Here is a 55,563-nt window from a genome sequence, read left to right on the forward strand (position 1 = left end):
CGAGGTGCTGGCTGGCGGTGGCGATACTGACGCCGACGCGGTCGGCCAGCGTGCCGACGTCGTACTCGCCCTGAGCCGCCAGTGAGACCAGATGCAGCCGCACCGGGGCGGACAGCATCGCGAAGGTGCCGGCGGCGGATTCCAGCTGGGCCTTCGTGGGTTCTGGGAACGGTGTCGTCATCGCGCAGTCATTGTGACCGCTGGAACGGTCCGAGGGCAGTCCGGCGTGCCGAGGTGAGGACGGTCTCACACTTTCGCAATTGCGAAAGTATCAAAACGGTGGCAGGCTGGAACCATGTTCCGAGCCGTCCGCCCTGTGGTGATGCTGCTCGTGGTGGCGATCCCCGCGGTCGCCCTCCGGCTCACCGGCACACACCCCTCGGCCCTGCCGTCGATCTTCATCTTCGGCCTCGCCGTGGTCGCCGCGTCGTTCGTGCTGGCCTGGGCGGCCGAGGCCGCGGAAGTGGACATCTCGGGTGGTCTGGCGATCGCCCTGCTGGCGGTCATCGCGGTGCTCCCGGAGTACGCGGTGGACCTGTACTTCGCCCACACCGCGGGCAGCAACCCGGACTACGTCCAGTTCGCCGCCGCCAACATGACCGGCTCGAACCGGTTGCTCCTCGGCCTCGGCTGGTCCAGCGTCGTCCTGCTCAGCTTGTACGTCGCCTCGCGGCGCAGCGGGCAGTCGATCAAGGCGCTGGTGCTCGAGTCCGGGTACCGCCGCGAGCTGGGCTTCCTGGCCATCGCCGGTGTGGTCGCCTTCGTCATCCCGGTGACCGGCGAGATCCACCTGGTGCTCGGCATCCTGCTGCTCGCGTTCTTCGCCTACTACCTGTACCGCGCGGCGACCTCGGAGCACGACGACGATCCGGACCTGATCGGGCCGGCGGCAACGATCGGTGGGCTGCCGACGGTGCAGCGGCGGATCGCGGTGATCGGGATGTTCCTGGTCTCGGCCGGGGTGATCCTCGCCTCCGCGGAGCCGTTCGCGGACTCGCTGGTCGAGGGCGGCCACGCGCTGGGAATCGACCAGTTCCTGCTGGTCCAGTGGCTGGCTCCGCTGGCCTCGGAGGCACCGGAGTTCATCGTCGCGCTGCTGTTCGCCTGGCGTGGCAAGGGCGCGGCCGCGCTCGGCCTGCTGATCTCGGCCAAGGTGAACCAGTGGACGCTGCTGATCGGCAGCCTCCCGATCGCGTACGGCATCGGTGGTGGCCCCGTGGCGCTGCACCTGGACGGACGGCAGATCGAGGAGTTCCTGCTCACCGCGACGCAGACGCTGCTCGGGATCGCCGTACTGCTGAGTCTCCGCTTCCCGCGCTGGGCGGCCTGGACGCTGCTGGGCCTGTTCGCGATCCAGTTCGCCGTACCGGGTCAGACCGGGCGGTATGTGATCAGCGGGATCTACCTGGCGCTGGCGATCGTGGCGGCAGCGCGCAACCGGCGGTACCTGATGGCAACGTTGACCTCGCCGTTCCGGAAGACGGACAAGCCCGTCGACGCGGAGCGCGCCGACGAGCTCGTCCAGGTCTGACGAAGCACCTCTGCTGGGCTGACCTACGAGAGGGTGGGTTGGCCCATCGGATTCCGGTGGGCCAACCCACCGTCTGATGGGCGGACCCAGGAGACGGGGTCGTCAGCTGGCCTGCTGCTGGTCGGGGAGGGCGTCGCGGCGGCGTTCCTGGGGGCCGGGCTTGCCGCGGCGGCGGCCGGAGAGGAACTTCTCGCCGGCCGCGGTGCCGGTGAACTTGGTCCGGCGGGCCCATTCACGGCATTCGTCGATCACCGGGCACGAGTTCAGGCAGACGGCCTGGGCGCGGCGCTGCTCCCAGTGCGTGGCGGACTCGTCGTACGCCGGGGCCTGGCCGACGCACGCGGCCCGGGTCATCCAGCGGTCGGCGGGGTCGGCGATCACCGTCAAGGTCGGCCTCATGGGCCCTCCTGGTCCCTCATCGATCGGGCGGATCGACCCGCGGGGGTTTCCCGCGGTAGGACCAGAGTGCGCCCGCCTCGTTGCCTCACCGCGACGCGCGTGTTTCGGCTGTGCAACACGGCTGGGCACATCTGTGCCGTTGGCACCCGTCAGCGGCGGACCATCCGGATCTCCATCAGGCCGAAGAACGGATCGTGCTTGCGGGCGCCGTCCTCGACGAAGTCGTTGCGCCGGTAGAACGACCGAGCCCGCTGGTTGTCCTCGAACACCCACAGGCTGGCCGGATCCTTGCCGATGGCAAGCTCCAGCAGCCGGGCGCCGAGCCCGGTCCCCCACCACTTCTGACGGGTGTAGATCGCCTGCAGCTCGAGCGGAGTCGGGGCGTCGTCGTCACGCCCGGGTCCGCCGGACGCGAAGCCCACCACCCGGTCCTCCACCGCGGCCGCCGGGTCCGGGTTCAGCGCGATCCAGCGCACCCATCCGTTCTCGGCCGCCGTCGTCCAGCGGTCGATCCGGCGGTCGATGTTGCTGGTCTGCTCGAGCAGTTGGTCGGCCGGGACAAGGTCGGCGTACGCCTCGCGCCAGCAGAGCAGGTGACACCAGGCGGCAGCCTCGGAGTCCTCGACGGCGGCGCGGCGGATGAGAGGTTGCACCTAGACAGTGAAGACGATCTTGCCGAAGACGTCACCTTCATTGAGCTTGGTGAAGCCCTTGCGGGCGTCGGCCAGCGGCAGGATCGAGTCGATGTGCGGCGAGATCCCGGCGTTCGCCATGAACTGGAGCAGCTCGGCCAGCTCGGTCCGGGTCCCCATCGTCGAGCCCTGGACCCTGAGCTGCAGGAAGAAGATCCGGTTCAGCTCGGCCGACTTCGGCGCCTGGCCGCTGGTCGCGCCGGAGATCACCATCGTGCCGCCCTGCTTGAGCGACTTCAGCGAGTGCGACCAGGTCGCCTGCCCGACCGTCTCCATCACCGCGTCCACCCGCTCCGGCAGCCGTGCACCGGACTCGAACGCGCCGTGGGCGCCGATCTCGAGCGCCTTGGCCCGCTTCCCCTCGTCCCGGCTGGTCGCCCAGACCCGGATCCCGGCCGCCCGCGCCAGCGTGATCAGCGCGGTCGCCACGCCGCCGCCGGCGCCCTGCACCAGCACGGTGTCGCCCGGCTTCAGGCCCGACTGCGTGAACAGCATCCGGTACGCCGTGAGCCACGCGGTCGGCAGGCAGGCAGCCTGCTCGAAGCTCAGCCCGGCCGGCTTCGGTACGACGTTCCGAGCCGGTACGGCGACCTTCTCGGCGAGCGTGCCCTGGTAGCGCTCACTCAGCAGCGACCGCTTCGGGTCAAGCGTCTCGTCGCCCTTCCACGCCGGATCGGAGATGACCGCGTGCACGACGACCTCGTTGCCGTCCGGGTCGATCCCGGCCGCGTCGCAGCCGAGGATCATCGGCAGGTTCTGCTCTGCCAGCCCGACGCCCTTGAGCGACCACAGATCGTGGTGGTTGAGCGCGGTCGCCCGGACGTCGATCGTCACCCACCCCTCGGGCACCGTCGGGTCAGGGCACTCCCCCACCTCCAGGGCGGCGATCGGGTCGTCGGCGTTGAACTTGGCGGTGTAGGCAGCAAGCATGCGTACCACCCTAGTCAGTGGTTCAGTCGGCGTCAGTTACCGAATTCACGACCGGGGCGGAGAGAACGCCGTCGAGCAGGCGACGGGATTCCTCGAGGGCGGTGATCGAGGCGGTGATCCGGTCGCGCTCCTGGTGCAACTGGTCGATGAGCACCTCGCATCTCGGCTCCAGCTTGGCCGTGACACACGGCAACACCTGCGAGATCGTCGCCGTCGACAACCCGGCTGCGAGCAGGGTCCGGATCCTGGCCACCACGTCGACGTCGCTCTCGGCGTACTCCCGATACCCACTCGCCAGCCGCTCCGGCGTCAGCAGTCCCTGGTCCTCGTAGTACCGGAGCAACCGCTCGCTGACCCCGGTCCGCGCCACCATCTCGCCCATCCGCACCGCGCCGCCACCTCCACGACTCGACCCTCACATGCGTGTCGGAGTTTAACCTGTCCCCGGATCGGCAATAAGGGCCATGACCGTAATCCCCTGAGGAGATCCGATGCTACGCGCGCTGATGGTCGCCGGCCTGACCGCCGTCCTGCTGACCGGACAGACCACGACCGCCCCGGCCATGCCGGCTGAGCCGGCAGAGCCGACCGCACAAGTCACCGGCGCCTACCTGCAGATCACAGCCGACGGTGTCGCCACCGAGCCGGGCTTCGAGGGCGCGGCGCATGCGCACGCAGCGTTGGCGGCGATGTACGACGTCACCGGCGACCCGCAGCAACGCCAGACCGCCGACGAACTGCTCAACTACATCCTGGATCGAAAGCCGGGCCAGATGAGCACGGATCTCGCCCTGCAGTACCTGCGAAGCCCTTACCTCCAGAGCGATCCGCGGTTGGGCGCCAACCTGGAGACCTTCGTGACCGCGCTCCTCGACCTGTACGCCACTCAGCCCGACAAGGTGCTGCGGACCGGCGACATCCGTACGTTGACGGGACGCGCTGAGCTGCTGGTCGACTACGCCGAGTACGTCGAGCACCGGCCCGGCGACCTGTCCCGGATCCAGTCCGCCGACGCCGCGGCCCGGGGGATGCTGGACCGCGTCGCGGCGCTGCAGTACACCAGCGAAGAGGCCGTCTCGTCGTTCCACAACGACCGGTATGTCGGGGCCTTCCCGCACTTCGTCGCCGGTGACGACGGCAACATGGGCACCTGGGACGTCGAGCACTGGGCGCCGTCGATGCTCTCACTCGACCAGTACGCCGCCGTCCGGGCACTCGCCACCGGCTACGGCCGGTTCCACACCGCCAGCTACAACAACGCCGCCGCCTCCGGGACGCGGCACCTGCTCGGCACGACCCAGATCGACCCGGACCTGATCTACGCCGGCGCTCCCGCGGGCTTCCCGCTGGACGGCGCGAAGTACGTGATCGGCGAGGAGACCGGCGAGCAGCCGTACCTGATCACCTACGGCTGGTCCCCGAACGCGATCGCCCAGCTGGGTACGGCGTTGAAGGCGGTCCGGGACAACCGGGTCAAGGTGCCGCAGTCGGCCGCCTGGCTGGCGTCGTACTGGCGTGGCACTCCCCCGCGCAGCGTGCTCGCTCCGGGACAGTTCTGGCACGGGCTGGACTCGAAGATCGCGTACTCACACCGGTTCATCGAGGCCACCCAGCTCGCGGTCCCCGCCGACTTCCCCTGGCTCGACCTGGACCGCACCACGTTCCCCGGCACGGGTGACGACGCCATCCGCCGAGGCGGCTGGTACGACGGCTCCGGCCGCGGCACCATGTCAGCGGTCTACTCCCGCCTGGCCATGACCGGCTACGTCCAGTCCGGCGGCCACGACATCCCCATGCTCAACCAAGCCGCCCAGTGGTGGACCCGCATGATCGTCCGCAGCTGACTTGACTCTCACACCGATGTCGGAGCTTAGCCTCCGGGGCATGACCACAGTCCTACTTGCCCACGGTGCGGGCGGCGGTATCGAGGCCAACTACGCCGGCCTCATCGAGGACCTGTCCGCCGACCACACTGTCATCGGCGTGGATCTCCCCGGAACCGGCAGTGCACCCCGGCGCTCCGTTCCGCTCACCCTTGACGGCCTCGCCGACGAACTCGTCGCGGCTGCCGAGGGACATGACCGGTTCGCGATCGTCGGCTATTCGCTGGGTACCGCGATCGCGATCCGTGCCGCCACCCGGCATCCGGATCGCGTGAGCGGGCTCGTCCTGACCGCACCCTTCGCTCGGCCCAACCCGCGCATGACGATGCTGGTCGAACTCTGGCGTGAGCTGCTGTCCGGCGATCCGGAACAGCTCGCGGCGTTCGTCCATCTGGTCGGCATCGGCACACCGACGCTGGATCGCCTCGGTGCGGACGAGTTGGCCGGGTCGCTGAGCGCCACGGTCGTCCCGCCGGGGACGCCGGACCACCTCGACCTGATCGACGTCGTCGACGTACGCGCGGATCTGGCGAGGATCGCCGTCCGCACGCTGGTGATCTCGACGACCCAGGACAACCTGGTGACACCGCACCACCACCGGGAGGTTGCCGACGGCGTCCATCAGGCGGAGTACGTCGAACTGGCCTCCGGGCATCTGCCGTTCGTGGAAGCCCCGCAGCGCTGGATCGGCCTGGTGCGGGGCTTCCTCGACGATCAGGACCGCGCGACTCCGTCGGATTCGGCGGATGCTGCGACCGCGGTGGCGACGGCTGGGGCGACGCGGGGGTCGAACGGAGACGGGATGATGTAGTCGGGGCGGAGGTCGTCGGCGGAGATGAGGCCGGCCAGGGCCTCGGCGGCGGCGAGCTTCATGCCCTCGGTGATACGGGACGCGTTGGCGTCGAAGGCGCCGCGGAAGATGCCGGGGAACGCGAGCACGTTGTTGATCTGGTTCGGGAAGTCCGAGCGGCCGGTCGCGACCACGGCGGCATGCCGGTGCGCGATGTCCGGGTGCACCTCGGGGTTCGGGTTCGCCAGCGCGAAGATCATCGACCCCGGCGCCATCCGGGCGATGGCCTCCTCCGGTACAGTCCCGCCGGAGACGCCGAGGAACACATCGGCACCGTCCAGCGCGTCCACCAGGCGACCGGAAAGCCCACCGGTGTTGGTGTCGCGGGCCAGCGACAGCTTCACCGGGTTCAGGTCGGCGCGGTCCTCGTGCAGCACACCCTTGCTGTCGACCACCGCGAGGTCGCCAACCCCTGCCTGCAAAAGGATTCGCGCACACGCGACCCCGGCCGCGCCCGCACCGGAGATGACCACGCGGATGTCGCTGATCGACTTGTCCGTGACCCGCAACGCGTTCCGCAGCGCGGCCAGTACGACGACCGCCGTACCGTGCTGGTCGTCGTGGAAGACCGGGATGTCCAGGCGTTCCTTCAGCCGGCGCTCGATCTCGAAGCAGCGCGGCGCGGAGATGTCCTCCAGGTTGATGCCGCCGAACGTCGGAGCCAGCCGGACCACGGTCTCGACGAAGTCGTCCACGTCGGTGCAGTCGAGGGCGATCGGCACCGAGTCGACGCCGCCGAACTCCTTGAACAGCAGGGCTTTGCCCTCCATCACCGGCAGCGAGGCGGCCGGCCCGATGTCACCGAGCCCGAGGACGGCGGTGCCGTCGGTGACGACCGCGACCACGTTGGACTTCCAGGTGTAGCGCCGTACCAGCGCGGGGTTCTCGGCGATCGCGGTGCAGACGCGGGCGACACCCGGGGTGTAGGCCTTGGACAGGTCCGCGGCGTCGCGGACGTGCACGGACGAGGTGACCTCGATCTTGCCACCGCGATGCAGTTCGAAGACGGCGTCACCGGCGTACGGGTCGGAAACCTCTGGTGAAAATGGCTGGGCGACCATCAGGGCCCTTTCGCAGAACGTGGGTGGAAGTGTTCGACAACAGGGGATCGCCCGTGCGCACGAGTAAACCACATGGCCTACTGGTCTGCTGTGAGGGGTCCCACATCCGGTGACGATCCAGTCTCGCTCCGAGACGAACCCCGGGCGCCGGACTGCCTGTTGTGTCAGGATGCGGTTTCCCCCACCATGTCGAGGAGAATTCGCGATGAACATCGTCTCCACCCTCCGCAGGAGCCGCCTGACAGCCGCCACCACCACGGTCGCCGTCCTCGCGCTCGCGCTCGCCGCCTGTGGCAGCGACGACTCGGGCGCCGGTGGATCCGAGGACAAGGCGAAGGCGGCCGGCATCACGCTGGTCAAGCCCGGCAAGTTCACTGTCTGCACCCACCTGCCGTACAAGCCCTTCCAGTACAAGGACGGCAACAAGGTCGTCGGCTTCGACGTCGACCTGCTCGACCTGGTCGCCCAGGACCTCGGCCTGGAGCAGGAGGTGGTGAACATCGAGTGGGCGCAGGTCACCTCGGGCGCCGCGTTCAAGGCGAAGAAGTGCGACATGGGCATGGGCGCGATGACGATCACGCCGGAGCGGCAGGCCGCGATCAGTATCACCGACCCGTACATGGACGCCACCCAGGTGCTGATGGCCAAGAAGGACTCCGGCATCAAGGGCCTGGAGGACCTGCGCGGCAAGATCCTCGGTTCCCAGGCGGACACGACCGGCCACAAGTACGCCGTCGAGAACAAGGACAAGTACGGCTACAAGGTGATCCCGTTCCCCGACTCGGCCTTGCAGGAGAACAACGTGAAGTCCGGCCGGGTCGCCGCCGCGATCAACGACAACGGCCTGCTGTACGACTTCCTCAAGGACAACCCGGACATGGCCGTGGTGGCCGAGTTCGACACCGGTGAGCACTACGGCTTCGCCGCCCTCAAGGACGGCAGCGGACCGAAGCTGGTGGAGAAGTTCAACAGCCTGCTGACCACGGCGAAGTCGGACGGCAAGTACAACGAGATCTACAAGAAGTGGTTCGGGGTCGAGCCGAAGAAGTGAGCCGACAGGACATGACCTCTGCCACCGAAACCGTTGAGCGGAAGGGGTTGAGCCCGCGGCAACGGGCTCGCCGCTCCCGCGGGATCCAGTACGCCGTCCTCGTCGTTCTCGTCCTGATCGCCGCGGTCAGCGCGGACTGGGGCCAGATCGTCAGCGTCTTCTTCAAGCCGCAGTTCATCAAGGAGGCCTTCCAGAACGGGCTTCTCACCGCACTGGTCAAGACGCTGGAGTACACCGCCGGCGCGTTCGTGATCGGTCTGGTCGGCGGCACCGTACTGGCGCTGATGAAGCTGAGTCAGGTCGGGCCGTACCGGTGGATCGCGACCGCCTACATCGAGTTCTTCCGGGGCCTGCCGGCGATCGTGGTGTTCATCGCGTTCAGCCTGCTGCCGCTGGCGTTCGAGGGCATGACGATTCCCTGGGACCCGTACGGCGTGGTCTGGCTGGCGCTCGGGATCGTCGCGTCGGCGTACATGGCCGAGGTGATCCGGGCCGGCATCCAGGCGGTGCCGAAGGGACAGGTCGAGGCGGCCCGCTCGCTCGGGATGCCGGCCGGACTGGCGACCCGCAAGATCGTGCTGCCACAGGCGTTCCGGATCGTGCTGCCGCCGTTGACCAACGACCTGATCCTGCTGGTCAAGGACTCGTCGCTGGTGTTCATGATCGGTGTGGCCGCGGACGGCTACGAGCTGACCGGCTTCGGCCGCGACCTGGCCAACACCGAGGCCAACCTGACGCCGCTCGTCACGGCCGGCTTCTGCTATCTACTGATCACGCTGCCACTCGGCATCCTGGTCCGCCGGCTCGAAGCCAGGACTGAGAGGACGCGCTGATGGCACTCGTCGAGATCAAGAACCTGCACAAATCCTTCGGCAGCAACCACGTCCTGCGCGGCATCGACTTCTCGGTCGAGCAGGGCGAGGTCGTCTGTGTGATCGGGCCGTCCGGTTCGGGCAAGTCGACGCTGCTGCGGTGTGTGAACCTGCTGGAGAAACCCCAGCAGGGACAGGTGTTCGTGCGTGGTGAGGACATCACCGACCCGGACTGCCACCTGGACGCCGCGCGGCAGCAGATCGGCATGGTGTTCCAGCAGTTCAACCTGTTCCCGCACCTGTCCGCGCTGGCCAACTGCACGATCGCCCAGCGGACGGTGCTGAAGCGCAGTCCCGCCGAGGCGGACCGGGTCGCCCGGGCCAACCTGGAGCGGGTCGGCCTGAGCGACAAGATCGACGCCTTCCCGGCGCAACTGTCCGGCGGTCAGCAGCAGCGGGTGGCGATCGCCCGGGCGCTGTCGATGGATCCGGCGCTGATGCTGTTCGACGAGCCGACGTCGGCGCTCGACCCCGAACTCGTCGGCGACGTCCTCACCGTGATGCGCAAACTCGCGCTCGAGGGGATGACGATGCTCGTCGTCACCCACGAGATGGCGTTCGCCCGCGAGGTCGCGGACCGGGTCGCGTTCATGGACGGCGGCGTCATCGTCGAGCAGGGGCCGCCGGCCGACGTCATCGGCGACCCGCGGGAGGAACGCACCCGGACGTTCCTGCGCCGGGTGCTCGACCCGACCCACGTCGAGCCGACCTGACCGAATTGTCACGCTGCGTGCCCGGCTGTTCGACGGGCCGCAGCGCGACAGCGGGCCAGAACTACGAATAGGTCTCCATTGGCCCCCCTTCGGTGCGCCCCGGCCATCGGCCTGTGTCAAGATGCGGACACATGGCGCCGGGCCCGTCCGGCACCCAGCTTTGGAGGACTAGATGTCTGTCCTGCGTAGGACGCTCGTGTTGTCCGGCGTCCTGGTTCTCGCGGCCGCCGGATGTGGCTCTGACTCGCTCGACAGCGGTGCCGGCAGCGCACCGAGCAGCGCCCCGTCGAGCGCGCCGTCCAGTGGTGGACCCGACCTGAGCGGTTCACTGCCGGCCAAGATCAAGTCCGCCGGCAAGATCGTGGTCGGCGTGGACGCCAGCTACCCGCCGAACGAGTCCCTGCAGGGCGGCAAGACCGTGGTCGGGATGGACGTCGACCTGTTCAACGCGGTGGCGCAGAAGTTCGGCGTCACGGTCGAGTGGCAGCCGGCCAGCTTCGACACCATCATCACCGGTGTCCAGGGCGGCAAGTACGACGTCGGCGTCTCGTCGTTCACGATCAACGACAAGCGCAAGCAGCAGGTCAACATGGTCAGCTACTTCAACGCCGGCACCCTGTGGGCGACCGCGAAGGGCAACCCGAAGGGCATCAACGCAGACGATGCCTGCGGCAAGACCATCGCGGTCCAGAAGGGTACGACGCAGGAGCAGGACGACCTGCCCAAGCGCCAGGCCAAGTGCAAGGCCGAGGGCAAGCCGGCGATCAAGACGCTGCCGCGGGACAAGCAGGACCAGTCGACCGCGGATCTGGCCTCCGGCAAGGCCGACGCGATGCTGGCCGACTCGCCGGTCGTGCTGTACGCGATCCAGCAGACCAAGGGACAGCTCGAGCAACTCGGTGACATCTACGACGCGGCGCCGTACGGCTATGTCGTTCCGAAGGCGCAGACCGAGTTCGCCGACGCGATCGTCCAGGCCCTGAAGGCGCTCGAGTCCGAGGGCACCTACAAGACCACGCTGACCAAGTGGAACAACGACTCGGGCGCGATCTCCGACTTCGCCGTCAACCCGTGAGCCGACATGGCTACTGATACCCAGACACGGCAGGCCGAGCCTGCGTCCGATCGGCCGGGGCGGATCGACGCCGTCCCGGTCCGGCATCCCGGGCGCTGGGTCGCGATCGCCGTGATCGCCGTTCTGGCCGCGATGCTGGTGCACCTGCTGGTGACCAACAAGGCGTTCGAGTGGAGCTTCGTCTTCGAGGCGATGAACCAGTCGCAGGTCATCAACGGCTTCCTGAAGGGCACGCTGCTGGTCACCGCGCTGTCGATGATCGTCGGCGTGGGCGGCGGCGTCCTGCTGGCCGTGATGCGGCTGTCCGACAACCCGATCCTGGCCGGGGTGGCCTGGCTGTTCACCTGGTTCTTCCGCAGCATCCCGCGGTACATCCTGCTGTTCACGATGGGCACGCTGGGCATCCTGTTCCAGGACGGCGTCGCGTTCGGGGTGCCGTTCGACTGGAAGATCATCGAGTGGCTCGGGTTCTCGGGTGACTGGCGGCTGTTCACCCTGGACGCGAACCAGATCTTCACCGGCCTGGTCGCCGGTGTGATCGGCCTCGGGCTGTCCGAGGCGGCGTACATGGCCGAGATCGCCCGGGCCGGCATCCTCAGCGTGGACAAGGGCCAGGCCGAGGCCGCCGAGGCGCTCGGGATGAGCAGTGGCAAGGTGATGCGCCGGGTGGTGCTGCCGCAGGCGATGCGGGTGATCGTGCCGCCGACCGGCAACGAGACGATCGCGATGCTGAAGGACACCTCGCTGCTGGTCGCGGTGCCGGTGATCGGCGAGCTGTTCTACCAGCTGCAGTCGATCGGGAGCACGTACTACAAGACGTTCCCGATCGCCGTCGCCGCCGCGCTGTACTACCTGGCCGTGACGAGCGTCCTGATGGTCGGCCAGTACTTCCTCGAGCGGCATTTCGGTCGCGGCTTCGGGAACAAGGCACCGCGGGCGGCCCGCCCGGCCGGTGCGGGTGGTGCGTGATGACGGCCGCGGCCGCCGCTGAGACGGCACAGCCCCGGACCGAGCGCTTGGTGCACGCGGTCAACGTGACCAAGTCGTTCCATCACAACGAGGTGCTCAAGGGCATCGACCTGGATGTCGACCGCGGTCAGGTGGTCTGCCTGCTCGGGCCGTCCGGGTCCGGCAAGACGACGTTCCTGCGCTGCATCAACCAGCTGGAGACGATCGACGGCGGCCGGATCTGGGTCGACGGCCGGCTGATGGGGTACGACGACCGCGACGGGCGGCTGTATCGCCTGAAGAACAAGCAGATCGCGGCCCAGCGCCGCGAGATCGGCATGGTCTTCCAGCGGTTCAACCTGTTCCCGCACATGACCGCGATCGAGAACGTGATGGAAGCCCCGGTCCAGGTCAAGGGCGAGGGCAAGAAGGAGTCCCGGGTCCGGGCCCAGGCACTGCTCGACCGGGTCGGCCTCGGCGACCGCTGTACGGCGTACCCGGCGCAACTGTCCGGCGGTCAGCAGCAGCGGGTGGCGATCGCGCGGGCGCTGGCCATGCAGCCGAAGCTGATGCTGTTCGACGAGCCGACCTCGGCGCTCGACCCGGAACTGGTCGGCGAGGTGCTCGCGGTGATCCGTGAGCTGGCGGACGAAGGGATGACGATGATCGTCGTCACCCACGAGATGTCGTTCGCCCGCGACGTGGCCGACACCGTCGTGTTCATGGATGCCGGCGTGGTGGTCGAGGCCGGCAGGCCGCGTGAGGTGCTCGGGAACCCGCAACACCAGCGCACCAAGACCTTCCTGACCCGGCTGCACTCCGAACACGACCACCCGTGATGCCTGCGCGGAGGGCCGGCTCGTGCACCGGGCCGGCCCTTTCGCCGTGCATCAACCGCTGCGAGCGTGGAAGATGTACGGCATGGTGAGCCGAGCGGCCGCCGGACACGAGGGAGGCAGTGTGAGCAGCACCGGACGATCCGCCGAGGTCCGACTGAGTATCCCGGCGGACAGTGCCTACATCGCCGTGCCGCGGTCGGTGGTCGGCAACCTGGCGGCTCGCAACGACTTCACCGTGGACGCGATCGACGACCTGCGGATCGCCGTCGACGAGGCGTGCGCCCTACTGCTGCCGCAGGCCTCCGACGGCGTACTGGACTGCGTCTTCGAGATCGACCCGCCGCAGCTCACCGTCCGGACCAGCGCCGTCGTACCGAACGGCTGGCGGCCGGACACGTCGTCGTTCGGCTGGACCGTGCTGACAGCGCTGGTCGAGTCCGCGGCGGCCGAGACCATCGACGGCCGGCTCACCATCACCGTGACGGCAACCGCCACCGCCGCGGAGAAGGCGTGACCGACGACCGCTCACTGGGGGGCGAGTCCCAGGAACCTACAGACCTGCGCACCCGGACGGCGGAGCTGTTCCGGGCGATGGCCGCGGGCGATCCCGGCCGCGCCCTGGCCCGGGACGGCCTGGTCGCGCTGCACATGCCGCTGGTGGAGCACCTGGCCCGCCGCTTCCGCAACCGCGGCGAGCCGTACGACGACCTGGTCCAGGTGGCCACGATCGGCCTGATCAAAGCAATCGACCGCTTCGACTCCGACCGGGGTGTGGAGTTCTCGACGTACGCGACGCCGACGATCCTGGGCGAGATCAAGCGGTACTTCCGGGACAAGGGCTGGGCGATCCGGGTGCCGCGGCGGCTGCAGGAGCTGCGGCTGTCGCTGACCGCCGCGACCGCCGAGCTGACCCAGGAGCTGGGCCGGGCGCCGACGGTCGCCGAGCTGTCCGAGCGGCTCGGGTTGTCGCCGGATCTGGTGATCGAGGGGCTGGAGTCCGCGAACGCGTACAACACCCTGTCCCTGGACGCTCCCGACCAGAACGAGGCGGACGCCACCACGGTGCTGGACGGTCTCGGCGGCGAGGACGAGGCGCTCGAGAGCGTGGAGTACCGGGAGTCGCTGAAACCGCTGCTGGCCCAGCTGGACACCCGGGAGAAGCGGATCCTGACGCTGCGGTTCTTCCGCGGGATGACGCAGTCCCAGATCGCCGAGGAGATCGGCATCTCCCAGATGCACGTCTCCCGCCTGCTGGCTCGCACCCTGACCGAACTCCGGGCGGGCCTGCTGAAGGAGTAGGGCTACAGGACCGGACGGTCCTTGGTCGGGTCGTCCGCCAGCGCCAGGGTCGACGCCTTCTGGAACAGCCCGATCAGTACGCCGGCCGCCGCGAGCGCCAGCGCGACCGCAACGGCCTTCGTCGACCCACCCCAGAAGCTGTAGGCGACCAGCAGCTGGATCAGCTGCGCGAACACGGCCGGCCCACGGCTCCAGGTGGAGGCCCGCCACAATCCACGGGCCACCAGACCGAGGCCGGCGCCGTACGCGATGAAGAAGACGGCGGTGGTCAGTCCGAGCACCAGCCGGGATCCATGGATCGTAAATGCTTCGGCAATTCCCAGAACGATGAGCACAAACCCTTCCGCAGCGACCACAGCCGCGGCTAGCTTGAGCGGTCTCGGTACGGCGGCAGCTGGGGGGTCGGTCGGCACCTCGCCAGCTTAGTGCCCCATGCCGAGGAGCACTTCGGGCGCAAGGGACGAACACCTGCTCTTTCCGCGAGCCCGATCGGGTCGCGGAACCCCAGCCCCACAAGGGCTTCGAGGTTGTGCGTAACCAATGAGCGGTTGGATCGGTTACTTGCAGTGAACGGGTGATTGCGGATGAGTTTCTCCGTCCGGCTACCGGACGGGGCGAGCCATTGCGGACCGGTTCGTAGTGTTAAGGAAGTGTTGTGATCTGATCGACAACTCCAGAACCCTTGTTTCACTCACCTGAGATTGGGAACATGGTCTCGTTCGTGAAAACGTTCACAACACGCACCTCGCACCACGAACCCCCCGTGCGAGAAGCATCACGAGTACAGCACTGCTGATCGGGCACAGACCTACCCGACAGCGTACGACCACTACTGAGAGAGATGGGATCCGCCATGGATTGGCGCCACCGGGCCGTTTGCCTCGATGAGGACCCGGAACTGTTCTTCCCCATCGGCAACACCGGGCCCGCGATCATGCAGATCGAGGAGGCCAAGCAGGTGTGCCGTCGCTGCGACGTGCGTGAACAGTGCCTCGCCTGGGCGCTGGAAGCCGGCCAGGATCACGGTGTCTGGGGCGGTCTGAGCGAGGACGAGCGCCGCGCTCTGAAGCGCCGCAACGCCCGCGCCCGCATCCGCACCGCCTGAAGCCCCCAGAACGCCAGGCCCCGCGGGATCCGCGGGGCCTTTCGATTTCCCCCGCTATTCCTTCACCGGGATGTCCAGGGTGACCTGGGTCCCGGGCTTGCCGTCGTGGCGAGGACCGAACTCGAGGGTCCCGTTCAGCTCCCCGATCACCAGGGTGCGGACGATCGACAGCCCGAGGTTCCCGGACAGCTCCGAGTCGAAGTTCGCCGGCAAGCCTTGTCCGTCGTCCACCACGGTCACATGCAGCCGGCCGACGGATCGCTCCGCGCCCAGCTCGACCGTCCCGCTCGCCTCGCCTCCGTCCCGCGTACCGAACGCGTGCTCGACCGAGTTCTGCATCAATTCCGTCAGCACCATCGCCAGCGGCGTCGCGATCTCGGAGTCCAGCACCCCGAAGTTCCCCGATCGGCGCGTCTCCACGGTCGTCTCGACGGTCGACACGTCGGCCACCATTGCCGCCACCCGGTCCGCGACGTCGTCGAAGTCCACATGCTCGTCGAACGACTCCGACAGCGTCTCGTGCACGATGGCGATCGACCCGACCCGCCGGACGGCCTCGGCCAGCGCGGCCTGACCTTCCGGCACGCTGATCCGCCGGCCCTGCATCCGGAGTAACGCGGCGACGGTCTGCAAGTTGTTCTTGACGCGATGATGAATCTCCCGGATGGTCGCCTCCTTGGTGACCAACTCCCGCTCCCGGCTGCGCAGCTCCGTCACGTCGCGAAGCAGGATCAACGCGCCCACGTGCTGCCCGTCGGCGCGCAGCGGGATGGCCCGGAGGAACAGCGTGGCGTCGGAGTTCTCGATCTCGATCTCCTTGGCCGCCCGCCCGGTCAGCACCGACGCGAGCACGTCGTCGACCTTGTGCCCGCTGTGCAGCAGTTCCCCGGTGACCTCCTTCAGCCGGCTCCCGACCAGATCCGTCACCAGGCCCATCCGCCGGTACGCCGACAACGCGTTCGGGCTGGCGAACGTCACCATCCCGTGCCGATCGACCCGGATGCAGCCGTCCCCGACCCGGGGCGTGGTGGACAGCAGCCGCTCCCCGCCGTACGGGAAGATGCCGTCGTTGATCATCCGGGCCAGGTCGGTGGCGCTCTGCAGGTAGGCGATCTCGAGCCGGGACGGGGTGCGGACGCCGAGCAGGTTGGTGTTCCGGGCGATCACCGCGATCACCTTCGTACCCCGGCGGACCGGGATCGTCTCGACCCGGACCGGGACGTCGTCGCGCCACTCCGGGTCGCCCTCGCGGCAGATCCGGCCGCCGTCGTACGCCTGGTCGAGCAGGTGCCGGCGGCCGCGCGGGATGAAGCTGCCGACGATGTCGTCCAGGTAGGCCGTCGGCCCGGTGGTCGGCCGCATCTGCGCCCCGGCCCAGAACCCGAGGCCCTCGATGTCGGGCAGCCAGAGCACCAGGTCGGCGAACGAGAGGTCGGCCAGCATCTGCCAGTCCGAGACGAGCAGTTGCAGGCGGTCCAGGTCGGCCTGGTCCAGGGTCGTGTGGTTCCGCGCCACATCGCTCAGAGACGGCACGCCCCGATGCTACCGATGGCTTATACCAGCTCCTCGGGTGGTCCGCTCGACAAGTGGGTGGAGATGGGTGTTGATTGATCAGGCACCACAGATGAAAGGATGCTTCGGTGGAGTCGACGTACTGGCAGGACGTGATGGCCGCGGACTACGCGGTACCGGGCGACCGTGCGCTGACCGACCTCACCGAGGAGCTCGTCCGCGGCCTGGCCAGTACCAACCCGCAGGTCCGTGACGCCCTCGCGTATCCGACGCTCGCGACCTGGCTGGAGCGCGGGGTGTACGACGACCTGCTGCCGGGCTTCGGTGACGGCCTGTGCGCCGGACTCGCCTACGGCCTCGGGGAGGACGGCACCGACACCGTCTTCCGCCGCTCGTTCACCGCGCTGACGCTGGCGGAGGTGATCCACCGCGACAACGCCGAGTTCCTGGTCCACGACGAGGTGGTGATGCGCTGGGGCGACCGGCTGGCCACCTGGCTGCTACGGGAGCGCGACCTGCGCGGATACGTGCCGGACTGCGGCTGGGCGCATGCCGTTGCCCACGGCGCCGATGCTATCGGCGCGCTGGCGCGGTCGCGGCACTGCGACGCCGGCGTACTGCGTGCGCTGCTCGACGTCCTCGCGGACCGGATCGTCAAGGACACGCAGTACCGCTGGGTGCACGAGGAGCACGACCGGGTCGCGCACGCGGTGATGACGATCCTGCACCGGAACATGCTGACCAGTGACGAGCTCGAGCGCTGGCTGAAGCCGGTCGCGGCGACGGCGGCCCAGCAGCCGCTGATGCACGAGACCCTGCCGGAGTGGCCGACTCCCCCGGTCTTCAACGCCCGCGGTGTCCTGCACGTGCTGCTGAGCCAGCTCGCGATCGGTGTGAAGGGCTTTCCGATCCCCGGCGACGACGAGCTGTTCGGCCGCCCGATCGAGGCCCGCGCGGACATGCTGCTGATGCTCACCGAAGCGGTCCAGTCCTCCCAGCCCTACATCTACCGCCCGGCAGCCAACCCGCGGTCCTAACCCGGCTTGGGTACGGCGACCGTCGCGACCACCGCGCGATGGTCGGTCCCTGCGATCGGGTACGTCGAGAAGCGGCCGGGCTGGATCGACCGGGTCACCACCACGTGGTCGATCTGCGTGCGGACCACGGCCGGCTGATCCGCTGGCCAGGTGCCCTGCAGGCCACTGCCCACCGATGGCCCGACGCTCCGGCAGTTGGTGCCCAGGGCGTGCCGGAAGTCCGCATGGTCGAGGGTCGCGTTGAAGTCGCCGGCCACGACGGTCGGCGGATCCTGAGTGCACCAGTTCCGCAGTACGAGCAGGTCCTGTTTCCAGGTCGGCATCGCGTCCGGCAGCGGCGGGAACCCGTGGTACGCGATCAGCCGGACGTCGCCCAGATTCCCACCGGTCACGATCACGTGCCCGAACGCCGTACCGAGCTCCGTGGCGAACCGCACCGCCCCGAGCTTCGCGGAGACCAGAACGCTGGTGGCGCTCTCCACCGCCTTCGACGGCTGTTGCGTGAATCCCTTGTACTGCAGGTCTTGCAGCTGCACGCGGATCTCCTCGCGAACGTCGACCTGTGCCTCGGGCAACGACACCAGGTCGGGCTGACGCTGCCGGATCAGCTCGGCCACCTCGCCCGCGTTCGCGCCACCGCCGAGCACGTTCGCGACCATGATGGTGAGCTCCCGCGTCCCATCGGCCGGCGGATGCGCATCGGACAACTGGCGCGGTGCCGTCAGCGCCCCGCCGGTCAGCGCCAGCACCACCACGAGTACGGCGGCTATGCGCCAGCCCCGTCGTACCAGCATCAGCAGACCGAGCAGCAGGACCACGACGAGCCCTTGGGGACGGAACGCGACCAGCTGTGCGAACGGCGTGACCGCATCGAGCCCGAACAGTTCCGGATACAGCGGAACGGCAACCACCACGACAAAGAGCACGGACAGCACGACCCGCCGTACCAACCATGCCTTTTCGTTATCCATGGACCACGCTGAAACTCTAGTCGGTGGTGCAGACGAGCGGTAGCGTGCTCCGTTGCGCCTGCTGTGTGTCCCGAGGAGGTTTGCTGTGTCCAGATTGTCCGCGGTCAGACCCGCGTACTGGATCTCCGGCGTTTTGCTGGCGGTCGCGGTCGTCGTACCGCTCCTGGTCTCCACTTACGCCAAGGATGAGCCCCGGCTGTGGGGCTTCCCGTTCTTCTACTGGTATCAGCTGATGTGGGTCTTCATCTCGGCGATCCTGGTCAGCATCTGCTACCAGCTGGTGAGCCGGGAGGAACGCCGGCGGCGGGCCGCCCAGGGGCTCAAGAACCCGGACCTGCACGGTGCGGATGAGGAGGCGGACCGGTGAACAACGTCGACTGGGTGCAGTTGATCATCGTCATCGTGATCTTCGGCGCCGTCACCGTGATGGGCTTCATGGCCGCCCGCTGGCGCAGTGCCGGTCACATGGAATCCCTCGACGAGTGGGGTCTGGGTGGCCGTGGCTTCGGCACGTTCATCACCTGGTTCCTGCTCGGTGGCGACCTCTACACGGCGTACACCTTCGTCGCCGTGCCGGCCGCGATGTTCGCGACCGGTGCGATCAGCGGCTTCTTCGCGGTGCCGTACACGATCGTGGTCTACCCGATCATCTTCATCTTCATGTCCCGGCTGTGGTCGGTGTCGCACCGCAACGGCTACGTGACCCCGGCAGACTTCGTCGGTGGCCGGTACGGCAGCAAGGCGCTGTCGCTGGCCGTGGCGGTCACCGGCATCCTCGCGACGATGCCCTACATCGCCTTGCAGCTGGTCGGTATGCAGGCCGTGTTCGAGACGATGGGCCTCGGCGGCAACAACACGCTGGCTAAGGACCTGCCGCTGCTGATCGCGTTCGCGGTCCTGGCGGCGTACACCTACTCGTCCGGTCTGCGGGCGCCGGCGATGATCGCGTTCGTCAAGGACGGGCTGATCTACCTGGTGATCGGCGTCGCGATCATCTACCTGCCGCACGAGCTGGGCGGCTGGCACTCGATCTTCGGTGCCGCCGAGGACAAGTTGACCGCGACCAACCCGGCGACGGGCAAGCCGGTGGGCGTGTTCATCCCGGGTGAGTCCGGGTTCTCGGCGTACTGGACGCTCGCGCTGGGTTCGGCGATGGCGCTGTTCATGTACCCGCACTCGGTGACCGCGGTGCTGTCGACGAAGAACCGCAACATCGTCCGGCGGAACGCGGCGATCCTGCCGGCGTACTCGCTGCTGCTCGGTCTGCTCGCTCTGCTCGGCTTCATGGCGATCAAGGCGAACGTAAATGTGAAGGGTCTGGACGGGCTGGCCAACCCGCAGCTGGCGATCCCGCGGCTGTTCGACCAGGAGTTCCCGTCCTGGTTCGCCGGCATCGCGTTCGCGGCGATCGCGGTCGGGGCACTGGTGCCGGCGGCGATCATGTCGATCGCGGCCGCGAACCTGTTCACCCGCAACATCTACCGCGACTTCATCAAGCCGGCCGCCACGCCGGCCCAGGAGGCCAAGGTCTCCAAGCTGGCGTCGCTGCTGGTGAAGCTGGGTGCGCTGGTGTTCGTACTCGCGATGGACAAGACGATCGCGCTGAACCTGCAACTCCTCGGCGGTATCTGGATCCTGCAGACGTTCCCGGCGATCGTGATCGGTCTGTTCACCAAGTGGTTCCACCGCTGGGCGCTGCTCACCGGCTGGGCGGTCGCGATGGTGTTCGGCACCGTCGAGGCCTACAACGTGGTGAACCCGGCGACCAAGAAGCACTTCGGTGGTTCGCTGGCGAACATCCCGTTCACCGACAAGCAGGCCTACATCGCGCTGACGGCGTTCGTGTTGAACCTGGTCATCGTGGTCGTGCTGACGATCATCCTGCGGGCGCTCAAGGTGCCGGAAGGCAACGACACCACGCACCCGACGGACTACCTCGCGGACCGTGGCGACCCGGGCGTGAAGGACCTGCCCGAGCTCCTGGACGAGGGCGGCGCGTCGCCGGCCAAGTCCTAGCGCGGACCCCTCGACGGCGGTCTCATCGGCTCCGGCCGCTGGGGCCGCCGTCACTGTATGCCGCCATGTCGACACGCTGCGAGGTCAGCTTGCCCGGATTCGGGCCGCCGGGACGGCAGAATCGCGAGGGTGTTGCTGGTCCTCCTCGTCATGGTGCTCGGTGCCCTCGCCGCGCTCGCCACCGGCGGACACTTCGGACGACTGGCGGACAACTCCCTGACCGGCGTGCACTGGCTGGCCGCGGCCGCGATCGGCCAGCTCCTCGGTTCGCTCTTCGGAGGTACGGCGTACCCGGTCGGACTGATCGGGTCCGCGGTCTGCATCGCCGTGTTCCTGCGGCTCAACCTGAAGCATCCCGGCGTCGGCCTGCTGGCGCTGGGTTTCTTCGCGAACGCGGTCGTCGTCGCCCTGAACGGCGCGATGCCGGTGTCGCCGGCCGCCTTGGCCCGCGCCGGGATCGGTACGTCCGTGGTGACCGATGCGCGCCACGAACTGGCCGATGCGGCGACCAGGTTGCCTTGGCTGGGCGACGTCGTACCCGTGGCGCTTCCAGGCCTGGGACAGGCTGTCAGCGCCGGAGACGTGCTGATCGCGGCCGGTGCCGGCCTACTCCTGTACGCCGGAATGGGCGGCTCCGGCCGGATTCCCACGGACGTCGCCCCGGTGTGGGACGACCTCGAGCCGTCACCCCTGCACCCGGCCGTGCGGGTGCTGCGGACCGGCCTAGAAGCGGAAGCCCCGGCCGATCACGCGCCTGAGTGATTCGACCACGACCGGGTCGTACTCCGCCCCGATCCCGAGCCCGATCGACTCCATCGCCTTGGCCGGCGACTGTCCGTTGCCCTCGCCCACCAATTGTTCGTAGGCCAGGGCAACATTCACGATGCCGCTCTCCAACGGGATGTCGGCGTTGCTCGCGCGACCGTGCCGGTACGGGTCGTTCGAGTGCCGGACGATCTCGGCGACGTGGTCCAGCACGCCGGACCGCTCGATCACGGAGGCTCCGATCTCCGCCGCCCGCTGGCGCTCCTCCCGCGTCCGCAGCAGACTCGCGCCGCCGGGGCTCGGGTCCGCCAGCGCCAACTGCCCTACGCCGGACAGCAGAGCGGCGTACTCCAAGGCCTCCATCCGCGCCGGGGTCAGGCCAAGGTCGTTGCCGATGGCCACTGCCAGGGTCGCGGTCCGCGCGTTCTGACCCGGACTGCTGAAGCCCGCGATCTCAGTACTGCGGGCCATCGAGCGCACCGTGGTCCGGTACGTCCGCTGCGCCGACGCGAACCGCCGGAACGCGAACTGGGTCAGCAACAACGGCACCACGACCAGGGGCACCGCCCACAGACCGATCAACGACGTTCCCGCGGCCAGCAGCATGCCGCTGATCCCCATCGCCAGGCCGATCCGTCCCATCACCGCGAGCTCATCGCGAAGCGCCGCGGGGAACGGCCGGTTGTATCGCTCGGTGTCCTGCCCGGCACCCACCAGAGCATCGGTCAGTCCGGCCGACAGGACCGCCAGCAACATGGCACCGGTCAGCGGTACGGCGTGGGTCCAGGACCCGTTCCAGTACAGGCTGTCCGGCGTGACGAGCTCGAAGGTGACCGCGGCGAACGCGACCGAGAGGACTCTGCGGCTGGAGATGACCAGATCCCACGGCAGGCCGGCGATCGCCCGCGGGAAGATCCCGGCCAGCGTCGCGAGGCCGGTGACGGCGACGATCTGCGCGACCTCCGGAGGAACGCCGACGGCCGGTCCGCGGAGCATCACGTAGGCCAGCGAGGCGCTGGTGGCGATCGGCGCCCGGTTCCGGCTGGGGTCGACGCGGAACTGCACCATCTCGCCGACCGCGATCAGCAGACCGAAGACGATGACGAAAGGCCAGCCGGTCACGCCCTGCCTGGCCGTGATGATCAACGCGACCAGGCCGACCGCACCACCTGCGACGGACAGCACCACGCCGCTGCCCAGCCGCCGCGCTTCGAAAGCGTCGAACTCCTTGGCCTGGCTCATGCCGGGCCTGCTGCCGAGCCGGACGCACCGCCACCGGTGCCCAGACTCAGATCGTCGTGGTCGATGCTCACCTGAACGCTCTGGTCGGGTGCCGGCTGGTCGGCGGCCGCGGCGCTCCAGCCCTGGGTCTGGATGACCTGGACGAACGCGTCGACCAACTCGGGGTCGAAGTGGGTGGTCTTGTCCTGGACGAGGATCGCCAACGTCTCGTCGACACTGCGGGCGGGCCGGTAGGACCGGGTCGAGGTGAGGCAGTCGAACGCGTCGACGATGCCGATGATGCGCGCGAAGAACGGGATGTGGGTGCCGCTGAGGCCGGCCGGGTAGCCGGTGCCGTCATACTTCTCGTGATGGTGCAGGACGGCCGACTTGACCTCTTCGAGGAAGGGGATGTTGCCGATCAGCTCGACCCCGCGGGCCGGGTGCAGCCGGATCGCGTCCATCTCCGCGTCGTCCAGCTTGCCGGGCTTGCGGATGATGCTAGTCGGTACGCCGACCTTGCCGACGTCGTGCAGCAGTCCGGCGTGCTCCAGCGCGTTCTGGCGGTCCTCGGGCAGCCCCAACTGGCGGCCGAGCATGCCGACCCCGGCGCTGACCCGCTCGGAGTGTCCGCGGGTATACAGGTCCTTGGTCTCGATGACCTGGATGAACGCTCGCATCGTCGCCGCCTGGGCCGCTCGTTCGGCCTGGTACTGCGACAGCGCCCAACGGACAACGAGTAATGGCCCGACTACCAGCAGGCACGAGGCGATGCCGAGACCACCGATCCAGGTCACCGCCAGCAGGACGCCGAGAGCGCTGTACCCGAGCATCGGCAGGAACGTCGGCCCGATCACCGACTTGAGGAAGTCGACCACCCGCACCTGCCCCTCCAGCCAGAGGATCAGGCTGAGCAGCAGTGCGTTGGCCAACTGATGGCCGATCGTGCCGGCCATCGCCGCGACGACGGTCCTCGGAATGTCGTCCAGGACCTCGGATCCGACAGGGCCACCTAGCAGGGCATAGGCGGCACCGCCACCACCGGCCGCGAGCACGCGGTACGACGGGTTGAAGATGCGCTTGACCAAGGGAGACGGCTGCCGGAGCTGTGCGACATACCCGAACACAGACACGGCGACCGCTGTCCACGGTCCCGCGATCACGAAGACGGCTACCAACGCCACGGAATCGAGGGCAGCCGGATGGTTGGGCAGGACCTTGAACCGCAGGGCCCCGCCAAGGAGCATGAGTAGGGCAAGTGCCAAAGTGGTGAGACTGAAGGTGATCTGAGTAAGAGACACGACGAGCACCGCCAGAGCGGACACGGCAACCACGGCCACCGCTGCTCGTAGCAGTGAAGCTCTCACTGGGGCGCCACCTCTAGCCTTCCACTACGACATAGTTCACCAGTCCCAGCTGTCGGTCGCCATGATAGTCACCTCCGACCAGCGGCGTAGTCTTGAATCCCGGCTGCTGCGGGCTTCAGGGGGGCTAGACAGCGCATCGCTGACTCTTCCTTTAATTCTTGCTCAACCGACGTGCGCCGAAACACTGTAAGGCAGTGCGTGACTCGCCGCACGATGGCACTGTCCGCAGCGTGGTATGAGAGACTGTGACTCTTTGCAGTTGTTTCAAGGAGGCTTAGGAATGGGCAAGACCGGCCGCAAGCGCCGTGCACGCAAGAAGAAGGGCGCGAACCACGGCAAGCGCCCCAACGCCTGAACTCAGGCGGCTACAGACAGCGAGGACCCCGGCCAAAACCGGGGTCTTTGCAATTTGGTCACAGCTCGGATCAGACCAGCTTTAACCGAGGTCTGTATTCGGAGCGTCCCCGGTCGCATACTGAATGCTACTGTCAAACGACTGTTGGGTTTTGCGATCACTTCGGTCGGCGGATCCTCCTAGAGTTAGCTCCGGATGTTCGGCACCGACGGTGCCGGGTGGGCTTCGACGAGTGAGGAGGTGGGTCGGCTGACCGCCGGGAGCCTGAGCGAGTTGCTGCGTGGATTCCGGACCAGGGCCGGTCTGACCCAGGCCGCTCTCGCCACCAAAGCCGGGTTGAGCGAGCAGGCGATCAGCGTGCTCGAGCGCGGCACCCGGCAGCGACCCCGGATCGGAACCGTCCAGGCACTGACCGTGGCCCTCGACCTGACCGCCGGCGAAGCCGAGGAGTTCCTGGCCGTTGCGCGCGGCAAGAGCCGTACGGTGCGGGTGCCGACGGCGGCACCGGTATCACCGGCACCCGCTGTGACCGATGCGTTACCGGTGCCCTGGCAACTACCCCCGGCCGTGCCGGACTTCACCGGTCGTGCTGCTCAGATCGAAGCAGTCCAGGCCGCCTTGCGGGATCCCGCCAGGATCCGCACCGGCGCCGTCGGGCTGGTTGCTGTGACCGGCATGGGCGGCATCGGCAAGACTGCCCTCGCTGTTCAGGCAGCCCACAAGTTGACCAGCAGCTATCCCGACGGCCATCTCTACCTCAACCTCCGCGGATACGGCCCGGGCCGGCCGATGACGACCGCGGAAGCGCTGCGGCAGTTGCTGCGGTCCCTTGGTCTGGACGTTCAGCTGATTCCTGACGACATGGAGGAAGCGGCCGCGCTGCTGCGATCGCAGTTGGCGGGTCGCCGCGTGCTCGTGCTGCTCGACAATGCGACCGACGTACGCCATGTCACGCCGTTGCTGCCGGCGAGCCCGGGATCGGCGGCGATCATCACCAGCCGCGGATCGATGGCCGCATTGCCGGGCGCGCGCCAGATCCGGCTCGACGCGTTGTCGGAGACCGAGTCGGTCGAGCTGCTGTCCGGGGTCATCGGCCCGGCCCGGGTCGCGGCCGAACCGGACGCGGTCGAGCGGCTCGCCTCGTTCAGCGGCCGCCTGCCGCTGGCCGTCCGGCTGATCGGCGGCCGGCTGGCGGCGCGCCCGAGCTGGCCGATCCAGCATCTCGTCGACCTGCTCCGGGATGCGGAGCGCCGGCTCGACAACCTCGGCTCCGACGAGACCGGCGTACGCGCGAGCATCGCCAGTTCGGTCGAGTTCCTCAGCACCAGCGACCGGGCACTCGACCGCGAGGCCGCGCAGGCCCTTCCCCTGCTCAGTGTTCCGGACGGGTCGGATCTCCTCACCATCGTCGTCGCCCATCTGCTCGGCGTCCCGCTCCGCCGGGCAGACTTGATCCTGGAACGCCTGGTCGACCTCAACCTGCTCGAGTCCGTGGCCCCTGACCGCTACCGCCTGCACGACCTGATCCGGGCGTACGCGCGGGAGCTGGCGGACGAAAACCTCACCCCGCCCGAACGTGACGCCGGTCTGGACCGCGTCCTTCGCTTCTACATCGCGGCGGCCTGGGCGTGCCAGCGGCTGACGCATCCGAAGAGCCCCAGGCTGTCGCTCGCCACTGTCCAGGCCGAGCCACTTCCGCCGTTCCCCGACATGGGTTCGGCGCTGCGATGGTTCGACGACGAGCAGCGCAACCTGCTGGACAGAGTCGCCCAGGCGGCAGGTACGTCGATCGCCGAGACCGCTGTGTTCCCCGAGCTCGCGCTCGCGATGTTCGGCAACCTCGAGCCGCGCCGGCGCTGGGTGGAGATGCGCGAGCTCGGCCGGGGCGTGGTCGAGCTAGCCGAGCGGCTGAGGCTGCCGCTGACGGCGGCCTGGCTGCAGCACGACAGTGCGATCCCCGAGGTCGAGAACGGCGCCCTGGAAGCCGCCGTTCTGCACCTGTTCAAAGCCCTGGAGATGTTCCGGCAGGAGGCGGACCTTCACGGGCAGGCGCGGTGCTGCTCCTCGCTGACGTATGTGCTCGGCCACCTCGGACGCATCGACGAGGCGCTGGAATTCGGCAATCAGTCGCTGCGACTCAGCCAGGAAATCGGCGACGTCACGCTGGAAGGCGTCGCGTACACCGCGGTCGGCGGACTCTACGACCGGATCGGCGACTACGAGCGCGCCGACCAGGCGTTCGCGCAGGGTGTCGCCCTGGCACAGAAGTACGGCGACCAGCGCTCGGTGTTCAAGCGCTACGTCAACGCGGGGTTCTCACATGTGCTGGTCGGCCGCTACGGCGACGCGGTCGAGTCCGTGCAACGCGCCGTCCTGCTGGCCGAACAGGCCCAGGACGACGTGGGTCTCAACGAGAGCCATCACACGCTGGCCCTGGCCTACGCCGGTCAAGGGCGGTTCGACACGGGTGAGTACCATGCCCGCGAGGCTCTGCAGTTCTCCCGTCGGACCAAGAACCGGCTGCGGGAGGGCCGCATTCTTCTGGAACTGGCAAAAATCAATGCCGCGACCGGTGACCGTGCCGCCGCGAGGGCAAATGCCACCGCTGCCGCCGGCGTACTCGCCGGGCTTTCGCCTATTCACGAAACGCAGACGCAGGAGCTGCTGGCCCACTTGGCCGGCGACGAGCCCTACACCTACGCACTCACAAATCACTCGATCTGATCGCCGGCCCCGCGGAAACGGGGCCAACGGCGATTCAGTCGGTGGTGATGATGGTGGTTTCCACCTGGATTTGGGTCAGCCGGAGAAGGATTTTCTGGCGAAGGGCGTCCGGGGCGTGGTCGGAGCCGCAGGAACGGTGCACGAGTTTCTTCACGCAGCGTTCCAGGTCGTATTCGTCCAGGCAGGGCGCGCACTCTTCCAGGTGCTGCCGGATCTCGTCGGTGCTGGCGTCCTCGAGCTCGTTGTCGATGAACACGTACACCCGCTGCAGGATCTCGCTGCAGTCGACGTCGTGGTGCTCGCCGCAGCTCACGACTCCTCCTTCTCCGCGGTCGCGTCGGCGCTGTCGTCCGACGTGGGGATCAGGCCACGATCCCGGGCGTAGTCGCCCAGCAGCTCACGCAACTGGCGCCGGCCACGGTGCAGCCGAGACATCACGGTGCCCACCGGCGTACCCATGATGTCGGCGATCTCCTTGTAGGCAAAGCCCTCGACATCGGCCAGGTACACGGCCAGGCGGAAGTCCTCAGGGATGGACTGCAGTGCTTCCTTGACGTCGGAGTCGGGCAAATGCTCCAGAGCGACGGCCTCGGCCGACTTCAGTCCGCCGGGAGTGTGGGACTCGGCGGCGGTGAGCTGCCAGTCCTCGATCTCCTCGGTCGGCGACTGCGTGGGCTGACGCTGCCGCTTGCGGTATCCGTTGATGAACGTGTTCGTCAGGATCCGGTACAGCCACGCCTTCAGGTTGGTCCCCGGCGTGAACTGGTGGAACGAGCTGTAGGCCTTCGCGAAGGTGTCCTGCACCAGGTCCTCGGCGTCGGACGGATTACGGGTCATCCGCATCGCCGCGGCGTACATCTGGTCCAGGAAGGGCAGCGCTTCGCGCTCGAACCGCGCGGTGCGCTGCTCGGGTGTCTCGGTGGTGGTGGGAGTCGGCATCGTGATCGAGAATACCGGGGTCTGCCCAGCGTCTCGCGCCGGAGCCACACTCGTCGCCATCATGTTCGTCACAACACCCCCCGCCGCAGCGTCATTCCCGCCTGAGCGGGCCGCTGCGGAGCGTTCAATCGCTGACCATCATCCGGACACTTCGCGGCTGACCCATTCGAACACAGCTTCGACCAGTAGGTCGAACGCCTCCTGCTGACTCAGCTCGGCCCGCTTCGGCACCTTGAACGAGTGCTCCGCGTCCGGTACGACGGCCATCTCGGTCAGCGGCGGGAACTCCTCGGGCGACCCGAACGGGTCCCGCTCCCCCTGCACGACCAGCGTCGGCAACCCGGCGCCCTGCAACTCGTCGACCCGGGAACTGCCCGGCTTGCCCGGCGGATGCAACGGAAACGCCAGCGCCAGTACGCCGGACGCACCCAGACTGCTCGCGGTCCGGCAGGCCACTCGGGCGCCGGCGCTGCGGCCGCCGATCACCAGCGGCGTGCGGACCCGCAACTGGCCGATGATCGCGATCCACGCCTCGTCCAGGATCTTCGGTGCCGGCGCGAGCTTCTTCCCGGCCCGGCGCCAGGGCTGCTCGATCAGGAACACGTTGATGTCCTGCTTCGGCAGCCGGGCGGCCAATGCGGTCAGGTCGCCGGATTCGATCCCCGCCCCGGCGCCGTGACCGAGGGCCAGCGTCGCCACCGGCCGCCGGGCCCGATGCGCCACGATCCGGGCCTCACCGTGCGGCGTCCCCACAATCCGTTCGTCGGTCACGCGCCCATCCTGTCATCTGAAGGCGACGGATCGGCGCTGCCGGAGCGGTGGGTCAGAAGAGAGTGGTCTCCTCGGGCGCCGGCGGCTTGTCGATCGGGTCGGCGCCGTCGGGCGGCAGCGGGTCGACCAGGTGCGGTCCGTTGTTCTTCACCGAGCTGACCGCCTTGGACACGGCGTACGCCTCGAGCCGGCCGGGCGCGGCCGGGACCAGGAGGTCGAGCAGATCGTCAGGATCCGATGACAGCGGGTCGAGCCAGGCGTCGTACCGCTCGCGCTCGACCAGCAGCGGCATCCGGTCATGGATGCGGCCGAGGTCGTCGGTGGCCGAGGTGGTCAGGACCGTGCAGGTCCACAGCCAGGCCTCGTCCTTCTCCGCGTCCTGGACCGACTTGTCCCGCCAGATCTCGTACAGCCCGGCCATCGCGAGCACACTGCCGTCGGCCGGGTGGATGAAGTACGGCTGCTTGACCGGCTTGCCGTTCACCTTCTCCTCGGCCGTGTACCACTCGTAGTAGCCGTCCGCGGGCAGGATGCAGCGCCGGGTGGCGAACGCCTTCTTGAAGGCCGGCTTCTCCGCCACCGTCTCCATCCGGGCGTTGATCAGCCGGCTGCCGATCGAGGTGTCCTTGGCCCAGGACGGCACCAGTCCCCACTTGACCGTGGTCAGCTTGCGGACCGTGTCGTCTGGCTGCTCACGGTTCTTCCGCTCGACCACCGCGATCACCTGGTCGGTCGGCGCGACGTTGTAGTTGTCCGGGAGATCCTGCACGGACTCGCGCACGTTCCCCGCCTCGATCTCGAACTCGACGACGAGGTCCGAAGGGTCCCGGCTGGACGCATATCTACCGCACATGCCCCCAGCCTAGGCCGCCCTGCCGACAGTCGGGCGGGAACGAGCGACGACGGATCGCTCACCCCGTGATGAGCGATCCGCCGCCGGTCCGATGCGTCCGGGCACCCCCCTGTTGGCGTCCGGACGCAGGTCCCTAGGGTCTGGCCAGTTCGTCGAGTACGCGCTCGGCCATCGCCTCAGTGCCTGGTAGTCCCTCGATCCAGATCCGGGCCAGTTGCGGTCCGTCCGCGTCCAGCCGCCACTGGGTGATCAGCGCTCGAGCCGTCTCGACCTGCTCCGGCAGGTTCGGCTCGCGGCCGACGAGCGCCGCCGCGCGGTGTGAGCCGACGCGGCCCAGTACGTCACCGCCGCAGAAGACGATCCGCAGGCACTCCGCCACGTCGACCAGCCGGAGCTCGCGGTCGAACGGCGTGGTGCCCGGGGGATTGAGCGGCTCGACAACCACCAGTGCGTGGGTCTGCGGTACGGAAGTTCCACGGAACTCCGCCTCTCGGTAGAGCTCGCCGAGCCGGGACCGCAGGTGCGCCAGGCTGGACAGCCCGGTCAGCGGGTCCTCGCAGGACAGCGAGTGGAGGTAGACCAGTGAGGCCTCGGCCCAGCTGGAACTGAGTGCGCGTACCGCGGCGAAAGCCGGCTCGCCCCCGGCGATCGAGCGGTACAGCGCACTCAGCCCATCAAGTGCCTCGAGCAACGAGACTCCGTCGGCCGCCAGTTGGCGGCCGACCTCGTCGCTCGCAGGCACGACATCGGCACCGTCTCGTAGCGCCTCGGCGATCGCGAGATAGGCGCTGTGATCGGTGCTGCTTTCGGGACAGCTCATCGCGTCAGGGCTGCTTGTGCCGTGCGGCTCCCTCCGTCCGCACGGTTGATCGGTGGGAGACGACACTTCCGGCCGGTTCCGTGCGGGCGACCCCGCCAGGTTCAGGGACTTGGCCGGACGCAGGTCGAACCGTCTGCGGAGATCCGCGAACAGCGACATGGCCCTCCTCGAAAACAGCCCCGTCAGTCTCCCGACCGGTCGGCCGGAAGCGTCGTTCCGGAGGTGAGACAGCGGGCGGCGAAGTTCATGACGCGGATTCGGAGAACTTTTTCGCGTAACTTCCGCGGGGGCGTCCTCGTCAGGAAAGGAGCACGGTTCCGCGTCAGGAAAGGTGCGCCGGGGAGATGCGCACAGCCGGTCCGACGTGGGAGCCTTGTCCTCGGCAACTATGTGACGGACGGTGACGCCGTCGTACGGACAGTCGTGACCACAGACCACGGGGGAGACCGATGGAGACGCCGGAAGGACCGAGCGACGCCGAACTGATCGCGCGCGTCCGCAACGGCGACCTCGAGGCGTACGGCGAGTTGTTCGGCCGGCATCACCACGCGGCCGAGCGGATGGCCCGCCAACTGGTCCCGGCCAACGACGCCGACGACCTGGCCAGCGACGCGTTCGCCAAGGTGCTCGACGCGCTCCGCTCCGGCGGCGGCCCGGACATCTCCTTCCGCGCCTACCTGCTGACGACGGTACGGCGGGTGCACGTCGACCGGATCCGGTCCGGCCGCAAGGTGCAGGCCACCGACGACATCGCGGCGTACGAGCGGGAGCCGGAGACCTTCGACGACCCGACCGTGACCGGCTTCGAGAGCGGCGCCGCGGCCAAGGCGTTCGCGAGTCTGCCCGAGCGCTGGCAGGCCGTGCTGTGGCACACCGAGGTCGAGGGTGAGAAGCCTGCCGCAATCGCTCCCCTGCTCGGTCTGACCGCGAACGGCGTCTCCGCGCTCGCCTACCGAGCCCGCGAGGGTCTACGCCAGGCCTACCTGCAGCAGCACCTGGCCGACGTCGCCGGAGACCGCTGCCGCTGGACCACCGAGCGTCTGGGTGCGTACGTCCGCGGCGGCCTGACCAAGCGGGAGAACCGCAACGTCCGCGAGCACCTGGACGACTGCGCGAAGTGCACCGCGGTCTACCTCGAGCTGGTCGAGGTCAACAGTGCGCTGCCGGCGCTGCTCGCCCCGGCCCTGCTGGGCACCGCGGGTCTCGGCTACCTGGCCGCCGCGTCCGGTGCCAAGGTCGGCTTCGTCGGCTTCCTGGTCACCGGCTGGAGGAAGGCGACCGAGAACAGCACGCGTACGGCGGTCGGCGCCGGAGCGGTCGTGGTCGTCGCGGTAGCGGCCGTGCTCGCGGCGATGGCGCTCACCGGCAACGACACTCCCCCGGCGGCGATCAGCAATCCGCCGAGCCAGCAGCCGACCCAGCCGCCGGGGACAGCTCCGACCGTGCCACCGGCCACGCCACCGTCGGTCAAGCCGCCGACCGCGAAGCCGACGACGGCTCCGACCACCGCACCCCCGACGACCGCGCCGACGTCACCGGAGCCGACACCCGGCGTCACTCCGACTCCGCCGGGGACCACACCGACACCACCGTTGCCGACGACACCGATCCTGGACGAGGGCCTGCTGACCATCAGCGCGCCGCGCAGCGGTGGCAGCACCCCCACGACGCGGGCCGGCGGCGTGCAAAGCCAGGCTGCCGAGCAGTGGGTCATCACCATCACGGCCCCGGCTCAGAACGCCAACCCGATCGTCGTGGGCCTCAAGTACGGCTCCGCACTCCAGTGGCCGCTCAGCGGGGACCCTCGCGGCTGGACGTGTGACCAGGCCGCCGGCACGTGTACGGCGGACAACTCCTCCGCACCCCAGCCACTGCCGGTCTCGTTCGCGACGCCGACCGGAGGTTCAGCGGCCGACCGCACCTTCACCGTCTCGGCCAAGACCGGCCGCCTGTACGACGACGACTCGGCCACGCTGACCGCACCGCCGAGGACTGACGAGAACCTGCTGAAGATCGTCGCCGGCAAGGCGGATCCGGATGTCCACCACCGCATCCTGACCGTTGCCCCCGGCACGGACCGGACCAGCGTGACACTGAAGCTGAGCTACGGCTCGTCGCTGGAGTGGCCGATCACCGGCAACCCGGCGGGCTGGAAGTGCTCGGCCTCGACCAAGACCTGTACGTCGCTCACCCCCGCGAAGCCGGCTCCGCTGCCCGCGAACTTCGACGTCCCCGACGACAGCTCGGCGGCTGCGCGGACGTTCACGGTGGCGGCGACGGCCGGGCTGGTGAGCGACACGGATTCCGAGGTGCTGCCGGGGATCCGGCCGGACGAGTCGCTGCTGCAGATCGTCACGCCGACACCCAGCACCGACCCGAACCCGTTCCTCTACAACCGGTTCCTGCAGATCAGCGGGGCCACGAACCGGCGGGTGACGCTGGACATCACCTGGGGCCGCAGCCTGCAGTTCGTGCCGGCGCTCAACATCGGGTGGACCTGCTCGCGGTCGTCCGACGTCAACAGCATGACCTGCTGGACCGACAACTACCGCAAGTCGTTCAACTCGCAGTGGGCCGCGTGGCTGCCAGGCACCGGCTCGAGCAACACGCTCACGGTGCACGCGCAGGTCGGTGGCCGCGAGGACACCGACTCGGTCAAGATCCCGCCCTCGACCACTCGTCGCTAACTCAGCCCTGCCTCCTGCCCCGCCCCAGGCCCACCTCCAGCTGCCCCAGGCCGCCACCCTCCCCTCCGGTGCGCCCTCGTGGGTTGACCCATCAGAACGTGGGTTGGCCAACCGCGTGCGGCTGGCCAACCCACACGCGGATGGGTCAACCCACCAGACGGGGCCGGGGCGGGCGGTTGGTGCGGGCGTGCGGGCGGGGGGTGGCGGGCTGCCGGTAACTCACTTGGTGGTCGGCGCCGGCGGTCGCTACGCTGGTCGGGTTCGCGCTGACGGAACCGAGTAGCGCCGTACACCACGTCCGAGAGAGTCGCCGGTAGCTGTGAAGGCGATACGTGGAGCGGTGGTGAAGACACTCCCGAGCGGATGCACGGCAAGAGGCCGGACCTGGGCACGCGCCCGATCCGGCGAAGGTGTGGTGGCACCGCGAGATTCCCCTTCGCCCACACCTCCGGGGTACGAGAAACGACCTGGAGGTGAAAACAGCGATGCGCATTCTCAACCATGAGATCCCCTCAGCAGTAGGCCAGTCCGTCACGGTGGCCGGCTGGGTGCACCGAAGACGACGGCTCGCCGCCGTCAGTTTCCTGATCCTGCGCGACCGGTCCGGCCTGTCGCAGATCGTGGTGAAAGCGCCGGAGACGCAAGCACAGCTGGACGAACTCGGTGAGGAGACCGTCGTCCAGGTGACCGGCACGGTCGCCGCCAACCCGCAGGCGCCCGGTGGCGCGGAGATCGTCGACCCAGTGATCGAGGCGCTGACCGAACCGGCCGCGACGCCGCCGATCGAGCTCTGGCGACCCACGGTGGGCGCGGGGTTGCCCGTCGTACTGGACAACGCGCCGGTCGCCCTGCGGCACCCGTCGGTGCGGGCCGGCTGGGAGATCGCGGCCGCGGCACTGCACGGATACCGCCGGACCATGGACGGTCTGGAGTTCACCGAGATCCAGACGCCGAAGATCGTCGGTACGGCGACCGAGTCCGGGGCCAACGTGTTCGCGCTGGACTACTTCGGAGGCCCGGCGTACCTGGCGCAGTCGCCGCAGTTCTACAAGCAGACGATGGTCGGGGTGTTCGAGCGGGTCTTCGAGGTCGGCCCGGTGTTCCGGGCCGAGCCGCACGACACGGTCCGGCACCTGGCCGAGTACGTGTCGCTGGACGCGGAGTTCGGGTTCATCGAGGGCCATCGCGACGTACTCGCCGTACTGCGCTCGGCCGTTGCCGGGATGCTGGCCGCCGTCGGCGAGCGGGCCGGTGCCGCGTTGGAGCGGCTCGGAGTGGAGTTGCCGGAGATCCCGGTCGACGTACCGGTCGTGCACTTCAGCGAGGCGCTGAAGATCGCCGGTGCGGACCCGGACGAACCGGACCTGGCGCCGAAGGACGAGCGGGCGATCGGCGAGTGGGCGTTGCGCGAGCACGGCAGCGAGTTCGTCGCGGTCGAGGGCTACCCGATGGTGAAGCGGCCGTTCTACACGCATCCGCAGCCGTCGGACCCGCGCTGGTCCAACTCGTTCGACCTGCTCTTCAAGGGCGTCGAGCTGGTCACCGGTGGCCAGCGTCTGCATCGCTACAGTGAGTACGCCGCCATCCTCGAGGCGCGTGGTGAGTCGCCGCAGGACCCGGCGTACAGCTCGTTCCTGCAGGCGTTCAAGCACGGGATGCCACCGCACGGCGGCTTCGCGATCGGTCTCGAGCGCTTCGTCGCCCGGCTGACCGGGGCGGAGAACGTCCGCGAGGTCACGCTGTTCCCGCGCGACCTGCACCGGCTGACCCCGTAGTGGACACCACCGAGTCGGTTGTCGGCGAGCTGAACGTTGCCCTAGGCACCAGTTATCAGCTCGTCCGGCAACTGACCGGTGGTCTGCAGTCCAGCGCGTACGAGCTCACCGACGGCGATGCCACGGTCGTCCTGAAGTGGACGGCCGACCCGGGCTGGGCGCCGCGGGTCCGCCGGGCGGCAGACCTCGTCGGCCGGGCACGGACAGTCGGCTATCCGACCCCGGCCTGGCTGGCGGTGGGCGAGACCGTGGCCGGATCGCCGTACCAGTTGCAGGAGTTCGTCACCGGCGAGCCGCTCCGCGACGGACTGGTGATGGACGAGCGGCTCGCCCGGCAACTGATCGCGATCTGCGAACTGCAGAGCGATCTCGTTCCCGAGGACGGTGTGACCTGGTCGGGGTGGTCAAGCGGCGTCGTCTTCGAGGACTGGGACGGCGTGTGGGGCCGGGTGCATGCGTACGGCGGTGAGGTCGCGGAACTGCTCGACCGCTACGCCGAGCTGTGCCGGCCGCATCGTGGCGAGGTGCTGCCCGACAACGATCTCGTGCACGGGGATCTCAACGTCGGCAACTTGATTGTCGACAATGGGCGGATCGCCGGGATCATCGACATCGAGGCGGCGGGCGGTGGGTCGCGGGCGTATGACTTGGTCTCGCTGGCGACGTCAGCGGCCCGCGATGGTGCGCCGGCCGGAGTCGACGAACTGTTCCTGGAAGCGGCGTTGCGGGCCGGTGGGCGGGCGGCGGTCGCGGTCTGCGCGGCGGCGGCGTACGCGTCGATCGCCGAGTTCGTCCATGAACGCTCGAAGTTCTCGCAGGATCTCGTCCGGGAGGGCGCTCAGCGAGTGCTCGAACTGCTGGTTGCATGATGTGCGCATGCTGAGTGAGCTGCAACGACGGGTACTGGCCGCGGTCGACGACGCGCGGGTGATCGACGAGCTGCGTGACCTGGTGCGCATCCCGAGTGTCGACGGGACTCCGGCGGAAGCCGACGTCCAGGCGTGGTGTGCGGAGCGGTTGGCGGCGCTCGGTCTGATTGTCGACAAGTGGGCGATCGACATGCCCACGGTGACCACCGATCCGGAGTTCCCTGGCATGGAGGTCGCGCGGGACGAGGCGTGGGGTTGTGTCGGGGTGCTCGGTGGGGACGCGACGCCGGGGCTGATCCTCAACGGGCATGTGGATGTGGTGCCTCCGGGTGAGCTCGGGTTGTGGCCGGACCGCGATCCGTTCTCGGCACGGGTCGAGGACGGGGTGATGTGGGGACGCGGCACCTGCGACATGAAGGGCGGAGTGGCGGCGATCCTGGGCGCGGTGGCGGCCATTGTTGCCTCAGGCATCGAGTTGCGGAAGCCGCTCGCGGTGCACACCGTGATCGGCGAGGAGGACGGCGGCGCCGGCGCGTTCGCGACGTTGAAGCGCGGCCACACCGGCGAGGCGTGCCTGATTGCCGAACCGACCGCGGGCTGTGTCATCCCGGCCAACGCCGGGTCGCTCACCTTCCGGCTGGAGATCCCCGGGCTCGCGACGCATGGCTCGACCCGGACCCGCGGCGTGAGCGCGATCGAGAAGTTCGTGGTGATCCAGTCGGCACTGCAGGCCCTCGAGGCCGAGCGGAACCGCGATCCGCATCCGTTGCTGGCGCATCTCGAGCTGTCGAACCCGCTGTCCGTCGGCCGGATCGAAGCGGGCGACTGGGCCAGCACCGTCCCGGATCTGCTCGTCGCCGAGGGCCGGTACGGCGTACGCCTCGGCGAATCGGTGGCCGCGGCGCGGGATGCCTTCGAGACGGCGATCGCCGAAGCGTGCGCGAAGGACGACTGGCTGCGCGAGCATCCTGTCGGGGTGAGCTGGCCGGGAGGTGAGTTCGCCTCCGGGTTGCTGACCGAGGGCGATCCGCTGCTGGCGGACACGTTGCAGGCAGCCACTGACGCCCATGGCGAGACCCCTGAGGTGAGGGGAGCGCCGTACGGTTCGGATCTGCGGCTGTATGCGGCGGCGGGGATCCCGACACTCCAGTACGGTCCCGGCGATGTGCGGTACGCCCACGCCACCGACGAGCACGTGCGTCTGTCCGAGGTCCTGCACGCGGCCCGTGCCTACGCGCTGCTAGCCGTCCGCCGCTGCGGCTGAGTGGTACAAATCCACCATGGGGCCGTTGCGTGGGCGTTCGGCGGAGCTCGGGCGGCTGCTGGACGCGCTGCGCGCAGCCGCTGAGGGGCAGTCCTCGCTCGCTGTCGTTTCCGGCGAGCCCGGTATCGGCAAGTCGGCGTTGCTGGCCGCCACAGTCGAGCAACCCGAGCGGCATGGCTTGCTCCGACGGCCCGCACGCCACCGTGGCGTGCGGGCCATGTCGGGCTCAGGGCGCGGTCAGAGACTGCGGGCGACGATGTCGCCGACGGTGGTGGTCGCGCGGATGGTGAGCGGGGCGGCGTCGCCTTCGGCGTTCTTGAGCGCGTTGTTGATCCGGCCGGTGGTGGTGCCGGCATCCAGGGTGGCCGAGACTCCGGCCGCGGCACCGACCTCCACCTGGCCGACGTCGGTGCGCAGTACGAGCGCACCGCTCACGGCCTCGGCGATCCGGATGTCGCCCTTGCTGGTGCGAATCTCCGCGGGGCCGTTGAGGCGGCCGACGGAGACGTCACCGGCGACGGTGTTCAGGCGGGCGCTCGCGACGTCCTCGAGGTCGATCGAGCCGTGCGCACTGGTGACCGCGACGTCGCCCAACCGTCCGGCGGCTCGGAGTTCGGCGCTGGCCGCCTTCACCTCGACCTGGGAACCCGCGGGCAGGTGGACGGTCACCGCAACGGAGCCGGAAGCCCCGAAGTACTGGTTCTTGGCCGGGACCTCGATCCGCAGGACGCCGGCGGCGTACTCGACCTCGGCCTCCTCCGCCGCCTTGACGTCGCGGCCCTTCGAGGCGTTCGCCGGCAAGATCTCGACGGCGGTGTCGGCCCGGTCGGCGGCGACGAACCGGATGCGTCCGGCCGGGATGTCGAGGACTGCGGAGATCGGCTCGGGGGTGTTGAAGTTCGGCATGGTCTTGCCTTCCTGATGCGCTGGTGACGAGCTGTTGATGAGACCAGCTTCGAAGACAGCCCTGACACTGGACGGCCACCGTGCTGACACGACGGATGAGCCGCTGTCAGCAACTGAACAGGTCGACGATCACAGCAGCCGATCGAGGGCCGCTCGACCGATCGGGCCCCAGTGTGCTTTGCCGCCCGGGAGGCCCTTGTCGCCGTTGATTCCCATCGCGATCAGGAACATCGCCCGGACCACGGCCCAGCCGCGAGCCCGGCGTACCGTTGCCTCGTCCGGCTGGTAGCGCTCGAAGAACCGGTCCGCGGCCCCGGCCGGGAGCAGGATCCAGGCGGCTGCGAGGTCGTTCGCCGGGTCGCCGGCGCAGATTTCACCGAAGTCCACGACGCCGGCAAGGGTGCCGTCGGCAACGACCACGTTGGCCGGGTGCAGGTCACCGTGCAGCCACACCGGTGGTCCGTCCCACGCCGGCGCCGCGATCGCGTCCTCCCAGACCGCACGGATCTCGTCGCTACGCCCGGCGTACGCCCGGATCTCGTCGGAGCTCATCGGTCCCTGCGGCAGACCGGTCCGGTCATTGACCGGCGCATCGGCCGGCGCTTCGGTGTGCAGCGCCTGCAGGAAGTCGACCAGTACGTCGGCCGCTTTCGGATCCGTGATCGGTGCGTGGTCCGCGGGTTCGCCGTGGACCCAGGTGGTGATCAGCCACGTGTCGGAGAAGCGGTCGGACGGTTCGCCGAGGTGGACCGGGATGGGGACGGGAAGCGGAAGGCGGGCGGCGAGGCCGGGGAGCCAGCGGTGCTCCTTCACCAGCAACTCCGGCGCGCCCTCGGTCCGTGGCATCCGGACCGCCAGGTCGTCTCCCAGCCGCCACATCTGGTTGCCCCAGCCGCCGACCACCTCCCGGAGCTCCAGTTCGGCCAGATCCGGATGCTGATCCTGCAGCAATGCACGCACCAGTTGTTCGTCCATGCAGCGTCGGACGCATCACACTCGGATCTGGTTGGGAATAGACCGCCGATCACGGTGAGTTGGCCCGAGTATGCGTATCGATGTGTGGTCCGACGTCATCTGCCCGTGGTGCTACATCGGCAAGCGGCGGTTGGAGCAGGCGCTCGAGGACAGCGGCGACAAGGCCGAGATCGTCTGGCACAGCTTCCAGCTCGACCCGTCCGCGTCCAGCGACGACCCCCGCGACCTGCCCACCCGGCTGGGTGAGAAGTACGGTCGCGACCGCGCGTGGGGTGTGCAGGCCAACGCCCACGTGACCGAGGTGGCCGCCGAGGCCGGCCTGGAGTACAACCTCGACCAGGCCAAGTCCGCGAACACCGTCGACGCGCACCGCGTCCTGCACCTGGCCCGGGACCTGATGGCCGCCGGTGAGGTGCCCGCCGACACGCAGGACCGCCTCAAGGAGCGGCTGCTCAAGGCGTACTTCACCGACGGGCTCCCGGTCGGCGACCACGCGACGCTCGCGCAGCTCGCCGAGGAGGTCGGCCTCCCGTCCGACCGCGTCCGCGAGGTGCTGGCGAGTACGACGTACGCCGAGGACGTCGCCGATGACCAGGCTCAGGCACTCGCGTACGGCGCGAACGGGGTGCCGTTCTTCGTGATCGACGAGAAGTACGGCGTCAGCGGTGCGCAGCCGGTCGAGGTGTTCCAGGAGGCGCTGCGCCGGGCGAACGCGGACCGCAAGCCGGTGACGCTGATCACCGCCCCGGGCGCCGGCACCGACGACGCTGCCTGCGGTCCGGATGGTTGCCCGATCTGAGTCTGAACGGATGAGCCTTGGGTACCGGGCGACGTACAGAACGTGGTGTATGAAGGAGGCATGACTGTCGTGCGTGCACTGGCCAGGCCACTGCTCTCGATGATCTTCGTCGCGCAGGGTGTGAACTCGATCCGCAACCCCGAGCCGCTGGTGCCCAAGGCCCAGCCGGTGACAGACCGCTTGGTGCCGATGGTGAAGAACGTCGCGCCGGCGCAGATCGCCGACCGCATCCCCGAGACCACGGTGAACCTGGTCCGGCTGAATGGCGTCGTCCAGGTGCTCGGCGGTCTCGCGCTGGCAAGCGGGAAGGGACGGCGGGCGGGGGCCGCGGTGCTGGCCACCACGCTGATCCCGGTGACGGTCGCCGGACACCCGTTCTGGCAGGTCAAGGACAAGGACGCCCGGAGCGCGCAGCGGATCCAGTTCATGAAGAACCTGGGTCTGTTCGGCGGTCTGCTGCTCGCGGCGGTCGACACCGAGGGCAAGCCGGGCGTCGCCTGGCGCGCCACGCACGGGGCGCGGGCGGCGAAGCGGGAGACCAAGCGCGGCGCGAAGGCCGCCAAGCGGGAGGCGAAGCAGCTGGCCCGTGAGGCCAAGCAGGCAGCCAGAATCGCGAAGGCAGAACTGAACCTCGGCTGACCTCACGGCCTCATATTCTGGAGCCGTGCCTACGTACAGTGACGACGGCCAGTGGTGGTGGGACGGCCGCAGTTGGCAGCCGGTGTCCCAGCAACCACCACAGCAGCCGTATGCCGGGCCACCCCCGCAGCAGCAGTTCCCTGGACAGCAGCCGCTGTACCCGCAGCAGGGGTTCTACGGGCAGCCGGAGCCGCCGCGGAAGCGCCGTGCGGTCTGGATCGTGGTTGGCGCCGTCGTGGTCGGCGCCGTACTGCTCGCGATCGGCGTCCCGGCCGGCATCCTCGCCTGGCGCGCCACCTCCGGCGACGACAACGACGCCGGCCACGGCATCGGCGACAGCGGAACCTCGGAGCCGAAGGGCAAGAACCTCCAGCCCGGCCAGTCCGTCACGGCGCAGTCCCTCGCTGAGGTCGATCCGGCGACGTTCTACGAGAGTGTCGTCAAGCGCCAGATGACCGCACCGATCGGCCGGGTGAAGTCGAGCATGTTCGGCGACCCGCAGAAGTTCGCGTCCCGCCAGCTGTTCCCCATCACCGACATCGCGATCGACCACACGACCGACAAGTTCTACTACTTCCAGACCATCCTCACCGGCCCCACCGACGACGAGCCGACCAACATCGCCTGCCTGGGGACCAAGGAGATGCACTGGTCGAACTACAGCAAGAAGTGGGAGCAGAGCACCTTCACCAGCAACACCTGCACGAAGAAGCCGTTCATGGGCGCCGGTGACGGCGTCTTCTCCAGCGGGCTGACCGTGGACCAGGCCGACCAGGTGCTCGCGAAGCTGCGCACGTACAAGGGCTATGTGAACGTCGCCAAGCCCATCCTGCTGTCGGCCGGCGGCACGACGTACGTCCGCCAGGTCGTGGACTTCAAGCCGATCACGCTGGCCGACAAGAACTACTGGGGTTCGGCGATCTCGATGTGGGCGTTCCGCGACGCCGGCCTGGACCCGGTGACGTGGCCGTGGTCGAACCCGTTCAACCTGACCGAGGGCATCCACATGGTGTATTACCTCGACACCAAGACGCTGCTCCCGGTCGCGGCGTTCCAGAGGGCATCGACACCCCGGCCGGCAACGGCGAGCCGGCGGTCAAGCGCACCACGATCCAGGTGGTCAACTACACCTTCCCGAAGACCCTGCCGCCGATGGTCCTCGGCCGGAGTGCGAACACGCTGTCGCTGACCCTCCCGGAAGGCTGGAAGCTCGTCTAGCGGCGATGCCCTAGGCTCAGGGCAGGAGTTCCGAGCGTAGGGAGTGGGATGAGCACGCAGCAGGGCTGGCCGGCACCGATGGCCCAGGGACCGGTCAGCGGCCGGGTCACGGTGCCCGGATCGAAGTCGATCAGCAACCGTGCCCTCATTCTCGCGGCGCTCGCCGATGGCCCGTCGCACCTGACCGGTCTGCTCGCCGCCCGCGACACCGCGCTGATGCGCGCCGCACTGGTCTCACTCGGTGTCGGTATCGCGGACAACGGCCCGGTCGTGACCGTGACCCCGGGCTCGCTCAAGGGTCCGGCGACCGTCGACTGCGGCCTCGCCGGCACCGTGATGCGCTTCGTCCCGCCCGTGGCCGCGCTGGCCGACGGCGTGGTCGAGTTCGACGGCGACCCGTACGCGCGCGAGCGCCCGATGGGCGTCATCCTCGACGCCCTGCGCACGCTCGGCGTCCGGATCGACGACCAAGGCACCGGCCGGATGCCGTACTCCGTGTCCGGCGCGGGCTCGGTCCGCGGCGGCAAGGTCACGCTGGACGCCTCCGACTCGAGTCAGTTCGTCTCGGCTCTGCTGCTCGCCGGAGCCCGGTACGACGAGGGCGTCGACATCCGGCACGACGGGAAGCCAGTGCCGTCGCAGCCGCACCTGGACATGTCGGTGGCGATGCTGCGCGAGCGCGGCGTCCAGGTCGACGACAGCGAACCGAACCGCTGGGTCGTTGCCCCCGGCCCCATTCGGGCACTGGACACCACGATCGAGCCGGACCTGTCCAACGCGGCGCCGTTCCTGGCCGCGGCGGTCCTCACCGCCGGCGAGGTCACCGTGACCGGCTGGCCGGAGCAGACCACGCAACCCGGGGGTCAACTCGGCGACATCTTCACCCGCTTCGGTGCCGAGGTGACTCGCACCGCAGACGGACTGACGGTCCGCGGCACCGGCCGGGTGCAGGCTGTCGACCTCGACCTGAGCGAGGTTGGTGAGCTCAGCCCGGTCATCGCTGCGGTGGCTGCGTTTGCGGAAGGACCGTCGTACCTGCGGGGTATCGCGCATCTGCGGAACCACGAGACGGACCGGCTGGCGGCGCTCGAGCACGAGTTCAACGCGCTCGGTGGGGACGTGACGCAGACGGCCGATGGGCTGGAGATCCGCCCGAAACGCTTGCAGGGTGGGCTTTTCGGGACCTACAACGACCACCGGATGGCCCACGCCGCCGCCGTACTCGGCCTGCTCGTGGACGGACTGGAGATCGAGAACATCGGAACCACGGCGAAGACGCTGCCGGAGTTCCCCGACATGTGGTCGGGGCTCACGCGCTGATGTCGCGGTACGACGAGGAGGCCCGGTACGACCGGCCGAAGCGCCGGACCCGGCCGCGGACCAAGGACCGCCCCTCGTACGACGACGCCGTCACCGGCATCGTGATCACGCGCGACCGCGGCCGCTACACGCTCTGGGTCGACGACCGGCAGGTGACCGCGATGAAGGCGCGACAGCTCGGCCGCAAGGGCGTGATCGTCGGCGACCGCGTCAAGCTCGCCGGAGACGCGAGCGGTGACGAAGGAACGCTGGCCCGGATCGTCGAGGTTCTCCCCCGAACGACGCTGCTGCGCCGGTCGGCCGATGACGACGACCCGGTCGAGCGGCCGCTGGTGGCGAACGCGGACCAACTCGTCATCGTCGTCGCCGTCGCGAACCCGGAGCCGCGGACCGGTCTGATCGATCGCTTCCTGGTCGCGGCGTACGACGCGGGGATGCGGCCGCTGCTGTGTCTGACGAAGACCGACCTCGCCGACCCGGATCCGCTGCTGTCGATCTACCGGCCGCTCGGCGTCGAGTCGGTGGCCACGCAGCAAGGTGGCGACCTGACTGAGCTGCGTGAACAACTCCAGGACCGGATCAGTGTCCTGGTCGGCCACTCCGGCGTCGGCAAGTCGACGCTGGTCAACGGGCTGATCCCTGGTGCCGACCGTGCGATCGGCGTCGTCAACGAGGTCACCGGCCGCGGGCGTCACACCTCGACGAATGCGCTGGTCCTCCGGCTGCCTGACGGCGGCTGGCTGATCGATACGCCCGGCATCCGTTCCTTCGGCCTGGCCCACGTCGACCCGGACAAACTGATCGACGCCTTCCCCGACCTGGCCGAGGTCACCGAGTCCTGTCCGCGAGGCTGCACCCATACCGAGTCCGCCCCCGACTGCGGCCTCGACGAAGCTGTCGCCGAAGGCCGCCTCGACCCCGACCGAGTAGCGTCGTTCCGCCGCCTCCTGGCCAGCCGCGAAGGCCGCGCCCAGGCCGTGCCGGAGCAGGACGTTACTTAGGCGGAAGCTGGCCGGTCCAGACGGCCTTGGCGCCGGCGTCGCCGGTGCGGATGGTCTGGTAGATGACCAGTACGCCGATGACCACGACGGCGGCGCTGGTGAGCAGCTCCAGCGGGCGGCTCTTGGTTGCCTTGGCACCCTTTCCGCTGGCCAGCGAGGACGGCCCGCTCAGCACCAGCACGGCGATCACCGCGATCACCGCGAAGGCCAGGCAGAACCAGAACAGCAGATCTCCGCGCTGTTCGTGCAGCTTGACCGGTTGCTCCAGCGACGGGACGGCGACGACGAACGCCTCTCCGCTCTTCTTCGCCACGAACGCGCACACCAGCGCCCCGAGCCCCAGGATCAACGCCGGCCAGCGCAGGAACCACCGCCACTGCGGCACCACCGCGAAGACGATCAGGGTCAGGGCAGCGATCGGCAGCGCGACCACGGCCAGGTGGATCACAAGCACGTGGAGCGGCAGGTCCCCGAAGCGTTCGAACATTGACGCCTCCTGGCAGTCATAGAACGTGGTCAGACACTAACTGCACGTTCAATCAACCGATTAGGTTCAATTCGCGTCGCAACCGATCCGCAACGTTTATCAACACCAGGGCCCGCAGAGCCACCCTCCGCGAGCTCGTGACCTCCACTTTCTTGACGAGTCACTCGCGCGCTGAGCGGGGGAACGGGCTAGCCTTCCGGCATGCCTTCGCACACGGATGACCTGCGGCTCGCCCACATCCTGGCCGACGACGCGGACTCGACCACGATGGACCGCTACAAGGCGCTCGACCTGCACGTGGCCACCAAGCCGGATCTGTCTCCGGTGAGCGAGTCCGACAGCAGGGTCGAGGACGTGATGCGCAAGACGCTGGCCCGGGCCCGGCCGCGGGACGCGTTCGTGGGCGAGGAGGAAGGCACCACCGGCTGGGGCGTACGGCGCTGGGTGGTCGACCCGATCGACGGCACCAAGAACTACATCCGTGGCGTCCCGGTCTGGGCGACGCTGATCAGCCTGATGATCGAGGACCAGGTGGTCGTCGGAGTGGTGTCCGCCCCGGCGCTGGGCAAGCGCTGGTGGGCGTCGTACGGCGATGGAGCCTGGACCGGCCGCGCACTGATGTCCGCGCAGCCGTGCCGGGTCAGCGACGTGAGCCGGATCGAGGACGCGTCGCTGTCGTACGCCTCGCTCAAGGGCTGGGAGAAGATCGGCAAGAAGAACCAGTGGGCCGAGCTGATGGAGTCCTGCTGGCGGACCCGCGCGTACGGCGACTTCTGGTCGTACATGCTGGTCGCCGAAGGCGCGGTCGACATCGCCGCGGAGCCCGAGCTCAACCTGTACGACATGGCCGCGCTGGCGATCATCGTCGACGAGGCCGGCGGCAAGTTCACCTCGGTCGACGGCACCCCCGGCCCGAACGGCGCGAACGCCATCGCCACCAACGGCCGCCTGCACGACGAGGTCCTCAAGCGCCTCGAGTGAGCCTCCGCTGCAGGAACTCGGCCTCCACCGCGTTGCTCGTGAACGCCAGCGCCTCCTCGTACGCCGCGACCGCCTCCGTCCAGTTCCCGGTACGGCGCAACAGCTCGGCCCGCGTGGATGCGAGGTACGGATAGGTCGCCAGCGCCGGATCGTCGGCGAGCGAACGGAGTACCCGCAACGCCGCCTGCGGACCATCGACGTAGCTGAGCGCGACGACACGGTTCAGCGCGATCACCGGTGACGGCCAGCACGCCAGCAGCAGGTCGTACAGGCCGAGGATTTCGGGCCAGTCCGTGTCCTCCCAGCGCTCGGCCTCCGCATGCACCGCGGCGATGGCCGCCATCAGCCCGAACCGCCCCACCGGCCACCCCAGCGCTTCATGGACCAGGGTCAGTCCCTCAGCGATCAGCTCTCGGTCCCAGACCGCCCGATCCTGGTCCTCCATCAGCACCAACTGCCCGGCGGCATCAACCCGGGCCGCCTGTCGCGCCTGTGTCAGCAACAGCAGTGCGAGCAGCGCCGTCGCCTCGCCGCTGTCCGGCAGCAGCAGCCGCACCATCCGCGCCAGGTCAAGCCCTCGCCGCGCCAGATCCGGCCTGGCGAGCTCGTCACCGTCCGCCGCCGTGTGCCCGGCGGTGTAGACGAGATGTACGACGTCCAGCACGGTGTCGATGCGCTCCGGGAGATCGGCCGGCCGCGGGATCCGGTACGGGATCCCGGACCGGGAGATCTTGTGCTTCGCGCGGGTGATCCGCGCCTGCATGGTGGCCTCCTTCACCAAGAACGCCTTGGCGATCTCCGCCGACGACAATCCGCAGACCAGCCGCAGCGTGAGCGCGATCTGCGCCTCCTGCGCGAGCGCCGGGTGGCAGCACGTGAACACCAGTCGCAGCCGGTCGTCCGGGAACACTCCGTCGGAGTCCTCGACCGGATCCGGCATCAGTAGCGGCAGCTTCCGCCGTACGACGTCCGCATGCCGCCGCTGCTCGAGCGCACGCCGCGTGGCCACCGTTGTCAGCCACGCTCCCGGTCGCGCCGGCACTCCTTGATCCCGCCAGTGCACCAGCGCCTTGGCGTACGCGTCCTGCACACAGTCCTCGGCCAGGTCCAGGTCGGCCGCCACCCGGGCCGTGGCGGCCAGGACGAAGGCCCACTCGCGTTCGTGGGCCTTCGCCACAGCCTCGGCGACGGTGTCAGCCACCGTTGACGATGGGTCGCACCTCGACCCCACCCATCGGCGACGGCACCTGCTTGGCGATCTCCAGCGCCTCGTCCAGGTCAGCGGCCTCGATCAGGTAGTAGCCGCCCATCACCTCTTTGGTCTCGGCGAACGTCCCGTCGGTGACCACGAACCCGCCGTTGCCGTCGCGGCGGATCGACGTCGCCGTACTGCTCTCCCCCAGCTGTGCACCGCCACGCAGCGCCGCCGAGTTGGCCGCGGCGAACTCCTGGTGCCGCAGGTGGTTCGCCTGCTCCGCCGGCGGGCCGGCCGCCGCCCACTTGGCCTCGTCGTCGTAGATCATCACCAGGTACTTGCCCACTGATGTCACCTCTCTCATCGTCTGTCGGTTCCAGCATTCACCACTTCGATGCGCGACCCCGGCCCGGATCGACACGACCGGCGGAGAATTTCCGGACCACGTAGGGTGGCGGCATGCCCTTGACCTACCCCATCGCGGAGCAGACGCTGGACAACGGCTTACGCGTCGTCGTCAGCTCGGACCGCGCCGTCCCGATCGTCGCGGTGAACCTCTGGTACGACGTCGGATCGCGCCACGAGCCGGAGGGGCTGACCGGGTTCGCGCACCTGTTCGAGCACCTGATGTTCCAGGGATCGCGCAACGTCGCCTCCGGTCAGCACTTCAGCCTGCTGGAGAACGCCGGCGCCAGTCTGAACGCGAGCACGTTCTTCGACCGGACGAACTACTTCGAGTCACTGCCGAGCGGCGGGCTGGACCTGGCCCTGTGGCTCGAGGCGGACCGGATGGGCTACCTGCTCGACGCGGTCAACCAGGAGAACCTGGACAACCAGCGCGACGTGGTCAAGGAGGAGAAGCGGCAGAGCTACGACAACCGCCCGTACGGCGACTCGTACGAGCGGCTGGTCCGGCTCGCCTTCCCCGCGGACCACCCGTACGCGCACATGACGATCGGCTCGATGGCCGACCTGGACGCGGCGTCGGTCGAGGATGTACACGCGTTCTTCCGCAAGTACTACGGCCCGAACAACGCCGTCCTGACGATCGTCGGCGACGTCTCGGTCGAGGACGCGTTCGACGCCGCCAAGCGGTACTTCGGTCACCTGCCGGCCATCCCGCAGCCGCCGGCCGCGCCGGACGGCACGATCGGCCCGCTCACCGAAGTACACCGCGACGACGTTGTCTCCGACGTACCGTCCGACCTGGTCACGATGATGTTCCGGCTGCCCATGGACGGCACGCCGGAGCTGGACGCGGCCGGGCTCGCGCTCGACGTCCTCGCCGCCGGGCAGAGCGGCCGGCTGAACCGGAGGCTGGTCCGCGACGAGCAGATCGCGCAGTCGGTCTCGGGCGGCGCGCTGCCGCTGATCGGCGGTGTGTCGTTCGGCACGCTGACCGGCATCGCCTCTGACGGCGTGGACCTGCAGAAGGTCGAGGACGCGCTGCTCGAGGAGGTCGAGAAGCTCGCCGAGGAGGGCGTCACCGAGGACGAGCTGGCGACCGTGCAGGCACAGGCGGAGCGGGACTGGCTGGAGCAGCTGTCCACGTGCGCCGGCCGGGCCGACGAGATCTCCCACCACGCGCTGCTGTTCGGCGATCCGAACCGGATCAACACCCGCATCGATCAAGTCCGTGCGGTGACAGTGGAGCAGGTGCAGGCGGCCGCGGCGCAGTGGATCCGCGCCGCCGGACGTGTGGAGGTCGCTTACCGCCGGTCGGAGAACGCAGGAGAGCAGGCATGAACCAGGTTCTGACCACCCCACCGGCCGTCGGTGCGCCGCGCCCGTGGAAGTTCCCCGAGGCCACCACGACGACGACCAGCTCCGGTTCCCCGGTGCACGTCTTCGATCGCCCTGGCCAGTACGTCGCCACCGTCCGCGTGACGATCGCGATGCCGCTGCTCGCGGAACCGCGAGAGCTCGAGGGCGTCGCCACGATCATGTCCCGCACCCTCGACGAGGGCACCGAACTGCGCTCGGCCAACGAGTTCGCGGCCGCCCTCGAGCGGCACGGAGCGGCGTACGGCGTGGATGTCAGCTCGGACGCCTTGCACGTGGAGATCTCGGTCCCGGTGTCGCACCTGGCGCCGGCGGTGCAGCTGCTCGCGGAGGCGGTCACCCGGCCCGCGTTCAACCAGGCCGACGTCGGCCGGCACGTGACGATCCGGCTCGGCGAGATCAACCAGGAGCGAGCCAACGCCGGCTACCGGGCCCGCGAGGCCTTCTCGGGCCACCTGTTCGACCCGTCGACGCGACGGTCCCGGCCGACCGCCGGCACCCCGGACACGATCCGCCCGCTGACCAACGCGCAGGTCGCCGACTTCTACCGGCGCAACATCGGCCCGGAGCGCGCGCAGATGCTGTTCGCGGGAGACGCGACCGGCGTCGACGTGGCCGGCATCATCGACGAGGCCTTCGGCGGCTGGACGTCGACCGCCGGTACTGCGCTGGATACGCCCGAGCCGCTGTACCTCGTGGGCAACCGGGTCGTGCTGGTCGACCGGCCGGGATCGGTGCAGAGCCAGTTGCTCATCGGCTGCGCCGGACCGGACCGTCGCGACCCCGCGTGGGGCGCGGCCGCAGTCGCGAACCACGTCGTCGGCGGCACGATCACCTCCCGGGTGGACACCGTGCTGCGCGAGGAGAAGGGCTACACCTACGGCACGCGGACCAGCTTCGCGGCGCCCCGCAAGGGTGGGACCTTCAGCCTCGGCGGCGCCGTACGCACCGAGGTGACCGGTGCCGCGATCGGTGACGCACTGCGGATCCTGCGCGAGGCCCGCGACGGGCTGACCGAGCAGGAGGTCCAGGAGGCGAAGGACAGCCTGATCCGGACCGCCCCGCTGCGGTACGAGCAGGCCGATTCCGTGGCCCAGCAGGTCGGCAGCAACATCGCGAACGGCGTACCGATCGACTTCGCCGACACCTACCTGACCCAGATCGCCGCCACCACCGCGGCCGAAGCCTCCGAGGCGTACCGGCGGTATGTGGGAACCGACGGGCTACTGGTCGTCGTCGTAGGGGAAGCCAAGGAAGTTCGTCCCCAGCTCGCGGAGCTGGACCTGGGTGAACTGATCGACGTGAGCTGAGGACATCCGTTGCTCCTCTGCTCAGCGTCTGGCCCTGAGTAGAGGAGCACGATGATGTCGTTCGCCGAACGTCCCACCGACGCGACGGACCGCACGCACACGTTCTGGCCGGCGTACCCGGTCCAGCCCGGCTTCCCGGACCGGCCGGCGTACGGCATCCTGCAGGACCACTCGCAGGCCACCGTCTCGCTCGTCCTCGGCGCAATCGCGCTGTGCACCGGCTTCGTGTTCCTCTCGCCGGTGGCCTGGTGGCTCGGCAACCAGGCCCTCGCCGAGATCGACGCCTCGCCGGGCGTCTACAACAACCGCGGCATGGCCCAGGCCGGCCAGATCTGCGGCATGATCGGCACCGCCCTCCTGGCCGTCGGCCTGCTGTTCCTCGTGGTCATGGTCATCGTGCTCTTGGCCGCCGCCTGACTCACTGCCCCACCAGCAGGCAGGTGACAGTCCGGTCGCCCTTCTGCCAGGAGTCCTGACTCGGCCGGACGACAAAGACGCGCGACGGCGTGTTGACCTGTTCCTTCGAGGCGATCCACCGATTCCAGCATCCCGCCTCCGCCGGCTTCCGCATCACCTCGTCGCCGAGCCACGAACCGTCCGGCATCGCGAACCGAGCGAACACCCGGCCGCCGTTGGGCTGGTCACACGGCTTCACGGCAACGTCCTTGATCTCCCCCTGCGGCAGCTCCCCGACACAGTCCCCGACCTCGAGCTTGCTCCCCGGCGTCACCGGCTCTCGCGCCGTGTGCGCCGCTGAGTCCGGATCGATCCGGTCCAGGAAATGATTGAGGATCTTCAGGTCGACAGACATCCAGACGGCAGCGATCACGAACCCGGTGATCGCGATCCGCGCGCCCTGCTCGCCGCGCTTCCTCGCCTGGTCCATCGCCTTGATCCCGAGCGGGATGCTGACCGGGACAAGCCCGACGATGGCGAGGACGAGCGACAGCACTGCCTTCCTGTTGGTCGGCCTGAGCCCCGCCGAGACCGGCGGCATGTTCGGGAACGGCGGCGGGCCGGGCTCCGACGTGGCGCGCTGGTCGCGCGGTGGCGGGCCGGATTCCGGGGTCTCGGCCGGGGGCCGGGCGCTGTATTCCGGGAACTTCGGATGACTCATGCTTCCCCCAGGAAGGTGTTGTTCCTACTGCGGTGTGAGCAGGCAGGTGACGCCGCGGTCCCCCAACCGCCAGGTCTGCTCAGTCGGTCCCAGGACGAAGATGTTCGACGGCTGCTCGGCCTGCTCCCTCGAAGCGGACCACCGATCCCAGCAGCCGTTCCTCACCTGCTGCCGGACTGGCTCCTGCCCCGGCCACGGTCCCGCCGGCAAGACGAACAGGGCGAACACCCGCCCTCCGTTCGGCTGATCGCACGGCGTCACAGTGACCTGCCTGACAGCCCCTTCCTCCAGCTTCGCCACGCAGTCGCCGACCTTGAGCTCCTGCGGTCGCGTGGCCTGAGACGTCGTCACCTGCCCCGCCGCCAAGTCCCGATCCGACTCGTCGCTGTCGGTCGCGCCAACCCACACCACGAGGCCAACGATCCACAGCCCGGAGACCGCCAAGGCGGCGATCGCCTTCCCCTTCCCGGTCTGGTTACGACCCGCGATCCGGACCAGCGAGGCGATCGCCATCGGGATGCTGATCAGGACAGCACCGAGGCACCCGAAGACCAGGGCCACCATCGCCAACGTGCTGCTTCCACCCGGTGGCAGCCCTTCGATCGGCCGCATGTTCGGCAACGGTCCGTCGCCGCCACGCTTGCGCCGCGCGCCGCGGTCCCGCTTCGCGCCGCCGGTTTGCGGACGGGCGGCGTACTCCGGGAACTTCGGCTCTTGCGGATAACTCACGTCTCCCCCCAGGAGTGTGTGTTGGTTCCTACTTCGGTGTGAGCAGGCAGGTGGTGCCGCGGTCGCCCAGGCTCCAGCCGTCCTCGGTCGGGTGCAGGTAGAAGATGCTGGAATCCGCGGAAGCCTGCTGCTTGGATACCTTCCAGCGGCTGGTGCAACCGTTCTCGGCCGCCGTCTGGACCGCGGTCAGACCCGGCCAGTCCCCCGCCGGCAGGTCGAAGACAGCGAAGATCTTACCGCCGGTGGGCTGATCGCACGGTACGACCTTGATGTTCGCGACCTCGCCCTCGTTGATCTCGCTCACGCAGTCGCCGACCCGGAGCTTGTCGGGCCTGGTGTTCTGCGTCGTCGTGACCTGTCCGGAGGCGTCCCGGTCCGGCTCACCGTCGCCGAACACGGCGATCGCGACCACGATGCCGACCAGCCAGAGGCCGGAGACGGCCAGCCCGGCGATGGCCAGACCTTTGCCCTTCTGGCCCTTCTTCGGGATCTGGGTCAGCGCGACGATGCCGAGAATGATGCTGATCAGGATGCCGCCGAGCACCCCGAAGATCAGCGAAAGGATCGCCGGCACACTCGTCTTCTGCGGCTGCCCCGGATAAGGCCCCGGCATGCCGGGGTACGGCGCCTGCCCGCCGTACTGCGCTCCCGGGTACTGCTGTCCGGGATACGGCTGACCCTGGTACGGCGGTTGCCCCGCATATCCGGGCTGCCCGAAACCCGCTTGGCCCGGCCCCGGTTGCCCGATCCCAGGCTGCCCCGGCCCCGACTGCCCGGGGTGCTGCGGTGCACCGTACGGGTTCTGCTGTGGCGATCCGCCGTACTGGGGTTGCTGCGGTGTGCCGCCGTGCGGGGGCTGCCCGGGGGACGGCGTACCGGAGTCACCGTCCGTGGGATGTGTCGGATCCATGCACGGACTGTAGTCCCCAGCCGGGGGCTTTTCGGTCGATCAGCTGGAGATGTAGTTGGACAGTTGCTCCCGTTCGAACTCGAGCTCACCGATCCGGGACTTCACCACGTCACCGATGCTGACCAGTCCGGACAAGGCCCCGTCGACCACGACCGGCACGTGCCGGATCCGGTGCTCGGTCATCAGCCGCATCAGGTTGTCGATCAGTTCGTCCGGCGTACAGGTGCGGACCTCGGCGGTCATGATCGCGCTGACCCGGACGTCGCCCGCCTCAGGGGTGCCGTTCCACAGCCGCACGATGTCGCGCTCGGAGACGATGCCGGCCACCGACGACCCGTCCGGGCTGACCACGACCGCGCCGATGTTGTGTTCGGCCAGCAGTGCGAGCAGTTCGGTGACAGTGGCTTCTGGGGAGATGGTGACGACCTGGTTGCCCTTGCCGCGCAGTACGTCGTTGATCTTCACGGAGCCTCCTGCAGGATCGAAGGACCAATACCCCAAGGTAGCGAAATCCACCCGCATCCGGCAGCCCTCGCCTGTCACCCCCCGTGACAACGATGGACAACCAGTAACAGGAATTCAGGCTTCCTGTCTGGCGGTGTGCAGCTCGACAGGTAGTGCACCTGTGAGACGGCGTACACGGAGACGCACACGCACTCAACTGCACTGCCATCGGACCGATACCTCCTGTCGATCTGCACGCCGACTTCCAGAACAAGCCACGGATCAGTCACACAGCGGCGAGCGTCCGCCGGCGACGCAGCGTGAGCTGTGGGCGCACGTAAGGTTGGGGGGTGAGCTTCATTGTGCCGGGGCAGGGGAAGAGGAACGAAGATGTTGGGCGCTCCGAGGCCGGGGCTCCGCCTTTCGCTCCCGGGGCTACCGATCTGCCGGCGTTCGAGGAGCCGCCGGACGTGGCGGTTGCGGGGTGGCCGGAGGAGCTGCAGCAAGTCGTGCAGGACGACTTCCGGCGTACCAGCGCTCTCGCCAGCTATCGGTGGAAGACCGCGGACACCGCGCTGCAGGACGTCGTACGCGGGCTGGACGACCTGCTCGACCTAGTCGCCGAACGGGTCCAGGCTGGCGAGCCGAAGCGGTCCCGGCGTCAGACCAAGAAGTCCACTCAGGGCACGGCCGCGACTGCGTTGCTGGCCGAGCTGCCGTTCGCGGATGTGGCGGATCTGCTCGGCATTCCGGCCGACGAGATCGACGACATGCTCGAGCTCGTCACTCGCCGGTCGCGCGCGGATCGTCGTACGGCGCTGCGAGCCATCAAGCAGCTGCGTGCACAGTTGCAGCACATCGAGGTCACCAAGGATCACTCGCGACTCAGCCGGCTGTTCAGCTTCATCGTCAGACTCTTCCTGGTGCTCGGCACCGCCGTCGGGTCGCAGTCGGTCTCCGAGTTGGTCGCGGGCGACCCGCAACTGGACGCGATGATTCAGACCGGGGTCGGCGCCCTGGTCGCGTTCGCACTCGAACGGTCAACGGCCGCGCTCCGCGACGCCTGGCACGAACGCGAGCCCGCGACGGTCGCAGCCGAAGCCCACAAGTCTGTACTCAAAGCGCTCGCGGACGCGGCGCCCGCCGACGACAACGAGCGCACAGTCTGGGCCTTCCGGATCCTCGTGTGTTCCGCCCGCGCCTGGGTCGCGTGCTTCCAACTGGAATGGGCCTTCACCGAGAAACTCGAGTACTGGCAGGCGCTCGACGAAATCCCGGAAGCGATCCGCACGGACTCCGCCGACACCCTCCGAACCATCCACCAACGCCTGGACGCACTCACACCGCCTAAGCCTTGATCGAAAGGTCTTCCTCGTACGCGGTCTGGAGGTCTTCGTCCCAGGGCTCGGACTCGGCGGCGAGCGAGTCGAGGACCGTCTCGGGGCGAGTTGCGCCCGAGATCACGGACAGCACGGGAGACGATTCGAGCAGCGCGCGCAGTTGCAGGCGTTGCCGGGATACGCCGCGTGCGGCTGCCATCGCCGCCAGCCGTGGCGCGTTCGACGAGGAGCGCAGCGGCGAATAGGCGAAGAACGGCACCTCGCCGGCTTCGCACCACGCGACGACCTCGGCTGACTCGCGTCCCATCGCCGAGTGCAGATTCTGTACGGCGTCCACGCGAGCGATCGCGGTCGCGCGTTCAAGATCGGCCACGGTGACGTTCGACAGACCGATCCGTGCCACCTTCCCTTCGTCGCGAAGCGCCGCCAGAGCCGACATGCCCTCCTCGACAGGCTGTTCCGCGAGGTCGACTCGGTGCAGGTAGTACAGCTCGAGACGCTCGCCTGCGAACACCCGCAGACTCGTCTCCACGTCAGACCGGATCCGGCCGGCGCTGATGTCCGCGTCCCACGTGTTCGCGCCCGTTCGCGAATGCCCGCCCTTCGTCCCAACGATCACGCCCGTACCACGGGCCGCTTCCGCCGCAAGCTCCTCGCCATACAGCGGCGCATCGACCTGCGCATACGCCCGAGCGGTGTCAAGAATCGCCGTACCCGCAGCGATTCCGGCCCGAATCATCGCAAGATCAGCCACCCGATCCCGAGGCGTCATCGACACCCCAGCAACCCCAAGCCCAACCCGCCCAACAAACTCCACCACCACGCCTCCAACCAGCCATGTCTTCTGCCGACAGTGACAGTACGACGGATCGGCTACAGGTTGGTCTGAGCCTCGAGTTCGTCCGGGTACCGGCCGCCCTCGATCTCGATCTGCGCCGACGCCTCGGTGAGCTGAGCCACCTCGTCAGTGGACAGTGTGACGTCGGCGGCCGCGACGTTCTCTTCCATCCGGTGCAGCTTGGTCGTGCCGGGAATCGGGACGATCCACGGCTTCTGCGCGAGCAGCCACGCGAGCGCGATCTGCGCCGGCGTCACGTCCTTCGTGGCTGCGAAGGATTGCACCAGTTCGACCATGGCGATGTTGTGCTGCAAGGCGTCGGCGCCGAAGCGCGGGATGCGCGCCCGCAGGTCGTTGTCCTTGTCGAAGCTGCTCGAC

59 protein-coding genes (2 of these 59 cut by a window edge) are annotated in these 55,563 nt (G+C 68.7%); 32 read left to right on the top strand and 27 right to left on the bottom strand.

Features of this window, described 5'->3' with window-relative positions; genetic code table 11:
- Positions 1-181, bottom strand: partial view of an ArsR/SmtB family transcription factor gene (locus tag E0H75_RS25435; protein WP_131358415.1) — the 5' portion only. Its footprint begins 176 nt before the window's first position; 181 of the gene's 357 nt are visible here — the first part of the coding sequence; the start codon lies at positions 179-181; its stop codon lies off the left edge, out of view.
- 114 nt (positions 182-295) lie between these two features.
- Here E0H75_RS25435 and E0H75_RS25440 point away from each other — a divergent pair, with 114 nt between their 5' ends.
- Complete coding sequence (locus tag E0H75_RS25440) at positions 296-1,531, top strand: sodium:proton exchanger (protein ID WP_131516181.1); 1,236 nt, start codon at positions 296-298, stop codon at positions 1,529-1,531.
- Between the two features lie 102 nt (positions 1,532-1,633).
- On the opposite strand, the gene E0H75_RS25445 is transcribed toward E0H75_RS25440, so the two are convergent.
- The 4 genes from E0H75_RS25445 to E0H75_RS25460 form a co-directional block, all read right to left on the bottom strand.
- Positions 1,634-1,930, bottom strand: a complete 297-nt coding sequence (locus E0H75_RS25445; RefSeq protein ID WP_131516182.1) for a WhiB family transcriptional regulator — start codon at positions 1,928-1,930, stop codon at positions 1,634-1,636.
- A gap of 149 nt (positions 1,931-2,079) precedes the next feature.
- On the bottom strand, positions 2,080-2,583 hold the full coding sequence (locus E0H75_RS25450; RefSeq protein ID WP_131516183.1) for a GNAT family N-acetyltransferase: 504 nt from the start codon (positions 2,581-2,583) through the stop codon (positions 2,080-2,082).
- Positions 2,584-3,552 carry a zinc-binding dehydrogenase gene (locus E0H75_RS25455; RefSeq protein ID WP_131516184.1) on the bottom strand — a complete coding sequence of 323 codons (969 nt, stop codon included), beginning with the start codon at positions 3,550-3,552 and terminating at the stop codon, positions 2,584-2,586.
- 22 nt (positions 3,553-3,574) lie between these two features.
- Positions 3,575-3,934 (bottom strand): MerR family transcriptional regulator, encoded by a 360-nt coding sequence (locus E0H75_RS25460; RefSeq protein WP_238163268.1) that lies wholly within the window; start codon positions 3,932-3,934, stop codon positions 3,575-3,577.
- 109 nt (positions 3,935-4,043) lie between these two features.
- On the opposite strand from E0H75_RS25460, the gene E0H75_RS25465 reads away from it, so the two are divergent.
- Positions 4,044-5,396 carry a hypothetical protein gene (locus E0H75_RS25465; protein ID WP_131516186.1) on the top strand — a complete coding sequence of 451 codons (1,353 nt, stop codon included), beginning with the start codon at positions 4,044-4,046 and terminating at the stop codon, positions 5,394-5,396.
- A gap of 40 nt (positions 5,397-5,436) precedes the next feature.
- On the top strand, positions 5,437-6,246 hold the full coding sequence (locus E0H75_RS25470) for an alpha/beta fold hydrolase (protein ID WP_202873173.1): 810 nt from the start codon (positions 5,437-5,439) through the stop codon (positions 6,244-6,246).
- Here the strand turns inward: E0H75_RS25470 and E0H75_RS25475 are convergent.
- Positions 6,150-7,346, bottom strand: coding sequence for an NAD(P)-dependent malic enzyme (locus E0H75_RS25475; protein ID WP_131516188.1), 1,197 nt, complete (start codon positions 7,344-7,346; stop codon positions 6,150-6,152). The two genes, E0H75_RS25470 and E0H75_RS25475, sit on opposite strands and share 97 nt — an antisense overlap.
- Positions 7,347-7,551: 205 nt before the next feature.
- Between E0H75_RS25475 and E0H75_RS25480 the strand changes: the two genes are divergently transcribed.
- From E0H75_RS25480 to E0H75_RS25515, 8 genes are all read left to right on the top strand, one after another.
- The gene (locus tag E0H75_RS25480) at positions 7,552-8,397 is read left to right on the top strand and encodes an ABC transporter substrate-binding protein (RefSeq protein ID WP_131516189.1); all 846 of its coding nucleotides are present in this window, start codon (positions 7,552-7,554) and stop codon (positions 8,395-8,397) included.
- Between the two features lie 11 nt (positions 8,398-8,408).
- On the top strand, positions 8,409-9,230 hold the full coding sequence (locus tag E0H75_RS25485) for an amino acid ABC transporter permease (protein WP_131516190.1): 822 nt from the start codon (positions 8,409-8,411) through the stop codon (positions 9,228-9,230).
- Positions 9,230-9,982: an amino acid ABC transporter ATP-binding protein gene (locus tag E0H75_RS25490; protein WP_131516191.1), complete on the top strand. Its 753-nt coding sequence runs from the start codon at positions 9,230-9,232 to the stop codon at positions 9,980-9,982. The genes E0H75_RS25485 and E0H75_RS25490 overlap by 1 nt, the downstream gene beginning before the upstream one ends.
- A 172-nt stretch (positions 9,983-10,154) precedes the next feature.
- The gene (locus tag E0H75_RS25495; RefSeq protein ID WP_131516192.1) at positions 10,155-11,057 is read left to right on the top strand and encodes an ABC transporter substrate-binding protein; all 903 of its coding nucleotides are present in this window, start codon (positions 10,155-10,157) and stop codon (positions 11,055-11,057) included.
- A gap of 6 nt (positions 11,058-11,063) precedes the next feature.
- Positions 11,064-12,026, top strand: coding sequence for an amino acid ABC transporter permease (locus E0H75_RS25500; RefSeq protein WP_131516193.1), 963 nt, complete (start codon positions 11,064-11,066; stop codon positions 12,024-12,026).
- Between the two features lie 47 nt (positions 12,027-12,073).
- Positions 12,074-12,844: an amino acid ABC transporter ATP-binding protein gene (locus E0H75_RS25505; RefSeq protein ID WP_475009190.1), complete on the top strand. Its 771-nt coding sequence runs from the start codon at positions 12,074-12,076 to the stop codon at positions 12,842-12,844.
- Between the two features lie 121 nt (positions 12,845-12,965).
- The gene (locus E0H75_RS25510; protein WP_131358455.1) at positions 12,966-13,358 is read left to right on the top strand and encodes an ATP-binding protein; all 393 of its coding nucleotides are present in this window, start codon (positions 12,966-12,968) and stop codon (positions 13,356-13,358) included.
- Positions 13,355-14,143 (top strand): RNA polymerase sigma factor SigF, encoded by a 789-nt coding sequence (locus E0H75_RS25515; protein WP_131516195.1) that lies wholly within the window; start codon positions 13,355-13,357, stop codon positions 14,141-14,143. The genes E0H75_RS25510 and E0H75_RS25515 overlap by 4 nt, the downstream gene beginning before the upstream one ends.
- 2 nt (positions 14,144-14,145) lie before the next feature.
- Here E0H75_RS25515 and E0H75_RS25520 read toward each other — a convergent pair whose 3' ends face one another.
- Positions 14,146-14,424 (bottom strand): hypothetical protein, encoded by a 279-nt coding sequence (locus tag E0H75_RS25520; protein WP_131516196.1) that lies wholly within the window; start codon positions 14,422-14,424, stop codon positions 14,146-14,148.
- 572 nt (positions 14,425-14,996) lie between these two features.
- Here E0H75_RS25520 and E0H75_RS25525 point away from each other — a divergent pair.
- Complete coding sequence (locus tag E0H75_RS25525) at positions 14,997-15,248, top strand: WhiB family transcriptional regulator (RefSeq protein ID WP_012922773.1); 252 nt, start codon at positions 14,997-14,999, stop codon at positions 15,246-15,248.
- 54 nt (positions 15,249-15,302) lie between these two features.
- Here E0H75_RS25525 and E0H75_RS25530 read toward each other — a convergent pair whose 3' ends face one another.
- Positions 15,303-16,781, bottom strand: a complete 1,479-nt coding sequence (locus E0H75_RS25530) for a sensor histidine kinase (protein ID WP_131358464.1) — start codon at positions 16,779-16,781, stop codon at positions 15,303-15,305.
- A gap of 107 nt (positions 16,782-16,888) precedes the next feature.
- Between E0H75_RS25530 and E0H75_RS25535 the strand changes: the two genes are divergently transcribed.
- A complete protein-coding gene (locus tag E0H75_RS25535) occupies positions 16,889-17,797 on the top strand; it encodes a DUF2785 domain-containing protein (protein WP_131516197.1) in 909 nt (302 codons plus the stop codon).
- On the opposite strand, the gene E0H75_RS25540 is transcribed toward E0H75_RS25535, so the two are convergent.
- On the bottom strand, positions 17,794-18,768 hold the full coding sequence (locus E0H75_RS25540) for an endonuclease/exonuclease/phosphatase family protein (RefSeq protein WP_131516198.1): 975 nt from the start codon (positions 18,766-18,768) through the stop codon (positions 17,794-17,796). The two genes, E0H75_RS25535 and E0H75_RS25540, sit on opposite strands and share 4 nt — an antisense overlap.
- Positions 18,769-18,853: 85 nt before the next feature.
- Here E0H75_RS25540 and E0H75_RS25545 point away from each other — a divergent pair, with 85 nt between their 5' ends.
- From E0H75_RS25545 to E0H75_RS25555, 3 genes are all read left to right on the top strand, one after another.
- A complete protein-coding gene (locus E0H75_RS25545) occupies positions 18,854-19,135 on the top strand; it encodes a DUF3311 domain-containing protein (protein ID WP_131516199.1) in 282 nt (93 codons plus the stop codon).
- Positions 19,132-20,784 carry a monocarboxylate uptake permease MctP gene (mctP, locus tag E0H75_RS25550; protein ID WP_272948927.1) on the top strand — a complete coding sequence of 551 codons (1,653 nt, stop codon included), beginning with the start codon at positions 19,132-19,134 and terminating at the stop codon, positions 20,782-20,784. The genes E0H75_RS25545 and mctP overlap by 4 nt, the downstream gene beginning before the upstream one ends.
- Positions 20,785-20,913: 129 nt before the next feature.
- Positions 20,914-21,546, top strand: a complete 633-nt coding sequence (locus E0H75_RS25555; RefSeq protein ID WP_238163269.1) for a DUF5317 domain-containing protein — start codon at positions 20,914-20,916, stop codon at positions 21,544-21,546.
- Here E0H75_RS25555 and E0H75_RS25560 read toward each other — a convergent pair.
- Together E0H75_RS25560 and E0H75_RS25565 are read right to left on the bottom strand one after the other, a co-directional pair.
- Complete coding sequence (locus tag E0H75_RS25560) at positions 21,508-22,791, bottom strand: HD-GYP domain-containing protein (RefSeq protein WP_238163270.1); 1,284 nt, start codon at positions 22,789-22,791, stop codon at positions 21,508-21,510. The genes E0H75_RS25555 and E0H75_RS25560 overlap by 39 nt on opposite strands.
- Positions 22,788-24,137 carry an HD-GYP domain-containing protein gene (locus E0H75_RS25565; RefSeq protein WP_238163271.1) on the bottom strand — a complete coding sequence of 450 codons (1,350 nt, stop codon included), beginning with the start codon at positions 24,135-24,137 and terminating at the stop codon, positions 22,788-22,790. The genes E0H75_RS25560 and E0H75_RS25565 overlap by 4 nt, the downstream gene beginning before the upstream one ends.
- A gap of 280 nt (positions 24,138-24,417) precedes the next feature.
- Here E0H75_RS25565 and E0H75_RS45065 point away from each other — a divergent pair, with 280 nt between their 5' ends.
- Together E0H75_RS45065 and E0H75_RS25570 are read left to right on the top strand one after the other, a co-directional pair.
- Positions 24,418-24,492, top strand: coding sequence for a 50S ribosomal protein bL37 (locus E0H75_RS45065; protein ID WP_369759046.1), 75 nt, complete (start codon positions 24,418-24,420; stop codon positions 24,490-24,492).
- 195 nt (positions 24,493-24,687) lie between these two features.
- Positions 24,688-27,216, top strand: a complete 2,529-nt coding sequence (locus E0H75_RS25570) for an ATP-binding protein (protein ID WP_238163272.1) — start codon at positions 24,688-24,690, stop codon at positions 27,214-27,216.
- A gap of 34 nt (positions 27,217-27,250) precedes the next feature.
- Here the strand turns inward: E0H75_RS25570 and rsrA are convergent, their stop codons facing one another.
- The 5 genes from rsrA to E0H75_RS43195 all read right to left on the bottom strand — a co-directional run bounded on the left by rsrA (position 27,251) and on the right by E0H75_RS43195 (position 30,599).
- Entirely contained in the window at positions 27,251-27,529 is a 279-nt protein-coding gene (gene rsrA / locus E0H75_RS25575) for a mycothiol system anti-sigma-R factor (RefSeq protein WP_131516200.1), read from the bottom strand.
- Positions 27,526-28,155, bottom strand: a complete 630-nt coding sequence (locus E0H75_RS25580) for a sigma-70 family RNA polymerase sigma factor (RefSeq protein ID WP_131358482.1) — start codon at positions 28,153-28,155, stop codon at positions 27,526-27,528. The genes rsrA and E0H75_RS25580 overlap by 4 nt, the downstream gene beginning before the upstream one ends.
- A gap of 138 nt (positions 28,156-28,293) precedes the next feature.
- Positions 28,294-28,926 (bottom strand): alpha/beta hydrolase family protein, encoded by a 633-nt coding sequence (locus E0H75_RS25585; protein WP_131516201.1) that lies wholly within the window; start codon positions 28,924-28,926, stop codon positions 28,294-28,296.
- Between the two features lie 52 nt (positions 28,927-28,978).
- The gene (locus tag E0H75_RS25590; protein ID WP_131516202.1) at positions 28,979-29,779 is read right to left on the bottom strand and encodes an SOS response-associated peptidase; all 801 of its coding nucleotides are present in this window, start codon (positions 29,777-29,779) and stop codon (positions 28,979-28,981) included.
- A 133-nt stretch (positions 29,780-29,912) separates the two neighbouring features.
- The gene (locus E0H75_RS43195) at positions 29,913-30,599 is read right to left on the bottom strand and encodes a hypothetical protein (RefSeq protein WP_165554030.1); all 687 of its coding nucleotides are present in this window, start codon (positions 30,597-30,599) and stop codon (positions 29,913-29,915) included.
- Positions 30,600-31,048: 449 nt separating this feature from the next.
- Between E0H75_RS43195 and E0H75_RS25600 the strand changes: the two genes are divergently transcribed.
- The 4 genes from E0H75_RS25600 (at position 31,049) to E0H75_RS25615 (ending at position 37,194) form a co-directional block, all read left to right on the top strand.
- Positions 31,049-33,286 (top strand): sigma-70 family RNA polymerase sigma factor, encoded by a 2,238-nt coding sequence (locus tag E0H75_RS25600; protein ID WP_131516204.1) that lies wholly within the window; start codon positions 31,049-31,051, stop codon positions 33,284-33,286.
- 485 nt (positions 33,287-33,771) lie between these two features.
- A complete protein-coding gene (gene aspS, locus E0H75_RS25605) occupies positions 33,772-35,061 on the top strand; it encodes an aspartate--tRNA(Asn) ligase (protein ID WP_131516205.1) in 1,290 nt (429 codons plus the stop codon).
- Positions 35,061-35,930, top strand: a complete 870-nt coding sequence (locus E0H75_RS25610) for a phosphotransferase family protein (protein WP_131516206.1) — start codon at positions 35,061-35,063, stop codon at positions 35,928-35,930. The genes aspS and E0H75_RS25610 overlap by 1 nt, the downstream gene beginning before the upstream one ends.
- A gap of 7 nt (positions 35,931-35,937) precedes the next feature.
- A complete protein-coding gene (locus tag E0H75_RS25615) occupies positions 35,938-37,194 on the top strand; it encodes an ArgE/DapE family deacylase (RefSeq protein ID WP_131516207.1) in 1,257 nt (418 codons plus the stop codon).
- 237 nt (positions 37,195-37,431) lie between these two features.
- On the opposite strand, the gene E0H75_RS25625 is transcribed toward E0H75_RS25615, so the two are convergent.
- Together E0H75_RS25625 and E0H75_RS25630 are read right to left on the bottom strand one after the other, a co-directional pair.
- Positions 37,432-38,100, bottom strand: coding sequence for a DUF4097 family beta strand repeat-containing protein (locus tag E0H75_RS25625; RefSeq protein ID WP_131516208.1), 669 nt, complete (start codon positions 38,098-38,100; stop codon positions 37,432-37,434).
- A 129-nt stretch (positions 38,101-38,229) separates the two neighbouring features.
- Entirely contained in the window at positions 38,230-39,075 is an 846-nt protein-coding gene (locus tag E0H75_RS25630) for an aminoglycoside phosphotransferase family protein (RefSeq protein WP_131516209.1), read from the bottom strand.
- Between the two features lie 70 nt (positions 39,076-39,145).
- Between E0H75_RS25630 and E0H75_RS25635 the strand changes: the two genes are divergently transcribed.
- From E0H75_RS25635 to rsgA, 5 genes are all read left to right on the top strand, one after another.
- Complete coding sequence (locus E0H75_RS25635) at positions 39,146-39,874, top strand: DsbA family oxidoreductase (RefSeq protein ID WP_131516210.1); 729 nt, start codon at positions 39,146-39,148, stop codon at positions 39,872-39,874.
- A 60-nt stretch (positions 39,875-39,934) separates the two neighbouring features.
- The gene (locus E0H75_RS25640) at positions 39,935-40,513 is read left to right on the top strand and encodes a DoxX family protein (RefSeq protein ID WP_131516211.1); all 579 of its coding nucleotides are present in this window, start codon (positions 39,935-39,937) and stop codon (positions 40,511-40,513) included.
- Between the two features lie 25 nt (positions 40,514-40,538).
- Positions 40,539-41,702: a hypothetical protein gene (locus E0H75_RS43200; protein ID WP_165554032.1), complete on the top strand. Its 1,164-nt coding sequence runs from the start codon at positions 40,539-40,541 to the stop codon at positions 41,700-41,702.
- A gap of 77 nt (positions 41,703-41,779) precedes the next feature.
- Complete coding sequence (aroA, locus tag E0H75_RS25650) at positions 41,780-43,051, top strand: 3-phosphoshikimate 1-carboxyvinyltransferase (RefSeq protein WP_131516212.1); 1,272 nt, start codon at positions 41,780-41,782, stop codon at positions 43,049-43,051.
- Positions 43,051-44,052, top strand: a complete 1,002-nt coding sequence (gene rsgA / locus E0H75_RS25655) for a ribosome small subunit-dependent GTPase A (protein WP_131516622.1) — start codon at positions 43,051-43,053, stop codon at positions 44,050-44,052. The genes aroA and rsgA overlap by 1 nt, the downstream gene beginning before the upstream one ends.
- Here the strand turns inward: rsgA and E0H75_RS25660 are convergent.
- On the bottom strand, positions 44,045-44,539 hold the full coding sequence (locus E0H75_RS25660; protein ID WP_131516213.1) for a DUF2231 domain-containing protein: 495 nt from the start codon (positions 44,537-44,539) through the stop codon (positions 44,045-44,047). The genes rsgA and E0H75_RS25660 overlap by 8 nt on opposite strands.
- Positions 44,540-44,740: 201 nt before the next feature.
- Here E0H75_RS25660 and hisN point away from each other — a divergent pair, with 201 nt between their 5' ends.
- A complete protein-coding gene (gene hisN, locus E0H75_RS25665) occupies positions 44,741-45,520 on the top strand; it encodes a histidinol-phosphatase (RefSeq protein WP_131516214.1) in 780 nt (259 codons plus the stop codon).
- On the opposite strand, the gene E0H75_RS25670 is transcribed toward hisN, so the two are convergent.
- On the bottom strand, positions 45,504-46,721 hold the full coding sequence (locus E0H75_RS25670) for an RNA polymerase sigma factor (RefSeq protein WP_131516215.1): 1,218 nt from the start codon (positions 46,719-46,721) through the stop codon (positions 45,504-45,506). The two genes, hisN and E0H75_RS25670, sit on opposite strands and share 17 nt — an antisense overlap.
- Positions 46,714-47,070 carry a YciI family protein gene (locus tag E0H75_RS25675; RefSeq protein ID WP_202873175.1) on the bottom strand — a complete coding sequence of 119 codons (357 nt, stop codon included), beginning with the start codon at positions 47,068-47,070 and terminating at the stop codon, positions 46,714-46,716. The genes E0H75_RS25670 and E0H75_RS25675 overlap by 8 nt, the downstream gene beginning before the upstream one ends.
- 104 nt (positions 47,071-47,174) lie before the next feature.
- Here E0H75_RS25675 and E0H75_RS25680 point away from each other — a divergent pair, with 104 nt between their 5' ends.
- The 3 genes from E0H75_RS25680 to E0H75_RS25690 are packed head-to-tail and all read left to right on the top strand — an operon-like array spanning position 47,175 to position 50,224.
- A complete protein-coding gene (locus E0H75_RS25680) occupies positions 47,175-48,461 on the top strand; it encodes a M16 family metallopeptidase (RefSeq protein ID WP_131516216.1) in 1,287 nt (428 codons plus the stop codon).
- Positions 48,458-49,807 carry a M16 family metallopeptidase gene (locus E0H75_RS25685; protein WP_131516217.1) on the top strand — a complete coding sequence of 450 codons (1,350 nt, stop codon included), beginning with the start codon at positions 48,458-48,460 and terminating at the stop codon, positions 49,805-49,807. The genes E0H75_RS25680 and E0H75_RS25685 overlap by 4 nt, the downstream gene beginning before the upstream one ends.
- A 54-nt stretch (positions 49,808-49,861) precedes the next feature.
- Positions 49,862-50,224, top strand: a complete 363-nt coding sequence (locus E0H75_RS25690) for a DUF4190 domain-containing protein (protein WP_238163273.1) — start codon at positions 49,862-49,864, stop codon at positions 50,222-50,224.
- 1 nt (position 50,225) lies between these two features.
- On the opposite strand, the gene E0H75_RS25695 is transcribed toward E0H75_RS25690, so the two are convergent.
- From E0H75_RS25695 to E0H75_RS25710, 4 genes are read right to left on the bottom strand one after another with little or no spacing between them, the layout of a single operon-like run.
- Positions 50,226-50,924: a DUF4190 domain-containing protein gene (locus E0H75_RS25695; protein ID WP_131516219.1), complete on the bottom strand. Its 699-nt coding sequence runs from the start codon at positions 50,922-50,924 to the stop codon at positions 50,226-50,228.
- Between the two features lie 24 nt (positions 50,925-50,948).
- The gene (locus E0H75_RS25700; protein ID WP_131516220.1) at positions 50,949-51,653 is read right to left on the bottom strand and encodes a DUF4190 domain-containing protein; all 705 of its coding nucleotides are present in this window, start codon (positions 51,651-51,653) and stop codon (positions 50,949-50,951) included.
- 28 nt (positions 51,654-51,681) lie between these two features.
- Entirely contained in the window at positions 51,682-52,563 is an 882-nt protein-coding gene (locus E0H75_RS25705; protein WP_131516221.1) for a DUF4190 domain-containing protein, read from the bottom strand.
- Between the two features lie 39 nt (positions 52,564-52,602).
- Positions 52,603-53,028: a CBS domain-containing protein gene (locus E0H75_RS25710; protein ID WP_131516222.1), complete on the bottom strand. Its 426-nt coding sequence runs from the start codon at positions 53,026-53,028 to the stop codon at positions 52,603-52,605.
- Positions 53,029-53,477: 449 nt separating this feature from the next.
- Here E0H75_RS25710 and E0H75_RS25715 point away from each other — a divergent pair, with 449 nt between their 5' ends.
- Entirely contained in the window at positions 53,478-54,365 is an 888-nt protein-coding gene (locus tag E0H75_RS25715; RefSeq protein WP_131516223.1) for a hypothetical protein, read from the top strand.
- On the opposite strand, the gene E0H75_RS25720 is transcribed toward E0H75_RS25715, so the two are convergent.
- Together E0H75_RS25720 and E0H75_RS25725 are read right to left on the bottom strand one after the other, a co-directional pair.
- Positions 54,355-55,170 carry an aldo/keto reductase gene (locus tag E0H75_RS25720; protein WP_337589518.1) on the bottom strand — a complete coding sequence of 272 codons (816 nt, stop codon included), beginning with the start codon at positions 55,168-55,170 and terminating at the stop codon, positions 54,355-54,357. The two genes, E0H75_RS25715 and E0H75_RS25720, sit on opposite strands and share 11 nt — an antisense overlap.
- A 50-nt stretch (positions 55,171-55,220) precedes the next feature.
- Positions 55,221-55,563, bottom strand: the end of a protein-coding gene (locus E0H75_RS25725) for an aldo/keto reductase (protein ID WP_131516624.1). It continues 653 nt past the right edge of the window; 343 of the gene's 996 nt are visible here — the last part of the coding sequence; the start codon falls outside the window, past its right edge; the stop codon is at positions 55,221-55,223.

It is taken from the genome of Kribbella capetownensis (genome assembly GCF_004331485.1).
Taxonomy (GTDB): domain Bacteria; phylum Actinomycetota; class Actinomycetes; order Propionibacteriales; family Kribbellaceae; genus Kribbella; species Kribbella capetownensis.

Excerpts from the sequence above, each read along its gene's own strand:
- E0H75_RS25440 (WP_131516181.1), top strand. The coding sequence starts at position 296 with ATGTTCCGAGCCGTCCGCCCTGTGGTGATGCTGCTCGTGGTGGCGATC.
- E0H75_RS25445 (WP_131516182.1), bottom strand. The coding sequence starts at position 1,930 with ATGAGGCCGACCTTGACGGTGATCGCCGACCCCGCCGACCGCTGGATG.
- E0H75_RS25455 (WP_131516184.1), bottom strand. The coding sequence starts at position 3,552 with ATGCTTGCTGCCTACACCGCCAAGTTCAACGCCGACGACCCGATCGCC.
- E0H75_RS25460 (WP_238163268.1), bottom strand. The coding sequence starts at position 3,934 with ATGGGCGAGATGGTGGCGCGGACCGGGGTCAGCGAGCGGTTGCTCCGG.
- E0H75_RS25465 (WP_131516186.1), top strand. The coding sequence starts at position 4,044 with ATGCTACGCGCGCTGATGGTCGCCGGCCTGACCGCCGTCCTGCTGACC.
- E0H75_RS25470 (WP_202873173.1), top strand. The coding sequence starts at position 5,437 with ATGACCACAGTCCTACTTGCCCACGGTGCGGGCGGCGGTATCGAGGCC.
- E0H75_RS25475 (WP_131516188.1), bottom strand. The coding sequence starts at position 7,346 with ATGGTCGCCCAGCCATTTTCACCAGAGGTTTCCGACCCGTACGCCGGT.
- E0H75_RS25480 (WP_131516189.1), top strand. The coding sequence starts at position 7,552 with ATGAACATCGTCTCCACCCTCCGCAGGAGCCGCCTGACAGCCGCCACC.
- E0H75_RS25485 (WP_131516190.1), top strand. The coding sequence starts at position 8,409 with ATGACCTCTGCCACCGAAACCGTTGAGCGGAAGGGGTTGAGCCCGCGG.
- E0H75_RS25490 (WP_131516191.1), top strand. The coding sequence starts at position 9,230 with ATGGCACTCGTCGAGATCAAGAACCTGCACAAATCCTTCGGCAGCAAC.
- E0H75_RS25495 (WP_131516192.1), top strand. The coding sequence starts at position 10,155 with ATGTCTGTCCTGCGTAGGACGCTCGTGTTGTCCGGCGTCCTGGTTCTC.
- E0H75_RS25500 (WP_131516193.1), top strand. The coding sequence starts at position 11,064 with ATGGCTACTGATACCCAGACACGGCAGGCCGAGCCTGCGTCCGATCGG.
- E0H75_RS25525 (WP_012922773.1), top strand. The coding sequence starts at position 14,997 with ATGGATTGGCGCCACCGGGCCGTTTGCCTCGATGAGGACCCGGAACTG.
- E0H75_RS25540 (WP_131516198.1), bottom strand. The coding sequence starts at position 18,768 with ATGGATAACGAAAAGGCATGGTTGGTACGGCGGGTCGTGCTGTCCGTG.
- E0H75_RS25560 (WP_238163270.1), bottom strand. The coding sequence starts at position 22,791 with ATGAGCCAGGCCAAGGAGTTCGACGCTTTCGAAGCGCGGCGGCTGGGC.
- E0H75_RS25570 (WP_238163272.1), top strand. The coding sequence starts at position 24,688 with ATGTTCGGCACCGACGGTGCCGGGTGGGCTTCGACGAGTGAGGAGGTG.
- E0H75_RS25580 (WP_131358482.1), bottom strand. The coding sequence starts at position 28,155 with ATGCCGACTCCCACCACCACCGAGACACCCGAGCAGCGCACCGCGCGG.
- E0H75_RS25590 (WP_131516202.1), bottom strand. The coding sequence starts at position 29,779 with ATGTGCGGTAGATATGCGTCCAGCCGGGACCCTTCGGACCTCGTCGTC.
- E0H75_RS43195 (WP_165554030.1), bottom strand. The coding sequence starts at position 30,599 with ATGAGCTGTCCCGAAAGCAGCACCGATCACAGCGCCTATCTCGCGATC.
- E0H75_RS25600 (WP_131516204.1), top strand. The coding sequence starts at position 31,049 with ATGGAGACGCCGGAAGGACCGAGCGACGCCGAACTGATCGCGCGCGTC.
- aspS (WP_131516205.1), top strand. The coding sequence starts at position 33,772 with ATGCGCATTCTCAACCATGAGATCCCCTCAGCAGTAGGCCAGTCCGTC.
- E0H75_RS25615 (WP_131516207.1), top strand. The coding sequence starts at position 35,938 with ATGCTGAGTGAGCTGCAACGACGGGTACTGGCCGCGGTCGACGACGCG.
- E0H75_RS25625 (WP_131516208.1), bottom strand. The coding sequence starts at position 38,100 with ATGCCGAACTTCAACACCCCCGAGCCGATCTCCGCAGTCCTCGACATC.
- E0H75_RS25630 (WP_131516209.1), bottom strand. The coding sequence starts at position 39,075 with ATGGACGAACAACTGGTGCGTGCATTGCTGCAGGATCAGCATCCGGAT.
- E0H75_RS25635 (WP_131516210.1), top strand. The coding sequence starts at position 39,146 with ATGCGTATCGATGTGTGGTCCGACGTCATCTGCCCGTGGTGCTACATC.
- E0H75_RS25640 (WP_131516211.1), top strand. The coding sequence starts at position 39,935 with ATGACTGTCGTGCGTGCACTGGCCAGGCCACTGCTCTCGATGATCTTC.
- aroA (WP_131516212.1), top strand. The coding sequence starts at position 41,780 with ATGAGCACGCAGCAGGGCTGGCCGGCACCGATGGCCCAGGGACCGGTC.
- rsgA (WP_131516622.1), top strand. The coding sequence starts at position 43,051 with ATGTCGCGGTACGACGAGGAGGCCCGGTACGACCGGCCGAAGCGCCGG.
- E0H75_RS25660 (WP_131516213.1), bottom strand. The coding sequence starts at position 44,539 with ATGTTCGAACGCTTCGGGGACCTGCCGCTCCACGTGCTTGTGATCCAC.
- hisN (WP_131516214.1), top strand. The coding sequence starts at position 44,741 with ATGCCTTCGCACACGGATGACCTGCGGCTCGCCCACATCCTGGCCGAC.
- E0H75_RS25680 (WP_131516216.1), top strand. The coding sequence starts at position 47,175 with ATGCCCTTGACCTACCCCATCGCGGAGCAGACGCTGGACAACGGCTTA.
- E0H75_RS25685 (WP_131516217.1), top strand. The coding sequence starts at position 48,458 with ATGAACCAGGTTCTGACCACCCCACCGGCCGTCGGTGCGCCGCGCCCG.
- E0H75_RS25690 (WP_238163273.1), top strand. The coding sequence starts at position 49,862 with ATGTCGTTCGCCGAACGTCCCACCGACGCGACGGACCGCACGCACACG.
- E0H75_RS25695 (WP_131516219.1), bottom strand. The coding sequence starts at position 50,924 with ATGAGTCATCCGAAGTTCCCGGAATACAGCGCCCGGCCCCCGGCCGAG.
- E0H75_RS25705 (WP_131516221.1), bottom strand. The coding sequence starts at position 52,563 with ATGGATCCGACACATCCCACGGACGGTGACTCCGGTACGCCGTCCCCC.